The organism is Peptacetobacter sp. AB800 (genome assembly GCF_047807365.1).
In the GTDB taxonomy this organism is placed as follows: Bacteria; Bacillota; Clostridia; order Peptostreptococcales; family Peptostreptococcaceae; genus Peptacetobacter.
Window position 1 is genome coordinate 1 of the sequence record NZ_JBLOUI010000008.1, and the last position, 57,671, is coordinate 57,671.

Here is a 57,671-nt window from a genome sequence, read left to right on the forward strand (position 1 = left end):
TTTCTCGCCTCTCTACACTCGTTATGAATGTAGGGAGCTTTTTGTAAAAATATATTTGTCTATATATGTATATTTTTGACTATATTTTTAACAACTATATAGTTGCTCCTTTAATAGGCTCCATAACAACTAGCGGAATACCTAATTCATTAGCAAGATCAACACCTCTTTGTCCTGCTTGAATTTCCATATCCATATAGTTTAATTGTAACTGACAGAAATCCCAAGAATGATATCTTATAATTTCTTCAAATACATTAAATTCATCATGAAAACTAAATCCTAAATATTTTATCTTCCCTTGTTTTCTTAGTTCCTCACACATTTCAATAATATGATATTCTTTTACTTTTTTCCATTTATCAGCATCTAGTGCATGTAATAGATAGAAATCAACATATTCAACATCTAATCGCTTTAATTGTGAATCAAATATTTCAATTGCTTCTTGTTGACTATTAATATTCCAGATTGGTAATTTTGTTGCAAGTTTAAAACTTTCACGAGGATATTTTTTTAAAACTCTTCCAACAAATGGTTCACTATCGCCATCATGATAAGGATAAGCTGTATCAATATAAGTAACTCCTGATTCAATCGCTAAATCAATCATCTTTTCAGCTTCTTTTTCTTCAATATGTCCATCTTGATCTAATGGAAATCTCATACAGCCAAATCCTAATAATGAAGCTTCTACGTCTAATTTTTCAATTTTTCTATTTTCCATAACACTCTTCCCCCTTATATTATGAAGAACCTCTTCTTTTATTATACATAATTTATTAAAAAATTCCTTTTTTATTTTTAAGAGAGTTAAAAATACACTCCTCTTATAATTGTAAAATAAAAAAGTGTGCTAAATGTAAATATTGTCTAAATACATCTAACACACTTTTTATTATCTAAAGCATTTAAATTTCAATTTTATCTTATTCCCATTCTATTGTTCCTGGTGGTTTTGAAGTTATGTCATATACAACTCTGTTTGCACCTTCAACTTCATTTACTATTCTATTAGATATTTTTTCTAATACATCGTAAGGCATTTTGTACCAATCTGAAGTCATACCATCTGAAGAACTAACAGCTCTTATACCTACAAGATATGCATAAGTTCTTTCATCTCCCATAACACCAACAGTTTTAACATCTGGAAGTGTAGCAAATGCCTGCCATATTTCTTTGTATAATCCAGCTTTCTTTAATTCTTCCATGTATATAGCATCGGCTTCTCTTAATATGTCACATTTTTCTTTTGTAACTTCACCGATAACTCTTATTCCAAGACCTGGTCCTGGGAATGGATGTCTAAATATTAAATCTTCATCTATTCCTAGTTCTAAACCTATTTTTCTAACTTCATCTTTAAATAATTCTCTTAATGGTTCTATTATTTCCTGGAAATCAACATCTTCAGGAAGTCCACCAACGTTGTGGTGAGATTTTATAGTGGCTGCTCCGTTTCCGTGTCCACTTTCTATAACGTCTGGATATATTGTTCCCTGTACTAAGAAGTCCATTTTGCCTAATTTTTCAGATTCTTCTTCAAATACTCTTATAAATTCTTCACCTATTATTTTTCTTTTTCTTTCAGGTTCTGTAACACCTTTTAATTTAGATAAGAATCTATCTTCCGCATTAACTCTAACTAGATTCATATCAAATTTATCTCTGAATATTCTTTCTACATCGTCACCTTCATCTTTTCTAAGTAGACCATGGTCAACGAATACACAAGTTAGGTTATCACCTATAGCTCTGTGCATTAATACAGCTGCAACAGATGAGTCAACTCCACCACTTAATCCGCAAAGAGCTTTTCTATCTCCAACTTTTTCTTTTATTTCTTTTATTTTATCTTCTATGAAAGAATCTGTTGTCCAGTCACCTTTTACTTTACATATATTGTATAAGAAGTTTCTTAAAACTTTATCTCCGTCTAAACAATGTTCAACTTCTGGATGGAACTGTACTCCATATATATTTCTTTCAACATTCTGCATTGCAGCTATTGGACAATCAGCTGTGTATGCTATTACTTCAAATCCTGTTGGTAATTCAGATATGTAGTCAGTGTGACTCATCCATACTGAGTTAGTGTTTATTCCTTCGAATAAAGCAGATTCTTTGTAAGTTATTTCTGTTTTTCCGTATTCTTTCTGTTGTTTTCCACCTTTTTCAACTTTTCCGCCTAAAAGATGTGCTATTAACTGATCTCCGTAGCATATACCTAAAACTGGTACACCTAATTCAAATATTTCAGTAGATATAGTTGGTGAATCTGGTAAGTATGCACTGTTAGGTCCACCTGTGAATATTATCCCTATTGGGTTTTTAGCTTTTATTTTTTCGATATCAGTTGTGCATGGAAGTATTTCACAGTACACGTTGTTATCTCTTACTCTTCTAGCTATCAGCTGGTTGTACTGACCACCGAAGTCTATGACTAGCACTAATTCATGTTTCATCAATTTTCTCTCCTTCTTTATATAAATTTTTATTTTTTTGCATAGTTAACTATTATAATATATCTATTATACTTTAATTTACCAACAATTAAAAGATTTATCATTAAATTGTCAACCTATGTACTTATATCTTTTAACTTTATTTCATAAATAATTCATATTTTATTCATAAAAAAAAAAGATATCAATCAAATTTTAAGTTGTTAAATATAAAATCGACCAATATCTTTTATAAGCATTTTTAATTTTTACTATTTTGCATCTGCTGCTTTTCTAAGAATCATAAAGAAAAGTATTATTCCTATTGCCATAACTATATGAGCAAGTCCTGCGATTCCAGAAATAGATGCGTTCATCGCTGTAGTAAGAGCCATATACTTAACCTGTGTTATCCCTCTAACTAAAAGCATAATTACCATTCCTATTAAGCCCACGTTGTATATAATAAAGAATTTATTTATTCTTTTATCTTCTGAAATTTTATACTGTTTTTCTAAAAGTGCAACCACTAAGAAGAATATCATACCAAGCACAAATAAATGTACATGTACTTTTCCAAGCGTTGTTACACCAACAAATTGATTAAACTTTGCAAACTCTCTGTAGAATACTCCTCCTATCATAGCAAGTATTGCATATAAAAATGATGTGTTTATAAATTTCTTTTCCATAATAAAAATCCTCCATTCAAGCTATTTGATTAATTCGTACAATCAAATGCAATATACTCATACTAGTATATTACCCAGCTAAATGGAGGATAAACAGATTTTATTTTACACTATAATGTTTTTTATATTTAAATATTTTTACTACATCATTCCTGGCATTCCACCTGCCATAGGATCTGCTTCTTTTTCTGGTATATCTGCAACAGCTGCTTCTGTTGTTAAGAATACACCTGCTATTGATGCAGCGTTCTGTAAAGCTGTTCTACTAACTTTAGTAGGGTCAACTATACCAGCTTCTATCATATTTACATATTCTTCGTTTAATGCATCAAATCCTACATGAAGGTCTGCATCCATTACATTTTTAACTATAACTGCACCTTCAAGACCTGCATTTATAGCTATCTGTCTTAATGGTTCTTCAAGAGCTTTTCTTATTATGTTAGCACCTAGTTTTTCTTCACCATCTAATGAGTTAACAAGCTCTTCTACTGCTGGTATTACGCTTACAAGTGCTGTACCACCACCAGCTACTATACCTTCTTCAACAGCTGCTTTTGTAGCATTTAAAGCATCTTCTATTCTTAATTTCTTTTCTTTCATTTCAACTTCTGTAGCAGCACCAACTCTGACAACTGCTACACCACCGGCAAGTTTTGCTAATCTTTCCTGAAGTTTTTCTCTATCAAAATCAGAAGTTGTCTGGTCTATCTGGTGTCTTATCTGATTTATTCTTTCGTCTATTGCTTCTTTAAATCCAGCACCACCTACTATTGTAGTAGCTTCTTTTGTAACTTTAACTGATGCTGCATTACCAAGCATATAAAGTTCAGTATCTTTTAAATCGTATCCTAATTCATCAGATATTACCTGAGCACCTGTTAATGTAGCTATATCTCCTAGCATATCTTTTCTTCTATCGCCAAATCCTGGAGCTTTAACAGCTACAACATCAAATGTTCCTCTTAATTTATTAACTACTAATGTAGATAATGCTTCACCTTCTACATCGTCAGCTATTATTAATAATTTTCTTCCCTGCTGAACTATCTGTTCAAGTATAGGTAATATTTCCTGTATATTAGATATTTTCTTATCTGTTATTAATATGTATGGATTGTCTAAAACAGCTTCCATTTTATCTACGTCTGTTACCATGTAAGCTGATACAAATCCTCTGTCAAACTGCATACCTTCAACAGCGTCTAATTCTGTGTGCATTGTTTTTGATTCTTCAACAGTTATAACACCGTCTTTACCAACTATTTCCATAGCTTCAGCTAATAATTTACCAACTTCTTCATCTCCTGAAGAAACTGATGCAACCTGAGATATTTCTTCTTTAGTAGATATATCTTTTGAATGAGCTTTTAACTGTTCAACCGCTACTTCAACAGCTTTCTGTATACCTTTTCTTAAAAGAACTGGGTTAGATCCAGCTGTTACATTTTTTAAACCTTCTCTTATTATTGCCTGAGCAAGTACTGTAGCTGTTGTAGTACCATCCCCTGCTATGTCGTTAGTTTTAACTGCAACTTCTTTAACCAACTGTGCTCCCATATTTTCAAATCTATCTTCAAGTTCTATTTCTTTTGCTATTGTTACACCGTCATTAGTTATAAGTGGAGTACCAAATTTTTTATCAAGTATTACGTTTCTTCCTTTTGGTCCCATTGTAACTTTAACTGTATCAGCTAATTTATTTACTCCTGTTGCTAATGCTTTTCTTGTATCTTCTGAGAATTTTATTTCTTTTGCCATTTTAACTACCTCCCCAAACTAAAACAAAACTTATACTGATATCTTTTGACTATACTTCTATTATTTTTCTTATTCTAATACTGCTAATATATCTGCTTCTTTTATTATTATATATTCTTCGCCTTCAACTTTAACTTCTGTTCCAGCGTATTTAGAATATATAACCTTATCACCTTTTTTAAGCTCCATTTTTATTTCTTTACCATCTACTATTCCACCTGGTCCAACTTCTATTACTTCAGCTATCTGAGGCTGTTCTTTTGCTGCACCTGCAAGTATTATTCCGCTTGCAGTTTTTTCTTCTGCCTCTGCTCTTTTTATTACTACTCTGTCTGCTAATGGTCTTATTTTCATTACCTAGCGCCTCCTATTTATATATCAATTTATAAGTTTAATCGCTTATTTTTTGTTTAGCACTCTAAGACTATGAGTGCTAACAATTATTATAATATACCTTTTATTTTCATTTTTCAATACTTTCTACAGAAATTTTTGACTATGTTATATATCTATTAATAATTGTTTTTAATCCTATTTTCCTATGCCTAATTCTCTAGCATAATAGAATAAATACTGCTGTGCATATCCTGCTATATCGCCAAATTTTTCAAGGGCAAACTTTCTCATCTTAGGTAAACTCATATCTTCTTCAATGTAGAATTCCTGCATTACTCTCTTTACCCAAACATCGACTGGGAATGTGTCTATCTTCTGCATACCAAATAATGCTATGCAGTCGCAAACTTTTGGTCCAACCCCATTAAATTTTTTAAGTTCTTTGCAGCAATCTTCTGTGCTAAGTTTTCTAAAGTCTTTAACATCTAGTCCAAGTTTTACAACCGACTCGCATGTACTTTTTATGTATTTATCTCTAAATCCAGTTTTACATTCTCTTATTTCTTCTTGTGTAGCTTTATTTAATTCTTCTGGTGTAGGGAATGCATAGTATTTCTTACCTCTATACTCTCCTATCATTTTTCCATATCTTTCAGATAGGTTTTCTATTGCTCTCTGTATCATTGGTATTCTGTTGTTTGAAGATATTATAAATGAAATTAACATCTCCCAACTGTCCTGTCTAAGTATTCTTATTCCCCATCCAAAGTCTACTGCTTTGTCTAAGTATTCATCGAATTCTTTAAGAGTACTTTTTATTTTTCCATAGTCTGTGTCCATATCGAAGTAGTCACGCCATATGTTTTCGTAGTCCTCTTTTGTAGTATTATCTATTATTACATTGTTTCCTTCTCTTTTTATGTTGATTACTTTTTCCATAGCAACACCTGTGTATGAGCCGTCTTCTTCCGCTCTCCATCTGAAACACTGACCACATTCAAATATATGCTTTGGATCAAAGTCTGCTACGTCTTCTAATATTATTCCGTTTTCTTTTTCTATAATGTTCATTTTGCACCTCGTCAATAAATTTCATAATTATAATTTTATATCTAAAATTTGCATACTTAATAATATAATACCCTATCAAATTATTATTAAAAAGTTATATTTTTGTTTATCGTATTTTTATCTACCTTATATGCTATAATAAATTTACTATATATAAATATTATTATACATTTTTTGTAATTAGTAAATTAATTTCTATATTGCTTAATATGTTATAATATACTAGAATTTCTAATTTTAACTATTTAGAAGGGGGGCGAGAAATTTGTTAGAGGAATTAAAAACATTTATCGCTGTTGTTGAAATTAAGAATTTTACCAAAGCTGCAGAGTACCTAAGTCTTTCACAACCAAGTGTTAGTGTACACATCAAAAATTTGGAAAACTATTTTGGAGAAAAACTCATAGACAGATCTGTTAGACAAAAATCTATAAAAATAACTGAACAGGGTTATTTACTTTACAAAAGAGCTAAAGAAGTAGTAAGTATAATCGAAGCTGCTAAGCTAGAAGTTAAAATCGATACGGAATATATTGTTGGAGATATTAAAATTTCAGCTGTTCCTTCAGCTACAAATTATATTCTTCCAAAATATATAGCTGAGTTTTCAAAGAAATATCCAAATATAAATATAGAACTATCTATGAAAAGTTTTGACGATGTAAAAAAAGATTTGGTTAATCTAGATGCAGATATAGGTATTATAGACAGAAAGATTATGTCTGATGATTTTGAACAACAGGAATGCTTTAAAGAAAATATGAAGTTAATTTTCCCTTACGATTATAAAACTTATATTTCTAATATCCATTCTTATGAAAATCTAAGTGGACAGAATTGGATTTTAAGGGAAAAAGGATCTGGAACAAGATTTTTAACAGAGTATTTTCTAAACAAAAAACAGATAATCCCCAAATCTGTTTTCATTATGGGAAGTAGTTATTCAATAAAGGAAGCTGTAAAAAATGGAATGGGTATTTCTATACTATCTGGTTCCGCTTGTGAGCAGTTTGAAAATTCTAATGAAATATTCTGCATGGATATAGACAACGAATTTTCTAGAACTTTCTATTCTATTTCTCAGAAAAATTTCAAACCAAAGAGATCAGTTTCATTATTTTTAGATGAAATAAAAAATAGTGATGCTCAAATTTAATAATTCTAAATAGTTCTAATCTAGTTATACGACCATTTATTTGTCGAATAAATTCGATATACTGTTGCAATAAAAAAGGTCATCTCTTCTGAGATGACCTTTTTCTTTTAGTCTATTTTATCTTGTTCTTTATTATTTTCTTTTTGTTCCTGCTCATGTTCTTTTACTATTTTTGCATATTTTAGAGATGTAAACATCAATATTATTATAGTTAAAAACATTACAGGACTTATATTTATACCTTTAAATTTATAAAGATATAGCATTACTAGAAGTATTACTCCCCAAAATGCAGCAGTTATTTGATGTCTGTACTCTAAAAATTTATCCATTTAGATTACACTCCTATTTTTTGAACACTATAATATAATTTTTTTAATCTATTATATTATACCTCTTATTTCATCAAAAGATTTTATTCCTTCTCTATCCATAAAATCATTAAGGTCTTTTATTATTTTTGTTCCTATTTCTGGGTCCATAAAGTTTGCAGTTCCAACCTGAACTACAGTAGCTCCAGCCATTATAAATTCTATAACATCTTCTGCTGTAGATATTCCACCTATTCCTATTACTGGTATGTTTACGGCTTTACTTACTTCATATACCATTCTAAGAGCTATAGGTTTTATAGCAGGTCCAGAAAGTCCAGCTGTTACATTTTCAAATACTGGTTTTCTTCTTCTTATGTCTATTGCAAGGGCTTTAAATGTATTTACTAAAGATACACCATCTGCTCCTTCTTCTTCACAAACTTTTGCCATTCCAACTATATCCTCTGCATTTGGAGATAGTTTTACAACTAGAGGGTGTTTGCAAACTTTTCTTACTTCTCTTACCACTTCTCTAGCTACTTCATTTTTAATTCCGAAAGCCATTCCTCCAGCTTTTACGTTAGGGCAAGATATGTTAAGCTCTACCATATCTATATCCTGATCATTTAAAAGTTCAACACCTTTTACATAATCTTCTAGGCATCCTCCACCAACGTTAGCTATTCTAACACAGTTTAGGTTTCCAAAGAAAGGCATTTCGTGGTCTATAAATCCCTGTACTCCTGGGTTTTCAAGACCAACACTGTTCATTATTCCAGATGGAGTTTCGTGTATTCTTAAACCGTTGTTTCCTGGTTTTGCATTTAAAGTAAGACCTTTGCTGCTCACTCCACCTAGTTCATTTATATCGTAGTATTCATTGTATTCTTTACCAAATCCAAATGTTCCTGAGGCCATTACTATAGGATTTTTAAATTCTATTTCTCCAAATTTTACTCTTAAATCTGCCATTAGAAAATCACATCCTCTCCCCAGAACACTGGACCATCTTTACAAGTCTTTTTGTTTCCGAATTTTGTTTTACAAGTACATACTAGACATGCACCTACTCCACAAGCCATGTGGTTTTCAAGAGATATCATTATTCTTGTGTTTGTACCTTCGCACATTTTAACTAATTTTTCCATCATTGGTGTTGGACCACAAGATAGTATGTAGTCGTAATCTTCTACGTTTAATATATCTGTTATGAATGTATTTCCTGTAGTTGTTTTAACTTCATTACAGAATTCTTTGTATTCGTCTACTAATATCGCTTCTTCTCTAAATCCAAGATATGCATCACATCCAGGTATAGTTTTAGCTACTAAATAAAGAGGTGCTACACCTATTCCTCCACCAACTAAAGCTACTTTTCCTTCTACTTTTTCGTATCCATTTCCATATGGTCCCTGAAGTTTTATCTCATCTCCTGGAACAAGTTTAGCAAATATTTCTGTTCCTTCTCCAACTACTTTATAAAGGAATGTTATTCCTTCTTCATCTATGTAGTGTATACTTATCGGTCTTGAAAGTACAGGGTATTTGTCCCAAGCTCTTAGCATATAGAACTGTCCCATTTTTCCTTCAAATTTTCCTGCGACTTTCATTCTGTACATATCTTCGCCGATATAACTGTTTTCTATTATTTTGTACATTTATATTCTCCTTCGCATTAGTTTTGATGGTTTATTCTGGGTCTTTTATTCCTAAAAGTTTCATTATTAGAGCCATTCTTACATACATTCCGAATTTTGCCTGTTCAAAGTAAACAGCTCTCTTATCATCGTCAACATCAGTTGATATTTCGTTCACTCTTGGTAGTGGGTGAAGTATTAGCATATCTTCTTTTGCATCAGTTAATTTTTCTTTGTTTAGTATATATGTATCTTTTAATCTTTCGTATTCTTCTATATCATCAAATCTTTCTCTCTGAACTCTAGTCATGTAAAGTATGTCAAGGCCAGGTATAGCTGATTCTAAATCGTTAGTTTCTACAAATTCGTGTCCTTTTATAGCTTCTTTAACACTATCTGGCATTTTTAATTCATCTGGAGCTATAAATACGAATTTTGTATCTGGATATCTAGACATTGCTTTTACTAAAGAATGTACTGTTCTTCCGTATTTTAAATCACCACAAAGTCCTACTGTGTGGCCGCTAAGATTTCCTTTTAAAGTTTTTATTGTTAGTAAGTCTGTAAGAGTCTGAGTTGGATGCTGGTTTCCACCGTCTCCAGCATTTATGAAAGGAACACTACATGCTTCTACTGCCTCAGCTGCTGCACCTGCTACAGGATGTCTCATAGCTATTATATCTACATAGTTAGATACTATTCTCATTGTATCCTGAAGAGTTTCCCCTTTAGCTGTAGATGACGCTTTAGGATCTGAGAATCCTACTATACGTCCGCCAAGTCTGTTCATAGCTGATTCAAAGCTTAGTCTTGTTCTTGTTGATGGTTCATAGAATAGAGTAGCCAAAAGTTTCCCATCACATACGTGTATGTATTTTTCTGGATTTTTCATTATTCTCTGTCCAAGAGCTAGAACCTCATCTATTTCTTCAACAGTAAAATCTTCTGGCTGTATTAGATTTCTTGATTTTAACATTTTTAAATTCCTCCTTCTCGGTCTCACTGAACCGAATTTAAAGCTATTAGTAGCTTATCACCTTTACCTATCTAATGTCAACTTATATTAATTATATTTTAGCATAATTACAAGAAAGATGATTGTATTATTTTCACTCCAGGTAATCGAGTCGCATTGTCGCTAAAAATAATACAATAAAAAAGAGCCATCCTGTAAATTTACAAGATGACTCGTTTATATCATTCAAATTTTATTATAATACTCTTCTTGCTGTTACAAAATGGCTTGCATAGTAGTCAGATGTTATGTCGCTTACTTTTACTACATCTCCACTGTGAGGAGAGTGTATCATACATCCATTACCTACATATATTCCAACGTGGCTTACCCCACCACTTCCATCTGTTGTGAAGAATACTAAATCACCTGGCTGAAGCTGATCTTTAGTTATTTCTGTTCCAACATTTGCCTGGTCAGAAGATACTCTTGGTAGAGATACCCCTACAGAATTACTGTATACATACTGTACAAATCCTGAACAGTCAAATTTATCTGGACCTGTTGCTCCCCAAAGATATGGACTTCCTTTTTTAGAGTATGCTAAGTTTAATACGGCCTGAGCACTGTAACTATCTACAGAAGGTACATCTATAAGATTTCCTTCTATGTCTACTGTTGGTATTACAGGAGCCTCATCTGTTACATAATCAGCGTGAACATATCCTTCTTTACCCTGATTTCTAACCTGTATCCAATCGCCTTCCTGTTTAACAACTACTAGCGCACTTCCTTTATCTAATTCTTCTAATACCTCTGATGATGTATTGTCAGCTGCTCTAAGGTTTAATGTCGATGCTGTAGTAAATGCAACACCTTCTGATATAGCTACATATTCTGAAGCTATCCATGCATCATCTTCTCCATCTTCAACGTTAACCCATTCTCCCTGAATTCCTTTAACTTTGAACTGTTCTCCTTCACCAGCTACTCTTTTTGTATTTCCGTCAACTCTTACGTTTACTGATTTTCCATCCTTTACAGTAGCCACTTTATATGGAGATTCTTTATATTCATCTATTGTTATACCCGTTTCTGTATCTGGTACAGCATTTATATCGTCTATTTCGTCTGCACTTGCTAATACAGTTCCTGTCGCAACCATAGCAAAAGATACCACTAATGAAAGTAATTTTTTCTTATCCAAATCTAACCCTCCTTAAAGTTTTATATATTTATATCGTTCTAACTATATTATCGTTAATTTTTTATATTTTAATACATGTCAAAATAATTTTGTATTAATTTCTATTTTTAGTACATATACAATATATTATACCTTCTCGGATTTATAATGTAAATAATTATGTTACCTTTCAATGGTAGTTATTTCAATGAAAAATAAAAAGGAGATACCATAATCAAATATGATATCTCCCATTGAATTCATTTAGTATTTACAACTGTACTGTTGAGTTAAATCTTAGTACCATCCTCTTAATTTCATAGCTTCAGCTACTTTTTTAACTGAGTGCATGTAAGCAGATTCTCTCATTGTTACGTTGTATTCTTCTTTTATTTTCCATAGAGATTCGAAAGCTTTAACCATAGCTTCTTCTTCTTTAGCTTCTACGTCAGCTTCTGACCAGTAGTATCCGTATAAGTTCTGTACCCATTCGAAGTAAGAAACTGTAACACCACCAGCATTAGTTAATATGTCTGGAGTTAAAGTTATTCCTTTTTCTGCTAATACTTCGTCAGCTTCTGGAGTAGTTGGTCCGTTAGCTGCTTCACATATTAATTTAGCGTTTATAGTTTTAGCAACGTCTGCAGTTATAGCATTTTCAAGAGCTGCTGGTACTATTATGTCAACGTTTAATGCCCAGAATTCTTCTAAAGATATAACTTTTGCACCTGGGAAGTCATATAAATCTCCGTTAGCTGCTCTGTGATCCCACATAGCCTGGAAATCTAAACCGTCTTCTTTGTATATTACATAAGTACCATGTTTAGGGCACCATTCAGCCATAGCTACAACAGTTCCGCCTAATTTCTGTATATTTTTAACAGTGAAAGCACCAACGTTACCGAATCCCTGAACTGCTATTTTAGCTGTTTCCATAGGTATTCCTAATTTTTTAGCTGCTTCTCTAACTGTTACTGCAACACCGAATCCAGTAGCTTCATTTCTTCCTAATGATCCACCGAATGCAACTGGTTTACCAGTTATAACACCTATGTTGCTTGATCCAGTTAATTTGTTGTATTCATCAACCATCCAAGACATTATCTGTCCGTTAGTGTTAACGTCTGGAGCTGGTACGTCTACTTTTTCACCTATTAATTTGTATATTCCGTCTATATATCCTCTTGATAATCTTTCAAGTTCTCCCTGAGATAACTGGCTAGGGTCAACTATTATTCCCCCTTTACCACCACCGTAAGGTATACCTGTTACTGAACATTTGAAAGTCATCCATATAGATAAAGCTTTAACTTCTTCTAATGAAACGTTTGGATGGAATCTAACTCCACCTTTTGTTGGTCCAACTGCATCATTGTGCTGAGATCTAAATCCTTTGAATACTTTTATAGATCCGTCGTCCATTTTTACTGGTATGTTTACTTCTATTACTCTCTGAGGTTCTTTTAATAATTCGTAAACATTAGGTTCCATTCCTAATTTATCGCATGCTTTTTTTACCTGTGCCTGTGCGTTTTCAAAAACATTTCCTGACATTGTGTAAGCCCCCTTAAATACTCTAATATAATAATTATTCATATAAACTTTCACGCTTGAAAAATCATTTTCCCGCGTCTACATTTTGATTATAACATACTTTTTATAAAATAGTACAACATTTTTACAATAATTTTCAAATTATTTTGATATATTACTACAACACTATTTATCTTTTATTTTATTAATATAAATATCAATTTTATTAACATTAATTAATGTCATATTCTCTACATTTCTTTTTATATTATGTTGTATGTTTTTTAGGGTTCCAAAAGCATCCAAATTTCTTATATTTACATTCAATTTTATTTCTATTTTTCCATCTGAATTGTCTACACTTATTCTATTTATTCTAGATATATGTGTATTTTTTGATACAGTATATTTTATAATTTGATTCAGCACTTCGGGAGCTATGTAGAACTTACCCATATAGCTAAATGCCGGTCTAATTACAGTTTTTTCAAGGATTTTAGTTTCTTTATCCGATGTCATAAAAAATCTCCTTAGAGGATTTATTCTAAGACCGTTTATCCTTTTTTTAATCTCTACAGTTGGAACTGGTATTATATGATTCCCCTTTTTCCTAGACTCTATTGCTTTTCTTATATCATCTTCTGTACTTATATCGTTTATATCTATAATCTCATCTATTTCACCTAATTCTAAAGCTGAGCAAATTTGCTTCACCATCTTTAAAGAAGTACCTAAAATTAGTATACTATCTATGTCTAAATCGTTAATCTTTTTCTTAACAGATTTTCTATGATTTATATCAGAAAAAATAGCTCTTCTTACTGCCTCCATCTTAGTCTGAGACTGCTTTGCAGACACTCCAGCAACGATTTGACCCTTATATATAAGTAGGCCGTCATCCACAATATAATCTATATTATTTTCACAAGCTAATTCTAAAGATTTATAGCTTTTTCCCGTTCCACTTTTTCCTATTAATACATATATTTTCAAAAGTATAGCCGCTTTATTTGATATCGTTTTCATATTGTATTCTATTTTTATAAATTAAGTTATAAATAACTCTATTTAAACACTATTAATATATACTATTTGATATATTTAGTACACATTATTCCAAAAGAAAATATTTTCCGACAAAAAATGCGACCTTTTCACCTCTTTTCTCTATTCTTTAAAATTAAAATTTTTTTAACATATTTTTTTAATAATGAAAATATAAAATTAAGATAAAATTTCATTATAATTTATACTGCAAAAAAGAATCATTATTCTCCAACAAATTTTTTCAACTTTCTAGAAGTGTTGAAGTTTCTATGTTTAAGTTATATGATACAAAAATATTTGCCTTTCATCAATTAATTTAATTGTTATAGCAGAACTTTTTTGTTATAATGTACTTAAATAAATTTTATAATATTAGGAGGAAACTAAAATGGCATACAAAATAACTGATGCTTGCGTTAGCTGTGGTGCTTGTGCAGCTGAATGTCCAGTTGGAGCAATATCTGAAGGAGATAGCATGTACGTAATAGATGCAGATGCATGTGTTGAATGTGGTGCATGTGCTGAAGCTTGTCCAGTAGGAGCTCCTCAGGCTGAATAATTTTTAGTAAACAAAAAGACTGATTTTTTCAAATCAGTCTTTTTTATTTCTCAATTTTTAATTTTTACAAATTTAATCAATTAAAATATAACAAATTTAATCCAAATAACTCAAAACATTAAGATTCTTTTTCTAAAATATAACTTATTTCTTTAATTCGTTGTTTTCTTTCATTAAGTAAGAAAGAGTGAATAGACTTTCAGTTAAGTTAACATTTTCGACAATTATTCCTTTTGGAACTTCTGGATCTATTGGAGCAAAGTTCCATATACCTTTTATTCCAGCTCCGACTATTCTGTTTATTAGTTCCTGAGCTCCATTTTTAGGTATACATACTATTGCTATATCTATTTCGTGTTCTTTTATGTAGTCTTCTATAACATCAGAGTCTAATATTTCAAGCTCTCTTATTTTTAGACCTATCATTCTTGGATTTGCATCAAATAAAGCTTTTATTTCAAATCCTGAATTTCTAAATCCTGAATAGTTTGTTATAGCCTGACCTAGATTCCCTACACCTATAAGAACAGCATTATATGGTCTATCAAGACCTAATATTTTTCCTATTTCTTTGTGTAGAGCCTCTACATTATATCCGTACCCCTGCTGTCCGAATCCTCCAAAGTTGTTTAAATCCTGTCTTATCTGAGAAGCTGTGAAACCTATTATTTCACTTAATTCTTTTGATGATATTCTCTGAACATCATTGTCTAGAAGCTCACCTAAGTATCTGTAGTATTTAGGTAGTCTTCTTATAACCGCCATAGAAATATTTTTATTTCCCATTTAAATTAGCACCCCCTAACTCTATTATAATCCATCATGGTTTATTATATAACATACTTTTTTCTAAAACCATACATATAGCCTTGAATATATTATATCAAAACATTATAATTTTAGGTAGCTTGAGGAGGTAGAAATTTATGATTATTTTATCATGTAATAACTTAACTAAGAGTTTTGGTGTCGAATCAATACTCGAAAACATAAGTTTTACTGTTAATGAGGGCGATAAAATCGGCGTTATAGGCGTAAATGGAACTGGAAAAACAACTCTTTTTAAGATAATTTCTGGAATTTACGGATATGACAGCGGAGAAATTTATACATCTAAAGATTGTGAAATCGGTTATTTAGAGCAGAATACGAACTTCTACTCAGACAATACTATTTTTACAGAGGTTTTAGAAGTTTTTAGCGACCTCATAAAAATGGAAGAGGATCTTAGAAAAATGGAATGTGAGATTTCTGACAAAAGTTCAGAAACTAACTCTCCAGATTTACAAAAACTTATGGATAATTATTCTCATAAACTAGAACTTTTCCAAAACTCAAACGGCTACGGATATAAATCTGAGGCAAAAGGAGTTTTAAAAGGTCTAGGTTTTAACGATGATGAGCTAGAAAAACCAATCAAAATTCTTTCAGGAGGAGAAAAGACTAGAGTTCTTTTAGCTAAGCTGCTACTTAAAAAACCTACTCTTCTTCTACTGGACGAACCTACAAACCATCTTGATTCTGATGCTCTTGAATGGTTAGAACTGTTCCTTAAACAGTACAAAGGGACTGTAATCCTTATTTCCCACGACAGATATTTCTTAGATCAATCTGTAAACAGAATATTTGAGATACATAATAAGAAGTTAAAAGCTTATAATGGAAACTATTCTTATTATGTAGAAAAATCTGCTATCGACAAGGAAATAGAGAGAAAAACTTATGAAGATCAACAAAAAGAAATAAAAAAACAGGAAGAGTCTATTGAAAGACTAAAGGCTTACGGTAGAGAAAAACATTTAAAAAGAGCTAGAAGTAAAGAAAAAGCTCTTTCTAAAATAGAAGTACTTGATAAGCCAGATGGAGAAAGAAAAAGAGCAAAAATTAAATTTATACCAGCAGTTGAAAGTGGAAACGACGTTTTAGCAGTAAGAGATGTTGAAATGAGCTTCCCAGATAAGGTTCTGTTTAAAGATTTAAACCTTGATATATATAGAGGAGAAAAAGTCGCACTTATAGGACCAAATGGTGCCGGTAAATCTACATTATTCAAGATAATAATGAATGAATTAGAGCCTATGCAAGGTGAAGTTAAATTTGGTACAAATGTAAACACTGCGTATTTCCATCAGGAGCAGAAGACTTTAAACCTTGATAATACTGTAATTGACGAGATTTGGGATGCAAACCCTCATCTTACTCAGACAGAGGTTAGAAATATGCTTGGTGCTTTCCTATTTGAAAATGAGGACGTATTCAAAAGAATATCTTCTCTAAGTGGGGGCGAAAGAGCAAGGGTTGCAATTCTTAAACTTATATTATCTCAGTCTAACTTCCTACTTCTTGACGAACCTACAAACCACTTAGACATAGATTCAAAAGAAGTATTAGAGGAAGCTCTTGTAAACTACACAGGAACTATATTTACTATCTCACACGATAGATATTTCCTAAATAAAGTAGTGGATAAAATATTAGTGCTTGGCGAAAATGGTGTAACTGAATACCTTGGAAATTACGACTATTATATTGAAAAGAAAAGACAGCTAAGTGAGATGAACAAAGAGGAAAATACTGAGACTAAAACAAAAACTCAGTTAAAAGAGGAAAAAAGAAAGGAAAAAGAACAGAGGGAAATCGAAAGACGGAGCAAAAATAAAATTAAAAAATTAGAAGACGATATCGAACAGACTGAAAAGAAAATTGCAGGTCTTGATATGATGCTTTGTCAGGAAGAAATTTATTCAAATCCAGAAAAATCAAAAGAAGTAAACCTAGAAAAATCAGAATTAGAGGATAAATTAGCCTCTCTTTATGAAAAATGGGAACAGATAATGGAGTAAATTATTGAACAAACTATTTGCATTTGATGATTATAATAAGAGATTTTTCAGTATTCTTTTATCTTTATGCATACCTATAATAATACAAAACCTTATCTCATCTTCGGTAAATGTAATAGATACTGTTATGATTAGTAGTTTGGGTGAGGTTTCTGTTGCATCTGTAGGTGTTGCAAATCAGTTCTTCTTTATATTTAATATGTGTCTTGCTGGTGTTTTAGGAGGATCTGGACTGTTTATATCACAGTTTTTCGGAAAAAATGATATAACTAATATCAAAAAAGTCACTGCACTTAGTATACTGCTTGGTTTAGTTATGAGTCTTCCTTTTGTAATAATAGCTTTTGTTTCGCCAGAAAGCATAATACACATATTTTCATACGACCCTGAGGTTGTATCTTTATGTAGAAATTATTTTAAAATAGTAGTAATTAGCTACCCTTTAACCGCTATAAGTATGGGGTTTGGGGTATGCTCTCGTAGTATAAAAAATCCAAATATAGGTATGAAATGTAGTGCAATTGCAATTGTTGTAAATGTTTGTTTAAACTATGTACTTATCTTTGGTAAATTAGGATTCCCTAGAATGGGAGTTGAAGGTGCTGCTCTAGCTACTTTAATCGCTAGACTAATGGAATCAATTATAATGGTTTGGTATGTATATCTATACAAAAAAGATTATATGCTTAGATTTAATATTCATCATTTTGGAATGTTTGAAAAAGATTTTTTAGTTGCCTATGGTTCTAAAAGTTTTCCAATATTTTTAAATGAGTCTTTCTGGGCTGTAGCTACAGTTTGCTATTCTGTAGCCTATGCTATGGCAGGTACATCTGCAATAGCTGCAAGCCAGATAGCGACAACAACTAGCAACTTCTTTATTATTACTGCTATGTGTATCGCTACGGGATCATCTATAATGCTTGGAAATGAACTTGGTTCTGACCATATTGACAGAGCTTTAGATTATTCTAAAAAATTAGGAGTTATAGTTACTGTAACTGGCTTTTTAATGGGTATTCTTTTAATAATATCTATACCTATGCTTTTAAAGGTGTTTAGTGTATCTGAGACACTTGCACCGGATATAACTAAGATATTTATTATAATGGCTATTGTAATGGCTCTGAGAGCTTTTAATACGTTTATTATTATAGGTATTCTTAGAAGTGGTGGGGATACTAAAATGGCCCTTATCATCGAAATGGGCTCTATGTGGCTTGGTTCTGTACCACTTACATTCCTTGCTGCAAAATGGGGACTACCTATATATTTACTTGTACGGTGTACATCGGTTGAAGAAATAATAAAATTTATATTTGGAGTACCGAGAGCATTGAGTAAAAAGTGGGCAGTTAATATTGTAAAAGATTTATAAATTATACGGAAAAAGGGTATCATATATCACATTTGCTCCAGGCTTCAGCGACTCGCACTTTTATGTAACACATTTATAAGTTGCGAGTCGCTTGCAGAATTGTCGCTGCATCGTGATATACAAATACCCTTTTTATAATTTAAAATCTTTAACAGATACTTTTAAATACTGCTCACTATCTTAGGTTTACAGTTTATTAATAGTAAAAAAAGAGGATACTAATCAGTCAGCGACAATTTACAAACACCTTGTACCATTTAAAGTTAGTTTAATAGACAATGTGTCGAGATCTGGAGCGATTGATAGCATCCTTTTTATCCTATTTATCTGTAATCTGTAAGTTAGGAACAGCATTTAGGTTCATGTCATCTACTCTTCCTTTTATGTAGTTATAGTATCCCGCGCATCCTATCATTGCAGCATTGTCTGTGCAAAGTATTAGCGGTGGATATTTTACTTCTATTCCGTTTTCTTTTCCTAGCTTTTCTATTTTTTCTCTTAGTCCAGAGTTTGAAGCAACTCCACCAGATAAAGTCACTATACTGTATCCTTTTTCTTTAGCTGCTTTTATGGCTTTGTTTGCTAGTACATCTGTTACAGCGTCCTGGAAAGATGCAGCAACGTCTGCTTCTACTATTTCTTCTTTTTTCATTTTTTTGGCATTTAAGTAGTTTAATACTGCTGATTTTATTCCACTGAAGCTAAAATCGTATCCTTCATCCATATACGCTCTTGGGAATTCTATTGCGTCTTTATTTCCTTCTTTTGCTAATTTATCTATTATTGGTCCACCTGGATATCCAAGTCCCATAGCTCTTGCTACTTTGTCAAATGCTTCTCCAGATGCATCATCTCTTGTTCTACCTAATATTTCGTATTCTCCGTAGTCCTTAACCTCAACTAGATGAGTGTGACCTCCAGAAACTATAAGTGTTATAAATGGTGGTTTTAGGTCTTTATGTGCTATGTAGTTAGCACTTAAATGTCCTTCTATATGATTTACACCAACTAGAGGAATATCTAGCGCATAAGCCATAGCTTTTGCATAAGATAACCCAACTAAAAGCGCACCCACAAGTCCTGGACCGTAAGTAACTGCTATATGAGTTATATCATTCATAGTTATATTTGCTTCATCTAGTGCCTGCTGCACAACTATATCTATATTTTCTATATGTTTTCTTGAAGCAACTTCTGGAACTACTCCACCAAATTTTTTATGTATATCTATCTGTGTTGATATTATATTTGAAAGAACTTCTCTCCCGTTTTTAAGGACAGATGCAGCTGTTTCATCACAGCTACTTTCTATCGCTAAAGTTATTATATCGCTCATTTTTTACACCTCCGAAAGCTGATTCCACATTATTATCGCGTCTTCTCTGTTGTCGCTATAATATTCTTTTCTAACACCAGCCATTTTAAATCCGTATTTCTTGTACAGATTTTGTGCCACTAAATTGCTTCTTCTGACCTCTAAAGTCATAGCAACTATTTTATTTTCTTTGCAAAGTTTTACCATATCTTTTAGTAGCTCATTTCCTATTTTAAGTCCTCTATAATCGCTATGAACTGCAACATTTGTTATATGTCCCTCGTCGATTATAAGCCAGATTCCTATATATCCAACTATTTTTGAATCCTTTTCTGCTACTAAATATCTAGCATTGCTGTTTTTAACCTCGTCTATAAATGACTGCTTAGACCAAAAATCTTCAAAGCAATTTTTTTCAACTTCGAAAACTCCATCCACATCGTCCATAGTCATTTCTCTAACTATTACATCAGAAAGTTTTTCTGTATTTTCCATTTTCCCTCTTTTGTTTGAATCCTTGTACAGAATTCAATTCCTTCTTTCCTTCAAATTTCTATTTATTTTCAGCTGTTTTCTGAGCCTCTAATTTTTTCATTTTTTCTTCGTACTGTACTTCTGCCTGAGATTTTCTTATATATATTGGATTTACATCGTAGCAGCTGTGAACTCCCTCACCTCTTTTGTACTTAGCTAAAGCAACTGCACAAACACTTGCTGCCTTAGTTACATTGTGAGAAACTGCTGGAATATGTATATTTTCTACTTCTGATAGCTTATCTTCGTATTTTGAAACAGCTTCTCCAAGAACTATACACTCTTCTCCAGAATTTTTTATAATCTCTATTAAATCATCTATCTCTTTTACATCCATTCCTTCAAGCTCTACAAGCTCGTCATTTTTGTACTCGTATTTAGCTGTATATACCTGTGTTCTCTGTGCATCTAGTATTGGATATATTTTCTTATCACAAAGGTCCATATTTCCAGCTAAGCTCTCTAGCGCATTAACAGCTAATATTGGAATATTATTTACATGAGATATAGCCTTTGCTGTAGCCATACTTATTCTAAGACCTGTAAAAGAGCCTGGTCCTACAGAAACTGCTATTGCATCCATATCCTCTATACTTAAATCGCTCATATTAAGCATAGTTTCTATCATAGGCATTAATTTCTGTGAGTGAGTCTTTTTGTTATTTACAACAAATTCACATATAAGACAATCATCTTCTACAACAGCTACACTACAAGCTCTTGAAGATGTGTCCATTCCTAAAATTTTCATCTATAAATTCATCTCCTCAATCATTTTTTCGTATTTTTCTCCAACGGGCTCAAATGTTACCTCTCTACCCATTTCTTTATACTTCATATCTATTTTTAAATATTCATCTGGAAGTATATCCTCTATTAAATTTGCCCATTCTATTATACAAACTCCATCTGAGTTTATATATTCGTCATAACCTATATCGTACATTTCCTCGCTACATCCTATTCTGTAAACGTCAAAATGATATAGAGGTAATCTACCCTGATATTCGTTCACTATTGTAAATGTAGGGCTAGTTATATAATCATCTACTCCAAGAGATTTTGCAAAACTCTGAGTAAATGTAGTCTTTCCAGCTCCTAAATCTCCAACTAGACAAATAATTGAACCTGCGTCTACTAATTTTCCTAGTTTTTCACCAAGTTCCTTTGTCTTATTTTCGTCTTCTAAAAAAATTCTTTTCATATTTATCTCCGTATTTTTAATTTGTCTTTTATATTTTTCTTGTATATTATTTTCTATGAATTTTCAATAATTCTAAATTAAAAATTATCTTTTATAAACTACTTTTCCGTCTATCACTGTAAGCATAACTTTTCCACCTAAATCAAATGGTGAACCTTCCCATAAAACTATATCCGCATCCTTACCTTCTTCAAGAGAACCAACTTTTTTGTCTATTCCAAGTGTTTTAGCTGGGTTTATAGTTATTGCTCTAAGTGCTGCATCTTCTTTCATACCATTTTTAATAGCCATTCCTGCACACATTGGAAGGTGCTGAACTGGTATTACAGGGTGGTCTGTCATCAGAGATACCTCTATACCTGCATTTGAAAGGATACCTGCTGTTTCAAGAGAAAGATTTCTAAGCTCTGGTTTAGATCTATCTGTCAATGATGGACCTACTATTATTGGATATTCTCCATTTTCTTCAAGAAGCTCATCTACTATTAAATGCCCTTCTGTACAGTGGTCTATAGTTAGCTTTAAGTCGAATTCCTTTGCTATTCTTATCGCTGTGAATATATCATCTGCTCTATGTGCATGTGCTTTTAGAGGAATTCTTCTTCTAAGTACCGGTATTAAGCTCTCAAGCTTCATATCGTACTCTGGCTTATCTATATCATTATCATCAGCTTCACTGTAAAAACTCATTTCCTCAAGATAATCCTGTGCCTTTCTAAAATTCTCTCTAAGTGTAGCTGCAATCGCCATTCTTGTCTGAGGAGATTTTTCCTCCTGACCATAGCAGCTTTTTGGATTTTCACCAAATGCTATTTTTACAGCCACAGGATTTTTTATTACCATTTTATCTATTCTTTTTCCAAATGTCTTTATAGCTATACACTGTCCTCCCATGACATTTGCACTTCCTGGAGTTACACATACAGATGTGATTCCTCCTTCATATGCTTCTTTAAATGTGTGATCCATTGGATTTATAGCGTCTATTGGATTTAGATTTGGTGTAATAGGATCTGTTTCTTCATTTCCATCTGCTCCTTCAAATCCTAGACCATCTTCCCAAAGTCCAAGATGTGTGTGAGCATCTATGAATCCTGGAAATACATTTAATCCATCTGCATCAATTACTTCAACATCTTCAAGGCATGTTGTATCTATTGACTCTGCAATTTTTTCTATTTTTTTATTTTTTATAAGGATGTCTCCTTTTATTTCTCCATTTGTTACTGTGTTTATGTTTCCGTTTTTTATAAGAATCATATATATCTTCCTTTCTATGAGATGATATACTATTATACAACTTCAATATATCATTGCATACTGTTTCATAATATATTATATTAGAATTTTTTAGTGTTATCAAATAAAAAGACTGCTAACAAATAATTGTAGCAGTCTTTTTCTGTTTATTTTTTATTTTTAATTTCAGACTCATACTTGAATCTATACTTTCCTCTTCCTTTTCCATTAACTTGTACTATTACATCCATTTCTTTCAATTTTTTCATGACTCTTATTGCTGTCGATTTTGACTTACCTAGTATTTTACTAACTTCTAAATTTCCTATAATCTGATTTGTTTCTACCTCATCATATACTTTTAAAATATTTTCTACTACTTCTCTTGGAAATTTTTTTGTTTCTAATAATCTTTCTATACTTATTTTGCTTAATTTAGTATATTTATAAGCATTAATTTTATTTCCCAAAGTGTCACCAAAATCATCTGAAACAGCCTTTTTATTTCCCAAAGTGTCACTAAAATTATCTGAAACAGCCTTTTTATTTCCCAAAGTGTCACTAAAATTATCTGAAACAGCCTTTTTATTTCCCAAAGTGTCATCTGATTGTATAATATACTGCAGCTTTGATGAATCTACTTTATTATTAAATACAATTGCCTTTAATATGAATGTATCCATATAATACTCCACTTCTTTAAACCCAGCTTCCTTCAATTCTTTGTAAATACGATCCACACCCTCTCCATATTCCTTGACATAGCCAAAATATTTTAAGTACTCTGCAATCTTTGGATTTCTAGAAAAATGAGTGTGTCTCATATTATCCTTTTTAACAAGTCCAGGTAATTTCCCAGGACTCTCTACAACCAACCTATCATCAAACATTTTAATTTGTATTTCTGTTCCTCTAATACTGTAATCTCTATGAGTTATAGCATTAACCACAAGTTCTTGCCTTACAAATTTAGGATATTCTTCAACAGTCACAAATCTGCCGTCTTTTTCTAAAAAAGTCTTTTCTTTTATTTGAGAATCTATATATTCTATAGTTTTCTTCAGCATATCATATATTTTCCCCTCAAATACAATATCCTTAACTACATTCATCTCGGCTCCAGTTTTTTCTTCTATTCCATCATATTTTATGAATCTGACTCTAGCTCTAGGAAGAAAATCCTGTGGTCTTTTTCCAAATAAAAGTATCGCTGCTGTACTTAAAACATCTTTTCCATTCTTTTCTTTTAAAAATCCTTTATTTTCCTTTAGATAACTTATTTCATCTTTTGAATACCCTATTATTTTTATATAATCTCTTAAAAAAGGAATATCTATATCATCTATTGTCGCATCAACTACCTCTGTATCTTCAAAGTTTCTCTCTCCTTTATCATACATAAGTTGTATTCTTTCCTCAAAATTTAATTTTATAGACTTATCCCCAACTCTTATAAATACCTCATCTTGCTGATTTTTATGTACAACAGAGTCAGACTCTATCTCCATAAGTAATATATGATTGTCAAAGCCATCAGAATCAATACACTCTATCCTTTTAGACTTTACTCTTATACTTGGGAAACAGTATCTAAAAGGGGCTTCTAAAATCTCATTTATTTTTTCTTCATAGTAGTCTATCCCCTCAATAATTCTATTCTTATCTGTTATTCCTATAGCTATCATCCCACCATCTGAATTTGCAAATGCTATTATATGTTTTGCCAATTCCTTTGGCTTGATTTTAATACTTTTCCTATCAAATACAGAGCCTTCTTCTAAAGATAGTATATAATTTATATCCATAAACATCCCTCTTTTCTTTATATATTGCTGTCTATTTATATTTTTTCCAAATATACACAATATATATACAAGGGCTTTTAAAAACATACTTGATATATGATTTTATAAAAGAGGAACCTATCAGTAAAACGGGTAATTTTATACATCCAATAAAAAAACAGCTGAGAAAAATCTCAGCTGCCATTTATTACTTTCTTTCTATATATTTTTCTAAAAAATTATACATTCATACTTAATGCTATTCTATTTTTTTCCTTGTCAACATTTACAACCTTAACATCTATTATATCCCCAACAGATACAACTTCCATAGGATCATTTACCTTTACACCCATTTCTTTCTTGTGAACAAGTCCATCAGTTTTAACACCTATATCAACAAATGCACCAAAATCTACAACATTTCTAACAGTACCTTTAAGCACCATTCCATCTCTTAAATCATCCATGCTAAGCACATCAGTTCTAAGAATTGGCTTCATACCATCTTCTCTAGGGTCTCTACCTGGTCTTTTAATCTCTGCAATTATATCCTTTATTGTAGGAACACCTGATTCAAGTTCTTCTGCTAATTTAGTTAATCCCACAACCTTAACTTTTTCATCTATATCTTTTAAATTTCCATTTTTTATATCGTCTTTAGAGTATTCAAGTACAGTTAGCATTTTTTCACAAGTAGCATAACTTTCTGGATGAACTCCTGTATTATCAAGAGGATTTTTAGCTTCTGGAATTCTTAAAAATCCCGCACACTGTGTAAATGCTTTTGGACCAAGTTTGCTTACTTTTTTAATTTCACTTCTAGATTTGAATTCTCCATTTTCTTCTCTATATGCTACGATATTTTTAGCTACAGCTGAGCTAATTCCCGCAACATGTTCTAAAAGCGATGCAGATGCTGTATTTAAGTCCGCACCTACACTATTTACCGCATCCTCTACAACACCGTCTAATACTTCTTCAAGTCTTTTTCCATTAACATCGTGCTGATACTGTCCAACACCTATGCTCTTTGGATCTATTTTTATAAGCTCTGCAAGAGGATCCTGAATTCTTCTAGCTATAGAAATTGCACCTCTAATAGATACGTTGATGTCTGGATGCTCTTTAGCTGCTAATTCTGAAGCGGAATATACAGATGCCCCTGCTTCACTTACTATCACGTATTTAACGTCTAAATTATTATCTTTTATCATCTTCGCCACAAATGCTTCAGATTCTCTAGAAGCTGTACCATTTCCGATAGCTATTATATCTATATCGTGTTTTTTAATTAATCCAATTAATTCCTTTTCTGCCTCAGATTTTTTAGCTTGACTTCCTGTAACAAATACAACCGCTGAGTCTAAGAATTTACCATTTCTATCAACTACCGCAATCTTACATCCTGTTCTAATTCCAGGGTCAAATCCCATAACATTTTTACCATGTATAGGTGGCTGAAGAAGTAGGCTGTTTAAGTTCTTACCGAATACACTTATTGCTCTTTCCTGACCTTTTTCTGTAAGCTCATTTCTTATTTCTCTTTCAATCGCAGGGAAAATAAGTCTCTTATACGCATCTTCTATAGCTTCAACAACTATTTCCCTACATTTTCCAGATAATTTTTTAGTATATCTTCTTTCTATCCAACCTTTTACATATTCGTCGTCTATCTCTATCTTAACCTTTAAGATTTTTTCATTTTCTCCCCTATTTACCGCAAGTATTCTGTGTGGTGCTATGTATTTAACTGGCTCTGAATAGTCGTAATACATTTCGTAAACAGTCTTTTCATCAGAGCTTCCCTTAGATACAACTCTACCTCTATTTCTTGCATTCTCTCTTAAATATTTTCTAACTTCTGCATCATCTGAAACAATCTCAGCAATTATATCATTAACACCTTTTAAAACATCCTCTACAGATTTTAAATCTTTTTCTTCGTCTATATACTTGCTAGCTAGTCCATTTACGTCATCAGTTTTACCATACATTATCTCAAGTGCAGGTTTTTCTAAGCCCTTTTCCTTAGCAATAGATGCTCTAGTTCTCTTTTTCTTCTTAAATGGTGCGTAAACATCCTCAACTTCCTGAAGAGTATTCGCCTTCTCAACAGCCTTAGAAATCTCCTTAGTCAATTTCCCCTGCTCGTCAATAAGTCTAATAACATCTTCCTTTCTAGACTCTAAATTTCTAAGATAAACTAGTTTTTCGTGGAACTGTCTAAGAACAGTATCACTCATCTCACCAGTCTTTTCCTTTCTATATCTCGCAATGAACGGAATAGTATTCCCCTCATCAATAAGCTCTATAGTATTAACAACCTGAAAATCCTTTAGGTTGAACTCTTCCTTCAAAATATTATTAATATCCACCTAGGTCACTCCCATCTTAAAATCATTTACTATAACTAATATTATACTTCAAAAAACAAACTTCTCCAACATCTTGCTCTTCAGATACATTTACTTAATTCGTCTTTTAACTCGGTAAAATTTTCAAAACTAGTAAACTAGAAGAAGGGAGTAGACTTGCACTACACGCCCGTCGCCTGTAGAGGCGCAGTATCGTCTACTTCAGATATATTTACTTAATTCGTTTTTTAACTCGGTAAAAAATTCAAACATAGTAAACTAAAAGAAGGGAGTAGCTTGCACTACACGCCCGTCGCATTCATAGGCGCCAGTGTAGGCAAGCTACTCCCTTCTTTTTTTCTACTTATTTAATTTTTTCCGAGTTAAATACGAATTAATAAATATATCAATATTTCCATTCATCACAGCATCAACGTTTCCAGTTTCCGTATTAGTTCTATGGTCTTTTACCATTTTATACGGCTGGAAAACATATGATCTTATCTGGCTACCCCAAGTTATCTGAGTGTATTTGCCCTGTAAATCTTCAATCTTTTCCTTCTGTTCCATTTCCTTAATATCAATCAGCTTAGCCATAAGCATTCTCATCGCAACTTCTCTATTAAGGTGCTGAGACCTTTCATTCTGACACTGAACTGTAATTCCCGTTGGAAGATGAGTTATTCTAACAGCAGAGTCTGTAGTATTTACATGCTGACCACCTGCACCAGATGCTCTATATGTATCCACTTTTAAATCGCTCTGATTTATCTCTACTTCTATATTTTCATCTAATTCTGGGATTACATCAACAGATGCAAAAGATGTGTGTCTTTTTCCAGAAGGGTCAAACGGAGAAATTCTTACAATTCTATGTACTCCTTTTTCTCCCTTTAAATATCCATAGGCATTATCTCCTTGGATAAGCATTACAGCTGTTTTTATACCAGCTTCTGGATCTGAAATTAAGTCTAAAAGCTTAACCTTGTAGTCTCTACCTTCTGCCCATCTTATATACATTCTAAGAAGCATCTGAGCCCAATCCTGAGCATCTAGACCTCCTGTACCGGCATTTATAGACACAATTGCGTTGTTTTTGTCGTATTCACCACTTAAAAGTGTCTGAATAGTCATCTCATCTATAACATCTTTTAATTTGTTTATAGAATCAGAAACTTCCTTCTCTATATCTTCTGAATCGTCTTCTTCAAGTCCAAGCTCGATTAATACTTCTATATCTTCAAGATTTTTTTGAAGCTGCTCAAATTTTTCTACAGTCTCACAAAGTTTTTTGTTTTCCTGAAGAACTTTATGAGCCTTTTCATTATCTTCCCAAAAATCCTGTCTTTCCATATCTTGCTCGTTTTCTATTATCTTTTCTTTGAGTCTTTCTATGTCAAAGAGAAACACTCAATTCTTGTATATTTTCAGACATCGCATCTAATTCGTGTCTGTATTCCTGCACATTTAGCATTTTATCCTCCTAAATTGCCTTTATCTTATTATCTTCCACAGCAGTTTTTATATTTTTTACCGCTTCCACAAGGACATGGATCATTTCTTCCTACTTTTTTATCAGCTACAACTGGTTTTTTACCTGTTCCTTCTGTATCAGGAGATTCTAATTTATCTACATCTACTACAGCTTTTCTTTCAGCTGGAACTTCAACAGTTATATTGAATAAGAACTTAACTGTATCTTCTCTTATAAGTTTGTTCATATCGTCAAACATGTCGAAACCTTCCATTTTGTATGCTATAACTGGGTCCTGCTGTCCTAAAGCTCTTAGTCCTATACCCTGACGTAACTGATCCATAGCATCTATATGGTCTATCCAATGATTATCAACAGACTGAAGAAGTACTATTCTTTCAACTTCTCTCATTCTATCTGAACCTATATTTTCTTCTTTTATATTGTATAACTGATTTGCTCTTTCGTAAACTTTTTCAGTTAATTCTATAGAATTTAATCCTTCAAAGTCTATATCTTCAAGGCTTCCAACCGGCATAAATTTAGCGTACATATGTTTTTTGAATCCTTCTGCACTGAATCCAGTTTCTAAATCGTACTCTTCTACTCCGCTCTGAACTATTGAGTGAATCATATCCTGAATCTGTTCCTGTAAGTTTTCTCCAGCAAGAACTCTTCTTCTTTCTTTGTATATGATTTCTCTCTGTTTATTCATAACATCATCGTATTCTAGGACATGTTTTCTTATACCGAAGTTTTTTCCTTCGACTTTTTTCTGAGCAGATTCTATAGATTTAGTAAGCATTCTATGTTCTATTGGCATATCTTCCTCTAATCCTATTTTATCTACTAATCCCTGAATTCTATCAGAACCGAATAATCTCATTAAATCGTCGTCAAGTGCTATATAGAATCTTGAAGAACCTGGGTCACCCTGTCTACCTGCACGACCTCTTAACTGGTTGTCTATACGTCTTGATTCATGTCTTTCTGTACCTATTATACAAAGTCCTCCAGCTGCAAGAACTTCTTTCTGTTCAGCATCAGTCTGTTCTTTAAACTGTTTGTATAATTTCTGGTATGTTTTTCTAGCTGCATCTAATTCTTCATTTTCTTCAACACCAGCTACTTCATTAGCAGCATTTACTCTATTTATAGTTTCTTCAGTGAAGTTCATTTTCTTCATTTCTTTTATAGCCATAAATGAAGGGTTACCACCTAGAAGTATATCTGTACCCCTACCAGCCATATTAGTTGCTATTGTAACAGCACCTAATCTACCAGCCTGGGCGATTATTTCAGCTTCTTTTTCATGGTATTTTGCATTTAGAACTTCGTGTTTTATTCCTCTTTTTCTTAATATATCTGAAAGTATTTCAGATTTTTCTATTGAAACAGTACCAACTAGAACTGGCTGTTTTTTAGCATGTCTTTCCACTATATCATCTGCAACAGCATTAAATTTACCTCTTGTACTTTTGTAAACTGTATCTGGTAAATCTTCTCTTATCATTGGTTTATTTGTAGGTACCTGGAATACGTCCATTTTGTATATTGCTTTGAACTCTTCTTCTTCTGTTTTAGCAGTACCAGTCATTCCTGATAATTTTTTGTACATTCTGAAGTAGTTCTGGAATGTTATTGTCGCTAAAGTTTTAGATTCTCTCTGAACTTTTAATCCTTCTTTAGCTTCTATAGCCTGATGAAGACCATCTGAGTATCTTCTACCAAACATTAAACGTCCTGTAAATTCGTCAACTATTACGATTTCTCCGTCTTTCTCAACGTAGTCAACATCTCTCTTCATTATAACGTGAGCTTTTAAAGCCTGATTTATATGATGATATAATTCTGTATGAGATACATCAGTTATATTATCAACATTGAAGTACATTTCTGCTTTTTTAACACCTGATTCAGTAAGTGAAACAGCTTTATCTTTTTCTTCCTGTTCATAGTCGTCTGGTTTTAAAGTGTTTACAAATGTATTTGCATCTGTGTATAAATGAGTTGATTTATCCCCAGGTCCAGATATTATAAGTGGAGTTCTAGCTTCATCGACTAATATAGAGTCAACCTCATCGACTATAGCATAGTTTAATTCTCTCTGAACCATCTGTTCTTCATGAATTACCATGTTGTCTTTTAAGTAGTCGAAACCAAATTCGTTGTTTGTTCCGTAAGTTATATCGCAGTCATACTGTTTTTTTCTAACTTTTGGACTCTGACCGTGTACTATAACACCTACTGTCATTCCTAAGAATTCGTATACTTTTGCCATCTGATCGCGGTCACGTTTTGCTAGGTAGTCGTTGACAGTTACAACGTGTACACCTTTTCCTTCAAGGGCATTAAGATATACTGGACAAGTAGCAACAAGAGTTTTACCTTCCCCAGTTTTCATCTCAGCTATTCTACCTTCGTGAAGTACCATACCACCTATTAACTGAACTTTGTAGTGTCTAAGCCCTAATGTTCTTTTTGAAGCTTCTCTAACAACTGCAAATGCTTCTGGTAATATATCGTCTACTGTTTCACCGTTAGCTAATCTTTCTTTAAATTTATCAGTCATTCCCCTTAATTCTTCATCATTCATTGCCTCAAATTTTGGCTCTAATGATTCTATAAGGTCTGCTGTTTTTTCGAATTTTTTTAAATCTTTTCTATCAGCCATATTAAATAGGCTATCTAAAAAACCCATAATTCAATCTCTCCTTCGAACTAATTTATGTTATATTTTTACATATTCTAATTTTATGCTATCTTTCATTTTACCATAAAAAAAAGGTGTATGTATGAAAATTTGAAAAATAGATTAAGTATATAATTATAGTATAGATTTTTTCTATCAACTTGTCGAATTGTATTGAAATAACTTTACTTTTAGCAAACATACTTTTAACATAATATTAAATATTTACTTTTGATGAAGAGATGCAATTGGATATTTCTTTAAAAATAATAATTGGATATTCTACACTACTGTTCATGAAGGAATATATATGATAGAAAAATAGACAAAAAAAGAAACAAGCTAAAAAGCTTGTTTCTTTTTTATGTATAAATTTTTAATTATAATCAATTTATATATGATATTTTAGTATTCTTCCTGTTCTATTATACCATATCCACCATTTTTACGTTTGTAAACTAGAGCTATTTCATCAGTTGCATCATTTTTGAATATATAGAAATCATGTCCAACTAATTCCATCTGAAGAACTGCTTCTTCTTCACTCATTGGTTTTATATTTATTCTCTTACGTCTTTTGATTATGAATAATTCATCTTCAAAATCTTCTAAGTCTTCTTCTAATATAGCATCGTTTATTTCTGGACTATCGAATCTTATACTCTTGTTTTCCTGATGTCTCTTCTGCATTTTATCTTTGTATTTTTTAAGCTGTATTTTTAATTTGTCAACTACAAGATCTATTGCAGGGTATAAGTTTTCCTGAGATTCTTCTGCTCTTATAACATGACCATTCTTAGGAGCTATAGTTACTTCTATTTTATGTCTTCCTTTCTTAGCACTTACAGTAACTTTTACATCTGTATCTGGGCTTACGTATTTGTCCAATCTACTTAGTTTGCTTTCTATGTTCTCTTTTATTCCCTGAGTTAATTCCATTTGTTTTCCAGATATAGTAAGTTTCATAACTACCTCTCCTTTCGGTATCAAGCCTAATTCCTTTAATATCATCACATATTTCTTGATATTTTCTATTACTTATTACATTTCTTTAAGTAATCGCTTGATATTTATTTCTTGTTATATATATTCTACATACATTTAATATTTCCTTCTTTTTTTATAGAAATTTTTATTTTTTTCTGAAAATTTTACAGAAAATTTCTATTTTTGATAATTGTTTTTACACATATATTCGTGGATAATGTGGATATTATTCTGTTGATATTGTGGATAAGTTTGTTGATAAGTATTTTTTTGTGCATATTACTTGAGTGTAGGTTTTTATTTTTCCACAGAAAAATGTGTATATTGTTATTAATTTGTTAATTGTTTTTACTTAACATTAATATAGATTTTTTATATATACAATTTTTATCAAATAGATTTTATCTATATGTATTGTCAAACGTTTTTTGTTATTTTATTATGTTACTATCTTCTGAATTTACTATATTTTATGTAAATTTAATTAAAATTTTATATTTAAAGGAGTGTTGATATATTGAATTTTATTAAAGGTAAATCAAAAAAGATAATCTTTTTAATAATTCTCTTTGCTCTAATAATAACAGGAGTAAATGCTATTTTACCTATGTATACCTCAGCACCTATATTTATTTCTTCTAATATTATACCCACGGCTATTGTTTCTGCTACATTAGGTCCTATTTTGGGTGCTTTATATGCTGCAGTAGCCAGTATTATTCTTAATAATATTGGAATGGGCTCTGGTACTATAATTTATACTCTTATATTTCAAATATTGGAAGCTTTTTTAATTGGTATTATATGGTATAAGAATTCTGATTCTATTTTTAAAAATATTATCAAATACATTGTATCTGTTATTGGGTTTACTTTTATAGTAAAACCTTTATCATTCGCCATTTTCTATCTATTTAATAAAGAAATTCTTGGCGAATTATCTTTCTTAGAATATTTTAGTAATACATATACTTCTTTTATTCAGAATAATTCAACTAATACAATCTTAATGTATCGGTTTTCTTTTTTAATTCTACTAATAATCAAGTATATCGTGAATTACTTTAATAAAAAATAATTTGGAGGTAATTATTATGCACAAAAGAATTATGGCTCTTCTTTTATCTTCTGTACTAGCTTTCTCTGTAGTTGGATGCTCTCCTAAAGAAGAAGAAAAAGAAGCAACAAACACATCGGGTTCTATATCTACTATAACTGTTGATGAATTAGACCCATCATCTATGCAAGTAGTAGATATAAGAGGCGAGGAACAGTTTATAGGTTGGAATACTGAAGATGGTCACGGCGGTCATATTAAAGGAGCTGTGGACTTTCCTGAAACTTGGTTAGACATGGATCTTTCTAAAGACTCTGCTATTGGAACTGAAATGAAATTAGAATTAGAGAGAAGACATCTTGATACTTCTAAAAAAACAGTTCTTTATAGCAATGATACTGTATCAGAAGAAGATGCAAAAAAATATCAAGAATTAGGATTCACTGATTTATCTATCTTAGAAGGTGGATATAACTCATATGTTGAGGCAAAAAAAGAAACATCTTCTCTTCCAAAATATGATATATATGTTCATCCACAGTGGGTACAGGATTTAATCGATGGTAAAAATCCTGAAACTTATAATGGTAATGATTTTAAAATAGTTGAAGTATCTCTTGGTAGCGAAGATGGAGAATATGAAGGTGGTCATATAAAAGGTGCTGTAAATGTTAAGGATACTTTTAATCATCTTCCTGGTTTAAGAGCTTTAGCTGAATACGACGCAGTTCCTCTTGAAGAACAGTTAAAATTCTGGAATAGAAATAGTGATGATGTTATCAAAAAAGATTTAGAAAATCTAGGTATAACTAAAGATACTACTGTAGTTCTATACGGTACTACTCCAGCAACTACTGCTGCTGCAAGGGCTGCTCTAATAATGAAATACGCAGGTGTTAAAGATATACGTATATTAAATGGTGGAAAAACACTTTGGAAACTTCAAGGAAGAGAACTTGAAGAAGGAACTAATACACCAGAAAAAGTTGATTTTGGGGCAGATGTTCCACAGAACCCTGATGTTATATATGACTATGATGAGGAATTAAAAGTTGTTGAAAATCCTGACAAAGCTGTTGTAGCATCTATAAGAAGTTGGGATGAGTATACTTGTAAAGTTAGTGGATACACTTATATAGGAGAAGCTGGTGATATAGCTAATTCTCGTTTTGGATATGCAGGTTCAGATCCATATAGTATGGAAGACTTTAGAAATGTTGATAATACTATGTTCAACTATGAATTAATGGAAGAAAGATGGAATAAATGGGGAATAACTCCAGACAAAGAAGTTTCATTCCATTGTGGTACTGGCTGGAGAGCTAGTGAAACTTACTTCTATGCAGAAGCAATGGGTTGGGAAGATATCCATGTTTATGATGGTGGATGGTATGAATGGCATAAAGTAAAAGGAAGTCCTAAAAAAGAAAAAGGGCTACCTAAAGATGCTCCAGAGGAAAAACCTGAAGAATATTTCGTAGTAAAAGAAAAATAATACACACAAAAAAAGAGATGAAGCATTTGCTTCATCTCTTTTTTTAGATATTCAGCTGACCTGGTCTTTACCCCCACACTCGCCTACTGGAGGGTTCGCTCTGGTTCGCATCACTACTACTCTCTCTCGATTGGAATTTATTTTTGAATATCGGTAGGTCTTACTTCTAGGCCGCACTATGATCACTGCCCCGCTTTTAGGACTAGCTTACGTGGATCCCTTTGCCTGCGACTGGCCTGGACTTTCAACCACAGACCTGAACATCTTTACATATTTTAATATATTTATCTTAACTCGTCAATATTTTTCTTTATTCTAATAAATATTTCCCTAGATTAATCTATATTTCTCGTCAAGAATGTCAAAACTATTATCTCGTCTACTCCATATATTTTAAGCTTTTTAGAAATCTCATTTACAGTAGTTCCTGTAGTAAATATATCATCGACTAATATTATCCTCTTTCCTATTATTTCCTCGCTATCCTCTTTAACTTCAAAGGCGTTTTTTAATTCTTTTTCACGTTGAAATTTATTGAGTGCATAGAGTCTTTTTGTGTTTCTATTTCTCTTTACACAGTCGATTATGGGTATTTCAGTGTATTTTGATAGATATCTAGCTATTTTTTCAGCTTGATTAAATCCTCTAGTTCTCATTCTCTTTTTATGTAGAGGTACTGGGATTATATAATCTGCAGAAAGCTGCTCAAATTCTAGCTTATCCTTCATTACCTGGGCAATATATCTTGACATATATGTGTTTCCATAGTACTTCAACGAAAGCACTAATACCTTACTTTTATCACAATACTCTATGCAGGATATAGCTCTATCAAAGTAGAAATTCTTATTCTCACAAAATTTACATCTCGTGTATTCTATCTTTTTTTCTTCTACTTTGCCATATCCCTCTCTATAGTCTTTAAATTTTTCTAAAATATACTCCTCATCGTCATCAATTTCCAAATTCACTGTACCTTGCGACTCACTATTTCCCGTCAAAATTATACAGTTATCCTCTATTTCCTTAATATCCTCATCTGTAAATTTATCCTCTTCGTCATCGCACTTTTCAAAATTTATCCTATTTATCACAGGTTTTCCACATTTAGGACACTCTTCTTTGATAAATATCATCTCTTCAAAACAATCCTTACAAAGAGAATACGTATTATTTGGATCTATAGGCTTTTGACATATTAAACAGGTTATATTTTGTGGAAAGAAAAAATCCATGATCAATGATAGATAATTCAACTATACTAACACTCCTTCTCTTTTTATCCGGTTAAGCTTGAAGGCTAGGTTTGAATATCTAGCGTTCACTCTATTGTTTTGAATCATCTGTTTTAAGTATCTAACATCTCCAACTAATACAACAAGCTTTTTAGCTCTTGTTATAGCTGTATAAAGTAGGTTTCTAGATAATAGCATAGGCGGTGCCCAAGCTATTGGTATTACTACCACTGGGAATTCACTACCCTGACTTTTGTGTATTGTAGTACAGAAACTGTGGTCGAGCTCGTCTAGTTCTTCAAAATTGTATTCAACTATTCTTGAACCTTCAAACATAACGTAGATAATTTTTTTGTTCTTGTCTATATAGTAAATATATCCAATATCTCCATTATATATACCCTCTCCGTTTTCTGTTTCGTCCTCATTTTTCCAACTTTTTGTATAGTTGTTTTTTATCTGCATTACCTTATCACCTATTCTAAATATCCTCTTGTTTAAAGTAACCTCGACCTTTCTTTCTGATGGCGGGTTTAGGTATCTCTGCAGAATTATGTTCATATTTGTAACCCCTATATCACCTTTTCTCATAGGGCTTAATATCTGTATATCTTCAAGTGGATCGACCTTATAGAATTTAGGAAGTCTTGTTTCTACAAGTCCTATAATAGTGCTCATTATCTCCTCATTTGTCGCTGCATTTAAGAAGAAAAAGTCCTTATTTTTTGCGTTTAGATATGGAGCTTCTCCGTTATTTATCTTATGTGCATTGACTATTATCATACTCTCCTGAGCTTGTCTAAATATCTCATCAAGTCTTACAACTTTGATAACTTGAGAATCTATTATATCTCTAAGAACATTTCCTGCGCCTACTGATGGAAGCTGGTCACTATCTCCTACTATTATAAATCTAGTCCCTGGTTTTATAGCATTTACAAGGCTAAACATTAGAAGTATATCTATCATAGATGCTTCGTCTACAATTATTACATCTGCTTTTATAGGCTCCTCTTCATTCTTAAAGAATACTAAATCGTCATCTGTAGAGTATCCCATTTCAAGAAGTCTGTGAATAGTCTTAGCTTCTTCATTAGATGTTTCACTCATCCTCTTGGCTGCACGTCCTGTTGGCGCTGCAAGTACTACCTCTTTCTTCTGGCGTCTAAATATCTTTATAATTGTATTGATTGTAGTTGTTTTCCCTGTACCTGGTCCACCTGTGATAACACTTACACCGCTCTGTAAAGCCTCTGTAACAGCTTCTCTCTGTCTATTAGCTAACTTTATACCTTCAGCCTTTTCTACAGCTTCTATTTCTGCATCTATATCTATTTTTTTATCCTTTTTAAAGTCAAAAGTTGCAAGCTCTATAAGCTTCTTGCACACACCATTTTCTGCTAGATAATAGTTCATTAGATATACAAGCAAATTATCTCCTATCTTATCTAGTTTAACTTTCTGAGCATATGCTAAATCTAATAGGCATTCAGTTATTTTTTCGACCTCTACACCGAGAAGCTTAACGGCTTCTCTTTCAACATCAATTTCTGGTAAAAATGTATGTCCCTCTCCAAGAGCTTTTTTTAAGACATAGATTATTCCCTGGCTAATTCTGTCTTTAGAATCTCTTTCTATACCTATCTTTTGAGCTAGGTTATCTGCTATTTTAAAGCCTATCCCCCTTATATCTTCTGCAAGTCTATACGGGTTTGATTTTATTAGTTTCATAGCTCTATTGTTGTATTTTTTATATATCTTTAAACATAGGTTTGGAGTTATTCCAAATGGAGCTAATTCAAGAATTATTTTTCTAAGTTCTCTATCTTCTTCATAGCTTTCTACAATCTGAGCAACTTTTTTCTTTCCTATTCCATCTATTTCCTGAAGTCTTTCTGGAGCATTTTGAATAACATCCAACGTATCTACGCCAAATCTATCAATTATTTTGTTTGCCATTTTTTCTCCTATACCCTTAATCATTCCAGATGCTAGGTATACCCTAATGCCCTCTATAGATGTCGGTGTAACAGGTACAAAATTGCTGACTTCAAACTGGTTTCCGTACACCTTGTGTCGTCCCCATTTACCTTCAACTTCAACTGTCTCGCCTACAGAAAGGGTTGGCATACATCCCACCACAGAAATTTCTCCATCTTCATTAGTAAGCTTTGCTATTGTATATCCATTATCTTCATTTTGAAAAACTATATCTGTTATTAATCCTTCTATTCTCTCCACTTTTTCACCTCCTATGTTATAAATCTATATTTTTGTTTTCTATTTATATTTTCACTGCATATAAGATTAATTATACTAATTGTAGGAGTTTTTTTCAAACATAAGTTCGTTTTAACACACTTTATCTCCATTTTTTCTCATTACAGCTTTTCCTGGAGCTCCTACTAATTCACATATATTTTTAAATCTTCTATCGTGTCCACAAGCTTCTTTGTGAATTTCATTAGCTGCATAATGTGCGTATTCATGCCTAATTATCCCTATTACAGTCTTTTCATCGTACTCTCCAGATACCGTCTTTGTTGAAAATTCAAAACAAACTGGTACTATTTTCTTGTCTTCTATCTTAAATTTATACATTCCAAGACTTCTTGTCATTCTCGGATTTATTTTTATTGGAAGTTCAGATCCCTTTTTACCAAGAATTCTATCCATCTTTTTCATTTCTTTTCTTATATCTTCTACTGTCCAAGATTTACCCATGACAACTCCCTCCTTTTATACATATCTATATTTATAATAATATATTTTTCTAAAAAAAATGCATACACTTATCAATCGAAAAAGTGTATGCATCTAAAATTCTAATTAATTTTTATTATTCACCTAGAGCTTCTTTTCTAAGTATTTCAGCTTTGTCAGTTCTTTCCCATGGAAGATCTATGTCAGTTCTACCAAAGTGTCCGTAAGCTGCACACTGTTTGTATATTGGTCTTAAAAGGTCTAAGTCTCTTATTATCGCACCTGGTCTTAAGTCGAAGTGTTTGTTTACTAGTTCAACTAGTTTTTCTTCAGAAACTTTTCCAGTTCCGAATGTATCAACGAATATAGATAGAGGTCTAGCAACACCTATAGCGTATGATAATTCTATTTCACATTTGTCTGCAAGTCCAGCTGCTACTATATTTTTAGCAACATATCTTGCTGCATAAGCTGCAGATCTGTCAACTTTTGTTGGGTCTTTACCAGAGAATGCTCCACCACCATGTCTAGAGTATCCACCGTAAGTATCTATTATTATTTTTCTTCCTGTAAGTCCTGTATCTCCCTGTGGTCCACCTACAACGAATCTTCCTGTTGGGTTTACATAGTATAATGTTTCTTCATCAAGAAGTTCTGCTGGTATAACAGCTTTTATAACGTGTTCTATTAAGTCTTTTCTTATCTGTTCAGTTGTTACATCTTCACTGTGCTGAGTAGATATTAATATTGTATGAACTCTTACTGGTTTATTGTCTTCGTATTCTACAGTTACCTGAGTTTTTCCGTCTGGTCTTAAGTATTCAAGAAGTCCAGATTTTCTAACTTCTGTTAATCTTCTAGATAATTTGTGAGCTAAAGATATTGGTAATGGCATAAGTTCTGGAGTTTCATTACAAGCAAATCCGAACATTATACCCTGGTCTCCTGCTCCTACTTTTTCTATTTCTTCTTCAGTTACTTCTCCTGATTTACTTTCTAATCCTTCGTCAACACCCATTGCTATATCGCCTGACTGTTCATCTATAGATGTTATAACTGCACAAGTGTCACAGTCAAATCCGAATTTAGCTCTTGTGTATCCTATTTCTTTTACTGTTTCTCTAACTAATTTTGGGATATCAACGTATGCTGATGTACTTATTTCCCCTGCTACTAATACTAATCCTGTTGTAACTGTTGTTTCACATGCAACTCTTGATTTTGGATCTGCTTCTAATAATGCGTCTAGTATTGAGTCTGATATCTGGTCACAGATTTTATCTGGATGTCCTTCAGTTACTGATTCTGATGTAAATAAATGTCTTGCCATTCTTTCTTTCCTCCCTTTTCCTTTAAATTACCTTTTTATATTACGTCGTCTTCCTATTATGGATTTCTCCAATTTTCTTTTTATTATTCTTTATGTTAGTTATTGTATTTATCTATTTGCGTTAATTTGCAAAGAATTTTTATAATAAAAAAACCTCTTCACTAAAAGAAGAGGTTAATTATGCATAACTAATTAACATAACCTCATCTTTCAGGATAAATCCTGTAGGAATTAGCACCTTTTCCCTTGTGGGTGGTTGCCGGGCTTCATCGGGCCTGTCCCTCAGCCTCTCTTGATAAGGTAATCAAGATTGTCTATTTTTTCAACGAATTTAATTTTATAATAGATTATATCTTTTGTCAATATAAAATTCAAACCAAAAGATAAATTATTATTTTTAGATAATTTTATTTTTCTGTAAGTGCAAACATTAATTCTCCCTTGCACACTAATTCACCGTCAACATAAGCTGTGGCATCTGCTTTTCCTATGTTTCTCTTTAAGGCCTTCATTTCTATTTCCATAGTTAATGTATCTCCTGGTCTTACTTCTCTTTTAAATCTTACTTTATCTATGCCAGCAAATACGCCTAGTTTCCCCTTGTTTTCTTCAAGAGACATCATAGCAACTGCACCTACCTGTGCCATAGCTTCTATTATTAAAACGCCTGGCATTAGAGGGTATTCTGGGAAATGCCCCTGGAAAAATGGTTCATTAGCAGTCACATTTTTTATACCTACTGCTCTTTTTCCCTCTTCAAGTTCAACTATTTTATCTACTAAAAGAAATGGATATCTATGTGGTATTATTTCCTTTATCTGATCAATATTTAACATATCTTTCTCCAAATTACTCTATTTTAAATTTGAGGAGTTTAGATACTAAACCCCTCAATCCTCTTTACAATTTGATATTTATTATTTTTCTTCTGCTGGCATTGATTTGAAAGATCCACCAGTTTTTAATACGTCTAATGAACTTAATGCTGCACCAGTACCTGTTGCAACACAAGATAATGGATTGTCAGCTATTTTAACTTTTATTCCAGTTCTCTGTTCTATTTTCTTGTCTAGTCCGTATAATAGTGATCCTCCACCAGTCATAACTATTCCTGATTCACTTATATCTGCAGCTAATTCAGGTGGTGTTTTTTCAAGTACAGAGTGAGTTGTAACAACTATCTGTTCTACACATTCATCTAAAGCTTCTAATGTTTCTGCTGAGCTTATTTCAACAGTACATGGAAGTCCTGTTATCTGGTTTCTTCCTGTTACTTTCATGAATTTTTCTTCTTCTCTCTTGAATGCACTACCTATTTCCATTTTAACTTTTTCAGCTGTTCTTTCACCTATTATAAGGTTGTGCTGTTTTTTCATGTATTTTGTTATTGCGTCGTCAAATTTATCTCCACCCATTTTTATAGAGTCGCTGACAACAGCTCCACCAAGAGATATTACTGCTATATCGACAGTACCACCACCGATATCTATTATCATGTTTCCACTTGGTTCACCTATTTCTATTCCTGCACCTATTGCAGCAGCTATAGGTTCTTCTATAACATAAACTTCTCTAGCTCCAGCCTGTTTTGTAGCATCTTCAACCGCTCTTTTTTCAACCTCTGTAACGCCAGTTGGTACACATACCATTATTCTAGGCATTACTATTTTACCGAAGCCTTTCTTTTCTACTATTTTTTCAACAAAATATTTTAACATTTTTTCTGTTGTATTGTAGTCAGATATAACACCATCTCTAAGAGGTCTTATAGCTGATATATTAGCAGGTGTTCTACCTATCATTCTTTTTGCTTCTTTACCAACCGCTAATATTTCATTTGTTTTATTATCTATTGCAACTACTGAAGGTTCTTCAAGTACTATTCCTTTTCCACTCACATATACTAAGACATTAGCTGTCCCTAAATCTATTCCTATATCAGCACCAGATACTTTTGCCATTTCAAAAACTCCTTTGTCATTTAAATATTTTTTGCTAAATAAATTTAGCTATATACTCAATTATATCATATTTTCAAATTATTATTATCTTGTAAATCTATTATTTTTCCGCATTATTAATAAACCTTAGGTATTTTCCAATTTTAAATATTATTCAACTATTTCTATGTTTCCACCTAAAGCTCTTATTTTTTTGTCTATATCCACATAACCTCTCTGTATATGGTATATTTCACCTATCTGTGTTTCACCTTCTGCTATAAGTCCACATAATATAAGTGCTGCACCAGCTCTTAAATCAGTTGCATTAACTTTAGCTCCGTATAATTTATCAACACCATTTACTATAGCGCTTCTTCCTTCTATTTTTATATCTGCTCCCATTCTGTTGAATTCAGCAACATGCATAAATCTATTTTCAAATACAGTTTCTATAACAACTGCTGTACCATTAGCTATTGTAAGCATTGCCATAAACTGTGCCTGCACATCTGTTGGGAATCCAGGATGTGGAAGTGTTTTTATATCTATTGGTTTTAATACTTCTGGTCCTATTACTCTAACCGCATTTTCCATTTCGATTATTTCACAACCAGTTTCTCTTAATTTTGCTATTATTGGTTTTAAGTGTTCCATAAGTACGTTTTCCACAGTTATATCACCTTTTGTCATAGCTGCTGCAACCATATATGTAGCTGCTTCTATTCTGTCAGGTATTACTGTATGTTCAGCACCTTTTAAAGATTCAACACCTTTTATTTTTATTGTATTTGTTCCTGCACCTTTAACATTTGCTCCCATTTCATTTAGGAAGTTAGCTAAGTCAACTATTTCTGGCTCTTCTGCTGCATTTTCTATTATAGTTGTTCCTTCTGCTAATGCTGCAGCCATCATTATGTTTTCTGTAGCCCCTACTGATGGGAAATCAAGGTATAATTTGTTCCCAGTTAGTTTTTCTGTTTTTGCTTCAACAAATCCATGATCTATTTCTACTTCTGCCCCTAATGATTTAAATCCTTTTAGATGTAGGTCTATAGGTCTTGTTCCTATAGCACATCCTCCTGGCATAGATATTTTTGTATGGTTAAATCTAGCAAGTAAAGGTCCCATCACTAAGAATGAAGCTCTCATTTTTCTAACTAGTTCGTATGGTGCTTCACAAGTAGTTATATTGCTTGCATCTACTGTTAAAGTAGTTCCTTCATATGTTACTTCAGCACCTAAATGTCTTAAAAGATCTGATATAACATGAACATCTCTAAGATTTGGTACTCCTTTTAAAACTGATTTCCCTTCTGCAAGTAATGTAGCTGCTATTATTGGTAATACAGCATTTTTTGCTCCGTCTATTTTAACTGTACCTCTTAAAGGTTCACTCTTTTTAACTATTATTTTTGGCATATTTTTTCTCCTCTAACTTTTATCTATATTTAATTTGGCTATCTCTCATATTTATATATTTATTCTATCGTCTAGTATTTTTATGTTTATATTCTATTTTAATACACTGTTTTTTAGTGTATTTATGTTTAATTTTTATTTTTATCGTATTCTTTATTATATAATAATTTTCTAAAAATTTCATTACTCTTGATGAGTTTGTAACCTTTTTTAATTAGTCGCAAAATTTGAATCATTTCATCATTTATCTACAATTCAACATTTTACGCCTTATCAATTATATCACTTTATGTAAACTTTATGAAGGGATTAACAAAAAAAAGACTGTATTTTTATAAATACAGTCTTTTCTAAAAAATAATCTATTATTCTATTTTAATTATTCACCTTTAACTAGGTTGTATTCGTACTGTTTAACACCGTCTGCATTGTAAACATCTGTAAATCCATTGTCTACTAAGAACTGTGCTAATTTTCCACTCTTGTTTCCTGAGTTGCAGTATACTATAACCTTTTTGTCTTTGTACTGTTCTAATTCACCTAATTTATCTTCAGCTTCATCAACGAATACGTTTATAGCACCATCGATATGTCCTTTAGCGAAATCTTTAGCATCTCTAGCGTCTATTACTACAGTGTTAGCAGTATCTTTCATTGCTTCTACTACTTCATCACCTTTCATAGTTTTAACTTCTGCTTTTTCTGCTTTAGGTTCTTCTTTACCCTGAACTAATTCATATTCATACTGTTTAACACCATCTGCATTAGAAACATCTGTAAATCCGTTGTCTACTAATAACTGTGCTAATTTTCCACTCTTGTTTCCTGAGTTGCAGTATACTATAACTTTTTTATCTTTATACTGTTCAAGATCACCAAGTTTAGATTCAGCTTCATCTACAAAAACATTTAATGCTCCTTTTATATGTCCAGCTTCGTATTCAGAAGCATCTCTAGCATCTATTACTACAGTGTTAGCATCTTTCATAGCTTCCACTACTTCGTCACCTTTTATAGTTTTAACTTCTGCTTTAGCCTGTTCCTGCTGAGTATCTTCTTTTGGAGCTTCTTCCTGTTTACTACATCCAACAGCACCTATAGATAATACTAATGCTGCACCTATTGCTAGAACTTTAAATTTTTTGTTTAATTTCATTTTGTGTCCCTACCTTCCATAGTTGATATGCGTTCTTGCTTTAATTATAACATATAAAAACATTTTTTTACGATTTTAATCTTTTTAATTTATAGTTAATAACTATAGTATAACCAAGTAATATAGTTTTGGTAAATATATAATTTATTCATTTATTCATAAGTTTTACTTATGAATATTTTTTGCATAAAAAAAAGTGTATTTTCATACACTCTAATTTATTTCTTTATTTTTCATTTTTATTTTTTATTCTAAATAATCTTTTCAACCCACGTCCTATTACCTGGAAGAAAGTCAAAGATTTTAATAATTTGTCTGATTCTATATATTTGTTTACAGCTCTTAAAGTAGCTTTGTTATCTCTTGTAGAAAAGCTATATGTTCCATTTTCTTTGGTAACTATTGCAAAACGAGATATCCATTTTCCACGAAAACTTACAGATCCAAGTACATGATCTACTTCTGTCCAAGGAATCTGAATGTAATCATTTACATTTTTTTCATTATAGAATTCAAACGCTTTATCACCAATCATTACATTTCCGTAGCTAGTTAAACCTAAAAATGATGTTGCAGGTACTGTATAGTCTACTTTTGTATTCATTGATTGTGCCATAAAACACCCTCCTAAAAATTATTATATTTAAAGAAAAAGCTCAGATAACTGAGCTTTTCCTTTGTAATATATTTGAAAATATTTAATTACATTATACCTAATAAGTGAGCACCTATACCAACTATGAATAATGCTATGATTATTACTATTGGAGATACATTTTTCTTTAATAACTTACAGCATAATAATGTTAATAATAAAGCTGCAAGTCCAGGTATTAACTGATCTAAGTTAGCCTGTAATGTAGTTGTTTTAACTACATCTAGAGCATTTCCACCTAATGAGTTATACATTGTAAGTGCCTGTTTTATACCTTCTGCTCCAGCTGGTAAGCTAGCCCAATCTATGTAAGCACCTTCAGGCTGTGTAACCTTAGAAACTATTGGAGTAAATGATATACTTACCCAACGCTGAACTAGAGAACCTATTATGAACATACCAAGTATTGAAGCTCCCTGAGTTACTTTTCCTAATAATCCACCAGATAAATCCTGTGCTATTGAGTTACCAACTTTGTATCCGAATTCCTGAGTGTACCATAAGAAAGCAACACGGATTATGTTCCATGCTAAGAAGAATATTAGTGGACCAACTATATTTCCACTTAATGCTAAAGATGCACCTAATGCACCAAGTATTGGTCTTAGAGTGAACCAGAATACTGGGTCACCAACCCCTGCTAGAGGTCCCATCATACCAACTTTAACACCCTGTATTGCCTGGTCGTTAACTTCAGCACCATTAGCTCTTTCTTCTTCAAGTGCTAATGTAACCCCTATAACTGGAGCTGATACATAAGGATGTGTATTATAGAATTCCATGTGTCTTTTTAAAGCAGCAACCTGGTCTTCTTTATTTGTATATAATTTTTTGATAGCTGGTATCATTGAATAACACCATCCACCATTCTGCATACGTTCATAGTTCCAAGAACCCTGAAGGAACTGATGACGCCAAGCAACAGACATACGGTCTTTTTTAGTTAATGTTTTTCTTTCTGCCATTTTTCTTTTCCTCCTTCAAGATTAATATTCATTTAATATATCGCCAAGTGGATCTCCAGAACCACCATTTCCATTACCACCGTTTCCAGCACTTTCTTTTAGTCCTAAGTATAATAGAGCTAAAGATATACCTATTGTACCTAATGCTATAAGTGTTAACTTGTCTATAGCAGCTAAAACGAATCCTAGAGCGAAGAATGGCCATGTTTCTTTTGTTGACATCATGTTTATAACCATCGCATACCCAACAGCGGCAACCATTCCACCACCGATTGACATACCATCAGCTAACCATGCTGGCATTGCATTTAATGCACTTGTTACAACTGATGCTGGTACGAAACATAAAGCTGCAGCTGGTATAGCTATTCTTACACCCTGAAGTAATATAGCTATTATATGCCACATTTCCATTTTTCTCATGTTTGCTTCTTCAGCAGCAGCATCCATGAAGTGAACTATTGGTATAGATAATGTACGAACTATCATAGTTAAGAATAAACCTGCTACTGATAGTGGTATAGCAACTGCTATAGAAGTAGATATTGCAGTCTGAACATTAGTAGTTCCACCATTTAATCCTAATACCATTATTATTGCAGAAGCAACTGATGCTAAAGCAGCATCTGGTGCAACTGCAGCACCAACGTTTGCCCATCCAAGAGCTATCATCTGTAATGAACCACCAAGGATTACACCCTCAGTTAAATGTCCACTTACTAATCCTATTAATGTACATGCCACTAGAGGCTGATGGAACTGGAATTCATCTAGAACCCCTTCCATACCTGCTAGCAAGGCAACAACAATTATTAAAAGTACTGTTATCATTGACATAACTTTATATCCTCCTCGCCTTTATGCTTTTGCTAATTCAGCTTTTGCTTTTTTAAGAAGATCATCGATATTTTCTGCTGATTCACTTGGAACCTTACGAACATCAAATTTTATTCCCATATCTTTTAATTCTTCTATTGTTTCTATATCTTTTGCGTCCATTGCTATTGCTTTATTTGCAACAACTTTACCTACAGAGTGAGCCATAGAACCTAAGTTTAGTTCTTTAATTTCAACTCCACCTTTTATTGCTCTTAAAGCATCCTGTGGTGTTTCGAATAATAACATTGCTTCAGTATTTCCAAAACGAGTATCTTTCTGAACTTTTATCATTTTGTCTATTGGAACAACGTTTGCTCTAACCCCAGGAGGAGCCGCCTGTTCTATCATTTTTTTACGTAAATCATCGTGAGCAACAGAGTCTGAAACTACGATTATACGATTTGGTTTTGTTGTTTTTGTCCAAGTTGTAGCAACCTGTCCATGTAATAAACGTGTATCTATACGAGCTAACACGTATTTTATTTTTCCGTCACCTATTACTGTTCCTTCTGGTATTGCACCACCAGCAGTTGCCTGAACTGGAGCAGCTTCTTCTTTTTTAGGTTCTAAAGATTCAGGACAAACTTTTATTCCTTCTCTTCCAGCACCTACTATATAAGCTGCTATTTCGTGAGCAGTTTCCATAGATAGACGTGCACCGTATGCTTCTACAAGCATTGGTAAGTTAAGACCAGTAACTATAGCCCATTTTTCGTGTCCTTCAACAAGTCCTGTAGCCTGATTGAATGGTGTACCACTCCATAAGTCTACTAAGAATAAAACTTCTTCAGGATTTTCGAATGTAGCAATAGCTTCTTCCATCTTAGCTTTTAAATCGTTTGGGCCTTCGCTTGGCTGTAATGTAACAGCTTTAACATCCTGCTGTTCACCAAATATCATTGATACTGACTGTAGTATCCCATTAGCGAAGTCACCATGACTAGCAAGAACAATTCCTACCATATCTCTTTTCCTCCATCCATTAATTTTTATATTCTCGAGTTTATGAATAGAGAAGGCAAATTATCGTCATAAAATTGCATTTTAAACCAACCTCTTAAAGTTAAAAATATCACAATTAAATTAATATAATAGCTCTATACCATTGGGTATCAGTCTTTTGCTTTCCCTTTTCCCAAAACTCATTAAATACATTATCCATTATATAGAACATTAAAATTTTTTTCAACAATTATTTGACAATATGAATTTCTTATGAAAATAGGATAACCTTTGTCTACTTTATTTGTTAATAAAAAAAAGCTATGCTGATTTTTTATTAACAAAATTTGCATAGCTTTACTTTATATTTTTATTTATTACTTTTCTTGCTAAAATATTTTTTCAATTTCTTTATAAAACTAAATTATAATAGTTTTTTTCTATACATTATTCAACTGTAACAGATTTAGCAAGATTTCTTGGTTTATCTACATCAAGACCTTTCATTGTTGATACATAATAAGCTAGTAGCTGCATTGGGACAACTGCAACTATAGGCACTAACATATCATCACAGTTTGGTATGTATATTACTTCATCAGAAACTTTTTCAACGCTAGTATTGTGTTCTTGAGCTATTGATGCAACAAATGCACCTCTTGCTTTTACTTCCCGCATATTTGAAACCATTTTTTCGAATAAGTTTTCCTGTGTTGCTACAGATATTACCGGAGTTCCTTCTTCTATAAGAGCTATTGTTCCGTGTTTTAATTCTCCTGCAGCAAATGCTTCTGAGTGTATGTATGAAACCTCTTTTAATTTTAAAGAGCCTTCCATAGCTAATGAGTAGTCTACTCCTCTTCCAAGGAAGAATACATGCTCTTTAGAAACTATTTTTTCAGCAGTTTCTTTTATTTTATCTTGGTTATCTAATACTTTCTGAATTTTTTCTGGAAGTTCTTTCATTTTTTCTATAGTTGATAAATATTCTTCTCTATTTATTGTTCCTTTTTCAAGGGCAAAGTTTAGAGCTATCATATATAGAGAAGTTATCTGAGTAGTGTATGCTTTTGTTGAAGCAACTGCTATTTCAGGTCCAGCCCAAGTATAGAATACTTCATCTGCTTCTCTTGATATTGATGAACCTACAACATTTGTTATCGCAAGTATTTTAGCACCTTTAGCTTTTGAATCTCTTAAAACTGCTAGTGTATCAGCTGTTTCTCCAGACTGACTTACAAGTATTACTAAAGAATGTTCGTCTACAAAGTTATCACTGTATCTGAATTCTGATGCTATATCTGTTATTACTGGAACTTTTAGGTATTTTTCTAAAGCATTTTTTCCAAGTAATCCAGCGTGGTATGCTGTACCACAAGCAACTATATATATTCTATTTATATTATCTAAATCTTCTTTTGTTAAATGGATTCCATCTAATACTATGTTTCCATTTTCGTCTATTCTTCTTTCAAGTGTATTTTTAACACCTTCTGGCTGTTCATTTATTTCTTTAAGCATGAAACAGTCGTATCCACCTTTTGAAGCTGCCTCTATATCCCATTTTACATCGTATATTTCTTTTTCAACAGGATTTCTATCAGCATCGTATATTTTTAATTCATCGCCTTTTATGTGAACAACTTCGCCATTTTCAAGGAAGTATACTTTTCTAGTGTATTTTAAAAGTGCTGGTATATCTGAAGCTATGAAGTTTTCTCCTTCTCCAACACCTGCTACAAGAGGACTGTCTTTTCTAACAGCTACTAATTCATCTTCGTTATCTTTGCATATAACACCTAGTGCATAAGCTCCTCTTAATCTAGCTACTGTTTTGTAAACAGCATCAAGAAGATTTCCTTCGTAGTATTTATCTACTAAGTGAGCTATTACTTCTGTATCAGTTTCTGATCTGAATTCTACTCCATCTTCTTTTAATTCTTCCTTTAATTCCATGTAGTTTTCTATTATACCATTGTGGACAACTGCTATTGTTTTGTCCATATTGAAATGAGGATGAGAGTTTACATCTGATGGTTCACCATGAGTAGCCCATCTTGTATGTCCTATACCTAAATTCCCTTTCATTTCATTTTTTTCAATGTCTTCTGCAAGTACAGCAAGTCTACCTTTGAATTTTCTGATTTCTAATTCACCATCATTGCATACAGCAATACCTGCTGAATCATAACCTCTGTACTCTAACTTTGATAGTCCATCAACTATCACCTCTGATGCATTTTTTGGTCCTAAGTACCCAACTATTCCACACATAATTCTGTGCCTCCTAAAAATTATTTATAATATATATTTTTAGAAGTAGTGATAAAAAAATTATTTACTCAAATTTCCCTTTGTCCAAAGAATCACTTCTAAGTTTTGAAGAAATTTTACGATGGTAAATACACCGCAGAGCACCCGCCGAATATTCGATTAACTCTGACCTCGTCAACTTGAAAATTAATTTATTTTACAAGTTCTGGCGCTAAAAACAGAAACGGAAACAAAAGCGTTCCCGTCTCCGTAATTTTACAACTAAGCAAGTCTTTCTTTTATAAGTTCTGCAAGATTAGTTGCTAATTCCTTTATCTGTTCTACTTCTTTACCCTCTAACATAACTCTCACAAGAGGTTCTGTTCCTGATGGTCTTATAAGAACTCTTCCTTCTCCATCAAGAAGTTTTTCTATTCTTTCTATTTCAGCTTTAACCTCTGGGAATTCCATGTATCTATTTTTATTTTCATTTTTAACCTTTGCGTTTATAAGTACCTGAGGATACTGTTCCATAACAGATGCTAATTCAGAAAGAGTTTTTCCTTCTTCAGCTATTATTCCTGATAATACTAGTGAACTTAATGTTCCATCTCCAGTTGTATTATTGTCTAGGAATATTAAATGTCCTGACTGTTCTCCACCAAGAACATATCCTTCTTTTAGCATTTCTTCCATTACGTATCTATCCCCTACTTTTGTTATAGCAAGGTCTATATCATTTTCTTTTGCTGCTATTTTTAGACCTATATTAGTCATTACAGTAACAACAAGAGTATTTTTAGCTAGTTTACCTTTTTTCTTTAAGTTTATAGCGCTTAGTATCATTATTCTATCGCCATCAACTATATTACCTTTTTCATCTACAGCTATTAATCTATCAGCATCTCCATCGTATGCAAGTCCGTAGTCTGCTCCTTCTTCAACCACAACTTTCTGTAAATTTTCTGGATGAGTTGATCCACATTTATCGTTTATATTTGTTCCATCTGGATCCGCAGCTATAGCTATTACTTCAGCCCCTAGTCTTCTATATGCTTCTGGAGCTACTTTTGAAGCTGCACCATTTGCACAATCTAGAACTATTTTTTTACCAGTTAAGTCAACTCCAGCAGATTCTATTAAGAAATCTACATATTCATTCTGAGCTTCATGTCTATGTATTCTTCTTCCAACTTCTGTTCCTATTGGATTTGAATCAACAGCGTCTATATCATCTATATATTTTTCTATTTCAAGTTCTATATTGTCATCTAGTTTGAATCCATCTTTATTGAAGAATTTTATTCCATTAAATTCTACTGGATTGTGTGAAGCAGATATTACAACACCACAGTCTGCGTTGTATTTTCTTGTTAGATATGCAACTGCAGGTGTAGGTATTACACCAACTGTTATAACATCACAGCCAACTGACATAAGTCCTGATATTAAAGCTGCTTCTAACATATCTCCAGATATTCTAGTATCTTTACCTACTACAACTTTTACTCTGTGGTCTCCTTTTGCAAGGACATAACCGCCTGCTCTACCTAGTTTGTATGCAAGGTTACAGTCAAGCTCTGTATTTGCTACTCCTCTTACTCCATCAGTTCCAAAATATTTTCTCATACTCTTCTCCCTTTCCCGGTATAAATTAAATCCTCTTTGTTTTATAACATTCTCATTTTTTCATCATTTGCTAATTAATCTTTTTTACTATTTTTGTATTTATTTTTCTTTTTTTAAATTCTCTTAAAAATTAATTAAATACTTTATATTTTTCATTATAGTTTTATTATTCTTCTTTTATTTATAAACGTTATCTTTTTACATAAGACTATTTTATTACTTATCAATAAAAAACTCAATAGAAATATTTTTATTATTAATATAAATAGATATTTAAGAAGATATTTGTGAGTATTTTTTATAAAAAAAGAAAGTCACCGAATAATCGATGACTTCCCAATATATGATAATTTAGTTTTTCCTAAACAAAAATCTATTTCTGTGTAGCTTCTATACCTTTTTCTAATGCTGATCTGTTTAATGGTATGAATTTAGCTTTTCTTTCCCCGAAAACTTTTTTGAAAGCTTCAAGAACAGAATCAACTGAAACAGTTCCAGATACACCTAAGTAAGCACCTAACATTATCATGTTAGCAACTTTAGGGTTACCTAATTCAGCTGCTAAGTCGTTTGCTGGTATATAATAAACATCTACATCATCTCTAGAAACTTTTTCGTGTATTAGAGAAGAGTTTACTAATATTTTTCCTCCAGGTACAACATCTTTCTGGAATTTGTGGAATGCTGGTAAGTTCATTAATATAGCTGCTGTAGCATCATCAGTTATTAATGGAGAACCTACTTCATGATCAGATACTGTTACTGCACAGTTAGCAGTACCTCCACGCATTTCTGGTCCATAAGATGGTAACCAAGAAACTTCTTTCTTTTCTAGCATTCCTGCATAAGTTAGTAACTGTCCCATAGACATAACACCCTGGCCTCCGAAGCCTGCACATATTACTCTAGCTGTAGACATTTACTTCACCTCCTGTTCGTCAAGATCTACGTCTTTAAAGTTTCCTAAAGGATAGTATGGTATCATGTTATCTCTTAACCACTGTAATGCATCTGGTGCAGTTTTACCCCAGTTTGTTGGGCAAGTAGATAATACTTCAACTATAGAGAATCCTTTTCCAGCTAACTGAACCTGGAAAGCTTTCTTTATAGCTTTTTTAGCTGCTCTTACGTGTGCCGGAGTATCAACAGTTACTCTTTCTACGAATACAGCACCTTTTATAGTAGCTAACATTTCAGCTATTCTTAAAGAGAATCCGTTTACTTCTGGATCTCTACCATCCTGGCAAGTTGTAGCTTTCTGACCAACTAATGTTGTAGGAGCCATCTGTCCACCAGTCATACCATATATAGCATTATTTACGAATATAGTAGTTATTTTTTCTCCTCTGTTTGCAGCATGTACTATTTCTGCAGCACCTATAGATGCTAAGTCACCATCTCCCTGATAAGTGAATACTACTTTGTCAGGCTGGCATCTTTTTATTCCTGTTGCACAAGCTGGAGCTCTACCGTGAGCAGCTTCCTGTGTATCACAGTTGAAGTAGTTATATGCTAAAACTGAACATCCAACTGGAACAACGCCTATAGCGTCGCCTAAAACACCTAATTCTTCTAAAACTTCAGCTACTAATCTGTGGATTATACCATGAGTACATCCTGGACAGTAGTGAGTCTGGACTTCCTGAAGTCCTTTAGTTCTTTCAAATACAACAGCCATTATTTAGCACCTCCTGAAAGTATTTCTTTTGCAAGTCTTGTTAAATCTTTTGGTAGTGGAACCATACCACCTGGTCTACCATGGAAGTGAACCGGTAATTTACATTCACATGCAAGTTTAACGTCTTCTATCATCTGTCCCATAGACATTTCTACAACGAATAAATCTTTAGCATTTGGTATTTTTGTAAATGCTTCATTTGGGAATGGCCATAAAACTTTAGGTCTTATTAAACCAACTTTTAATCCTTCTGCTCTTAAATCATCAACAGCGTTTTTAACAACTCTTGAAGTAGTTCCGTAAGCAACGAATACTAATTCAGCGTCATCTGTATTGTACATTTCATACTGAACTTCATTAGCTTCCATAGCTTTGAATTTTTCATTTAAGTGCCAGCAGTGTTCTTCTAGAACTTCTGGTGATAAGTATAAAGAGTTTATAACATTTGGTTTTCTCTGTCCTTTAGTACCAGTTGTAGCCCAGTCTTTTGGAGGTAATTCTCTTTTTCTTTCTGGAGCTTTAAATTCTACTGGTTCCATCATCTGTCCTATCATACCATCAGCCATAACCATTACTGGTGTTCTGTAGTAATCTGCAACATCAAATGCTTCCTGTATCATATCAACTGCTTCCTGAACTGTAGCTGGAGCGAATACTGGAGTTCTGTAGTCTCCGTTTCCTCCTCCTCTAGTTGACATATAGTAGTCTGCCTGAGATGGCTGTATACTTCCTAGTCCTGGGCCACCTCTCATTACGTTTAGTATAACGCATGGTACTTCAGCACCAACTGCATATGTTATACCTTCCTGTTTAAGTGCAACACCTGGTGAAGATGAAGAAGTCATAACTCTAACTCCTGATCCTCCTGCACCGTAAACCATATTTATAGCAGCAACTTCAGATTCAGACTGAACGAATGCTCCACCTACTTTTGGTAATTCTCTTGATAAATATTCTGGTAATTCACTCTGTGGAGTTATTGGGTAACCGAAGAAATATTTACATCCAGCTTCTATAGCTGCTTTACCAAACGCTTCGTTACCTTTCATAAGTATCTTAGCCATTAAAATTCCCCCCTATGATTATTTATTAAATAATTAGTCTCTTTCTACAGTTATAACTACGTCTGGGCACATCATTGCACAGCTAGCACAACCTATACATTTTTCCATTTCTACTACTCTAGCAGGGTTATATCCCTTTTCATTTGTTGTTTCAGTGTCTAGTGATATTATTTTCATTGGACATACTTCTACACACAATCCACAACCTTTACAGTACTTTTGATCAAAAGATACTCTTCCTTTAGCCATTTGCTTAAGCCTCCTTAAACTATCATTTTATTTGAAACCAAACTACATCATCCAGTCGTCTCTCATATATAGATCTATTGGAAGTATTTCTCCCTCCAATCCGTCTGGAAGCTGATTTGCAACCTCTCTTAAACAAGCTACATATTTTATAGGTATGTTTCTTGCTTTAGAAACTTCTCTTGAAACTTCCTGTCCTTTTAATACATCTTCTACTGTTGTAGCTTTCAGCATATGAGTATTGTTTATAAGTCCAGTTACTTTCAACTGAGATGCTGCTTCAATTTCATCTATATATTCCATAACTTCTTCAGCAGTCTGAGTTCTTTCTCTGTTAGCGTTGACAACGAAGAATAAATCATATTCGTCGTCAGGTATTGAGCCACGGAATCTTGCTATTACCCTAGCTCCTACTTTATCTCCACCTAAATCTATAACATACTGGTAAGATTTATCATTCATTGGAGTTGTAACTTCAGCAGATACAGCTGGTAAGTCTAAGCTTGGTGCATCTACTGAACTATCTATAGGGTGTATACCCATAGCTTTCATTTCTTCTTTTCTTTCTCTTGATCTGAAGTAAACATTTACTACGTCAAGATCTGCAAGTGCTACTTTATCTTCTGTTTCTTTTCTTAGCTGTACGACATAGTTAACGGCAACTTCACTTTTACCACTACCATAGTGGCCAGTTATTATTCTTATTCTTTTATCTTTATTTACCATATACTAAAGCCTCTTCTTCTCCATTAAGAACTCTTAGTCCACCCTGAGCTAGAGCTATCATTTCGTCTTCTCCTGGATAAACTTTAACTTCTGCTATGAAGCCAACTCTTTCTGATATTTCTTTAGTGAATGATTTTGAATAAGCTATACCACCTGTTAGTAATACAGCATCTACGTTACCTTTTAATACAGCTGCACATGCACCTATTTCTTTAGCTACCTGATATGCCATTGCGTCATATACAAGTTTAGCTTTTTCATTTCCTGCTTCTATCATTTCTTCAACTTCTCTTGCATCATTAGTGTTTAGATAAGAAACAAGTCCTGCACTACCTTTTATTTTTTTCTTCATATCGTCTAATGTATATTCTCCACTGAAGCACATTTTTATTAGGCTTCCTACTGGTAGTCCACCAGATCTTTCTGGAGAGAATGGTCCTTCACCATCTAATGCATTAGCAACATCTATAACTCTTCCTTTTTCGTGAGCTCCTACAGATATTCCTCCACCCATATGAGCTACTATTAGGTTAACGTCTTCGTATGATTTTCCAACTTCTTTAGCATATCTTCTTGCTATTGCTTTCTGATTTAAAGCGTGGAATATACTTGTTCTTTCTATATCAGCCATTCCTGATATTCTAGCTACATCCTGTAATTCATCAACAACAACAGGGTCTACTATGAAAGAAGGTACTCCTACTTCATCACCTATCTGTTTAGCTATTATTCCACCAAGGTTAGAAGCGTGTTCTCCTGAAACACCAACTCTTAAGTCTTCTACCATGTCAGCATTAACTGCATAAGTTCCACCTTTTATAGGTTTTAAAAGACCACCTCTACCTACAACAGCGTCTAATTCAGATGTTTTCACTCCACCTTCAGCTAAAGCGTCTTCTATAACACCTTTACGGAATTCGAACTGATCTGCTATTTTGTCGTATTTTCCGATTTCTTCTGAAGAGTGTCTAAGTGTTTTTTCAAATACTAGTGATTCATCATCGAAAACAGCTATTTTTGTAGATGTTGAACCTGGGTTAATAGTTAATATTCTATTTACTTTACTCATGTAGTTTTTACCTCCTGTAAAATTTAAAAACCTATTGTCTAATAAATTAATTAAAAAATATAAATTTTAAGCTATTTTGTAGCTTTTTATATAATCTAAAATAGTTTTATATTTTAGAGTTAATCAAAGTTAAATTATTTTGCAGTTTTAGCTGCCATAAGAACTCCAAGTGCTATAGAGTTTAATTTAGTTTCTTCTGTATCTGCTCTTGAAGTAAGTATTACTGGTGCTTTTGCTCCAACTATTACACCTGCATTTTTAGCCTGTGCAAAGAATACCATTGATTTGTAAAGAACGTTACCAGCTTCTATATCTGGGACTAATAGTATATCAGCTTTTCCAGCACCTGGATGGTTAACACCTTTATGAGCTGCTGCTTCTTCTGAAACTGCGTTATCTAGTGCAAATGGTCCACCTACTACACAACCAGTTATTTCACCTTTTTCACACATTTCCTGAAGTTCTGCTGCTTCAACTGTATCTTTCATTTTTGGATTTACTTTTTCTTTTGCACATAAGCATGCAACATTTGGCACTTCTATATCTAATGCGTGTGCAACATCAACTGCATTTTCTATTATCTGTTTTTTAGCTGCAACATCTGGAGCTAAGTTCATAGCTGCATCAGTTATGAAGAATAGTCTGTCAAATCCATTAACATCGAATACTGCAACATGGCTTAATACTTTACCAGTTCTTAGACCTATTTCTTTGTCTAATACTGCT

At 32.6% G+C, this 57,671-nt stretch carries 51 protein-coding genes and 1 riboswitch (1 of these 52 running past the window's edge); of the genes, 6 read left to right on the top strand and 45 right to left on the bottom strand.

Translation table 11 applies throughout. The features are described 5' to 3' along the window. Positions 1-94: 94 nt before the first annotated feature. The 6 genes from ACK2WN_RS04260 to ACK2WN_RS04285 all read right to left on the bottom strand — a co-directional run bounded on the left by ACK2WN_RS04260 (position 95) and on the right by ACK2WN_RS04285 (position 6,307). Complete coding sequence (locus tag ACK2WN_RS04260; RefSeq protein ID WP_416154926.1) at positions 95-727, bottom strand: aldo/keto reductase; 633 nt, start codon at positions 725-727, stop codon at positions 95-97. A 202-nt stretch (positions 728-929) separates the two neighbouring features. Beyond that, entirely contained in the window at positions 930-2,468 is a 1,539-nt protein-coding gene (gene guaA, locus ACK2WN_RS04265; protein ID WP_300531307.1) for a glutamine-hydrolyzing GMP synthase, read from the bottom strand. A gap of 251 nt (positions 2,469-2,719) precedes the next feature. Next, on the bottom strand, positions 2,720-3,139 hold the full coding sequence (locus ACK2WN_RS04270; RefSeq protein WP_300531309.1) for a DUF2871 domain-containing protein: 420 nt from the start codon (positions 3,137-3,139) through the stop codon (positions 2,720-2,722). 141 nt (positions 3,140-3,280) lie between these two features. Then, on the bottom strand, positions 3,281-4,900 hold the full coding sequence (groL, locus tag ACK2WN_RS04275; protein ID WP_416154927.1) for a chaperonin GroEL: 1,620 nt from the start codon (positions 4,898-4,900) through the stop codon (positions 3,281-3,283). A gap of 69 nt (positions 4,901-4,969) precedes the next feature. Then, on the bottom strand, positions 4,970-5,254 hold the full coding sequence (locus tag ACK2WN_RS04280) for a co-chaperone GroES (RefSeq protein ID WP_178411266.1): 285 nt from the start codon (positions 5,252-5,254) through the stop codon (positions 4,970-4,972). Between the two features lie 177 nt (positions 5,255-5,431). Continuing rightward, a complete protein-coding gene (locus tag ACK2WN_RS04285; RefSeq protein WP_416154928.1) occupies positions 5,432-6,307 on the bottom strand; it encodes a DNA-3-methyladenine glycosylase family protein in 876 nt (291 codons plus the stop codon). Between the two features lie 265 nt (positions 6,308-6,572). On the opposite strand from ACK2WN_RS04285, the gene ACK2WN_RS04290 reads away from it, so the two are divergent. After that, positions 6,573-7,463, top strand: a complete 891-nt coding sequence (locus ACK2WN_RS04290) for a LysR family transcriptional regulator (protein WP_330000231.1) — start codon at positions 6,573-6,575, stop codon at positions 7,461-7,463. Between the two features lie 107 nt (positions 7,464-7,570). On the opposite strand, the gene ACK2WN_RS04295 is transcribed toward ACK2WN_RS04290, so the two are convergent. From ACK2WN_RS04295 to ACK2WN_RS04325, 7 genes are all read right to left on the bottom strand, one after another. Further along, complete coding sequence (locus ACK2WN_RS04295) at positions 7,571-7,795, bottom strand: hypothetical protein (RefSeq protein WP_416154929.1); 225 nt, start codon at positions 7,793-7,795, stop codon at positions 7,571-7,573. Positions 7,796-7,846: 51 nt separating this feature from the next. Beyond that, positions 7,847-8,749 (bottom strand): dihydroorotate dehydrogenase, encoded by a 903-nt coding sequence (locus ACK2WN_RS04300; protein WP_330000234.1) that lies wholly within the window; start codon positions 8,747-8,749, stop codon positions 7,847-7,849. Then, the gene (locus ACK2WN_RS04305) at positions 8,749-9,435 is read right to left on the bottom strand and encodes a dihydroorotate dehydrogenase electron transfer subunit (RefSeq protein ID WP_416154930.1); all 687 of its coding nucleotides are present in this window, start codon (positions 9,433-9,435) and stop codon (positions 8,749-8,751) included. The genes ACK2WN_RS04300 and ACK2WN_RS04305 overlap by 1 nt, the downstream gene beginning before the upstream one ends. A 31-nt stretch (positions 9,436-9,466) precedes the next feature. Beyond that, positions 9,467-10,390, bottom strand: a complete 924-nt coding sequence (gene pyrB / locus ACK2WN_RS04310) for an aspartate carbamoyltransferase (protein ID WP_300530039.1) — start codon at positions 10,388-10,390, stop codon at positions 9,467-9,469. A 235-nt stretch (positions 10,391-10,625) separates the two neighbouring features. Beyond that, positions 10,626-11,576 carry a C40 family peptidase gene (locus tag ACK2WN_RS04315; RefSeq protein ID WP_300530037.1) on the bottom strand — a complete coding sequence of 317 codons (951 nt, stop codon included), beginning with the start codon at positions 11,574-11,576 and terminating at the stop codon, positions 10,626-10,628. 276 nt (positions 11,577-11,852) lie between these two features. Beyond that, positions 11,853-13,109: an NAD-specific glutamate dehydrogenase gene (gene gluD / locus ACK2WN_RS04320; RefSeq protein WP_300530035.1), complete on the bottom strand. Its 1,257-nt coding sequence runs from the start codon at positions 13,107-13,109 to the stop codon at positions 11,853-11,855. Positions 13,110-13,274: 165 nt separating this feature from the next. Beyond that, on the bottom strand, positions 13,275-14,081 hold the full coding sequence (locus ACK2WN_RS04325; RefSeq protein WP_416154931.1) for an ATP-binding protein: 807 nt from the start codon (positions 14,079-14,081) through the stop codon (positions 13,275-13,277). A 442-nt stretch (positions 14,082-14,523) separates the two neighbouring features. On the opposite strand from ACK2WN_RS04325, the gene ACK2WN_RS04330 reads away from it, so the two are divergent. Beyond that, positions 14,524-14,694, top strand: a complete 171-nt coding sequence (locus tag ACK2WN_RS04330) for a DUF362 domain-containing protein (RefSeq protein WP_300530031.1) — start codon at positions 14,524-14,526, stop codon at positions 14,692-14,694. Between the two features lie 144 nt (positions 14,695-14,838). On the opposite strand, the gene ACK2WN_RS04335 is transcribed toward ACK2WN_RS04330, so the two are convergent. Further along, entirely contained in the window at positions 14,839-15,480 is a 642-nt protein-coding gene (locus ACK2WN_RS04335) for a redox-sensing transcriptional repressor Rex (RefSeq protein WP_178412497.1), read from the bottom strand. Positions 15,481-15,620: 140 nt separating this feature from the next. Between ACK2WN_RS04335 and ACK2WN_RS04340 the strand changes: the two genes are divergently transcribed. After that, entirely contained in the window at positions 15,621-17,537 is a 1,917-nt protein-coding gene (locus ACK2WN_RS04340; protein ID WP_300530029.1) for an ABC-F family ATP-binding cassette domain-containing protein, read from the top strand. A gap of 4 nt (positions 17,538-17,541) precedes the next feature. Continuing rightward, positions 17,542-18,915 (top strand): MATE family efflux transporter, encoded by a 1,374-nt coding sequence (locus ACK2WN_RS04345; RefSeq protein WP_416154932.1) that lies wholly within the window; start codon positions 17,542-17,544, stop codon positions 18,913-18,915. A 319-nt stretch (positions 18,916-19,234) separates the two neighbouring features. On the opposite strand, the gene tsaD is transcribed toward ACK2WN_RS04345, so the two are convergent. From tsaD to hpf, 10 genes are all read right to left on the bottom strand, one after another. Further along, positions 19,235-20,251 (bottom strand): tRNA (adenosine(37)-N6)-threonylcarbamoyltransferase complex transferase subunit TsaD, encoded by a 1,017-nt coding sequence (gene tsaD / locus ACK2WN_RS04350; protein ID WP_416154933.1) that lies wholly within the window; start codon positions 20,249-20,251, stop codon positions 19,235-19,237. A gap of 3 nt (positions 20,252-20,254) precedes the next feature. Continuing rightward, positions 20,255-20,725: a ribosomal protein S18-alanine N-acetyltransferase gene (gene rimI / locus ACK2WN_RS04355; RefSeq protein ID WP_300530021.1), complete on the bottom strand. Its 471-nt coding sequence runs from the start codon at positions 20,723-20,725 to the stop codon at positions 20,255-20,257. A 58-nt stretch (positions 20,726-20,783) separates the two neighbouring features. Then, on the bottom strand, positions 20,784-21,515 hold the full coding sequence (gene tsaB / locus ACK2WN_RS04360; protein ID WP_300530019.1) for a tRNA (adenosine(37)-N6)-threonylcarbamoyltransferase complex dimerization subunit type 1 TsaB: 732 nt from the start codon (positions 21,513-21,515) through the stop codon (positions 20,784-20,786). After that, a complete protein-coding gene (tsaE, locus tag ACK2WN_RS04365; protein WP_040410185.1) occupies positions 21,516-21,968 on the bottom strand; it encodes a tRNA (adenosine(37)-N6)-threonylcarbamoyltransferase complex ATPase subunit type 1 TsaE in 453 nt (150 codons plus the stop codon). Positions 21,969-22,052: 84 nt separating this feature from the next. Continuing rightward, on the bottom strand, positions 22,053-23,228 hold the full coding sequence (locus ACK2WN_RS04370; protein WP_416154934.1) for an amidohydrolase: 1,176 nt from the start codon (positions 23,226-23,228) through the stop codon (positions 22,053-22,055). Positions 23,229-23,374: 146 nt separating this feature from the next. Continuing rightward, positions 23,375-25,012, bottom strand: a complete 1,638-nt coding sequence (locus ACK2WN_RS04375) for an ATP-binding protein (RefSeq protein ID WP_416154935.1) — start codon at positions 25,010-25,012, stop codon at positions 23,375-23,377. 218 nt (positions 25,013-25,230) lie between these two features. Next, positions 25,231-27,369, bottom strand: a complete 2,139-nt coding sequence (locus ACK2WN_RS04380; RefSeq protein ID WP_416154936.1) for a Tex family protein — start codon at positions 27,367-27,369, stop codon at positions 25,231-25,233. Between the two features lie 339 nt (positions 27,370-27,708). Next, positions 27,709-28,822, bottom strand: a protein-coding gene (prfB, locus tag ACK2WN_RS04385) for a peptide chain release factor 2 (protein ID WP_300529235.1) whose coding sequence is annotated in 2 segments (ribosomal slippage) — positions 27,709-28,746 and positions 28,748-28,822 — 1,113 coding nt in all. Because the reading frame shifts where the segments join, the coding sequence is not laid out codon by codon here. A gap of 28 nt (positions 28,823-28,850) precedes the next feature. Then, entirely contained in the window at positions 28,851-31,523 is a 2,673-nt protein-coding gene (gene secA / locus ACK2WN_RS04390) for a preprotein translocase subunit SecA (RefSeq protein ID WP_416154937.1), read from the bottom strand. Between the two features lie 396 nt (positions 31,524-31,919). Further along, positions 31,920-32,480, bottom strand: a complete 561-nt coding sequence (gene hpf, locus ACK2WN_RS04395; RefSeq protein WP_300529240.1) for a ribosome hibernation-promoting factor, HPF/YfiA family — start codon at positions 32,478-32,480, stop codon at positions 31,920-31,922. A 538-nt stretch (positions 32,481-33,018) separates the two neighbouring features. Between hpf and ACK2WN_RS04400 the strand changes: the two genes are divergently transcribed. Further along, the gene (locus ACK2WN_RS04400) at positions 33,019-33,579 is read left to right on the top strand and encodes a hypothetical protein (RefSeq protein WP_300529242.1); all 561 of its coding nucleotides are present in this window, start codon (positions 33,019-33,021) and stop codon (positions 33,577-33,579) included. A gap of 16 nt (positions 33,580-33,595) precedes the next feature. Next, complete coding sequence (locus tag ACK2WN_RS04405; RefSeq protein ID WP_416154938.1) at positions 33,596-35,053, top strand: rhodanese-like domain-containing protein; 1,458 nt, start codon at positions 33,596-33,598, stop codon at positions 35,051-35,053. Between the two features lie 335 nt (positions 35,054-35,388). Here the strand turns inward: ACK2WN_RS04405 and ACK2WN_RS04410 are convergent, their stop codons facing one another. From ACK2WN_RS04410 to ptb, 21 genes are all read right to left on the bottom strand, one after another. Then, positions 35,389-36,288 (bottom strand): ComF family protein, encoded by a 900-nt coding sequence (locus ACK2WN_RS04410; protein WP_300529284.1) that lies wholly within the window; start codon positions 36,286-36,288, stop codon positions 35,389-35,391. Positions 36,289-36,309: 21 nt separating this feature from the next. Next, the gene (locus tag ACK2WN_RS04415) at positions 36,310-38,529 is read right to left on the bottom strand and encodes an ATP-dependent RecD-like DNA helicase (protein WP_300529246.1); all 2,220 of its coding nucleotides are present in this window, start codon (positions 38,527-38,529) and stop codon (positions 36,310-36,312) included. A 111-nt stretch (positions 38,530-38,640) separates the two neighbouring features. Beyond that, the gene (locus tag ACK2WN_RS04420) at positions 38,641-39,012 is read right to left on the bottom strand and encodes a SprT-like domain-containing protein (protein ID WP_329998810.1); all 372 of its coding nucleotides are present in this window, start codon (positions 39,010-39,012) and stop codon (positions 38,641-38,643) included. 115 nt (positions 39,013-39,127) lie between these two features. After that, a complete protein-coding gene (metK, locus tag ACK2WN_RS04425) occupies positions 39,128-40,321 on the bottom strand; it encodes a methionine adenosyltransferase (RefSeq protein WP_329998812.1) in 1,194 nt (397 codons plus the stop codon). Between the two features lie 200 nt (positions 40,322-40,521). Next, positions 40,522-40,623: riboswitch (SAM riboswitch) on the bottom strand. A 105-nt stretch (positions 40,624-40,728) separates the two neighbouring features. Then, the gene (gene fabZ / locus ACK2WN_RS04430) at positions 40,729-41,157 is read right to left on the bottom strand and encodes a 3-hydroxyacyl-ACP dehydratase FabZ (RefSeq protein ID WP_329998814.1); all 429 of its coding nucleotides are present in this window, start codon (positions 41,155-41,157) and stop codon (positions 40,729-40,731) included. 81 nt (positions 41,158-41,238) lie between these two features. Beyond that, positions 41,239-42,282 (bottom strand): rod shape-determining protein, encoded by a 1,044-nt coding sequence (locus ACK2WN_RS04435; RefSeq protein ID WP_300529254.1) that lies wholly within the window; start codon positions 42,280-42,282, stop codon positions 41,239-41,241. A gap of 150 nt (positions 42,283-42,432) precedes the next feature. Then, on the bottom strand, positions 42,433-43,683 hold the full coding sequence (gene murA / locus ACK2WN_RS04440; RefSeq protein WP_270838424.1) for a UDP-N-acetylglucosamine 1-carboxyvinyltransferase: 1,251 nt from the start codon (positions 43,681-43,683) through the stop codon (positions 42,433-42,435). 379 nt (positions 43,684-44,062) lie between these two features. Further along, positions 44,063-44,839, bottom strand: a complete 777-nt coding sequence (locus ACK2WN_RS04445; RefSeq protein WP_416154939.1) for a rhodanese-like domain-containing protein — start codon at positions 44,837-44,839, stop codon at positions 44,063-44,065. Positions 44,840-45,065: 226 nt separating this feature from the next. Continuing rightward, positions 45,066-45,455, bottom strand: a complete 390-nt coding sequence (locus tag ACK2WN_RS04450) for a DUF956 family protein (protein WP_300529260.1) — start codon at positions 45,453-45,455, stop codon at positions 45,066-45,068. A gap of 86 nt (positions 45,456-45,541) precedes the next feature. Further along, positions 45,542-46,459, bottom strand: coding sequence for a PTS system mannose/fructose/sorbose family transporter subunit IID (locus ACK2WN_RS04455; protein ID WP_329999893.1), 918 nt, complete (start codon positions 46,457-46,459; stop codon positions 45,542-45,544). Between the two features lie 21 nt (positions 46,460-46,480). Then, positions 46,481-47,296 carry a PTS mannose/fructose/sorbose transporter subunit IIC gene (locus ACK2WN_RS04460; protein WP_300529264.1) on the bottom strand — a complete coding sequence of 272 codons (816 nt, stop codon included), beginning with the start codon at positions 47,294-47,296 and terminating at the stop codon, positions 46,481-46,483. A 21-nt stretch (positions 47,297-47,317) separates the two neighbouring features. Beyond that, positions 47,318-48,301 (bottom strand): mannose/fructose/sorbose PTS transporter subunit IIA, encoded by a 984-nt coding sequence (locus ACK2WN_RS04465; RefSeq protein WP_300529266.1) that lies wholly within the window; start codon positions 48,299-48,301, stop codon positions 47,318-47,320. Between the two features lie 426 nt (positions 48,302-48,727). Beyond that, positions 48,728-50,554 carry a glutamine--fructose-6-phosphate transaminase (isomerizing) gene (glmS, locus tag ACK2WN_RS04470; protein ID WP_300529267.1) on the bottom strand — a complete coding sequence of 609 codons (1,827 nt, stop codon included), beginning with the start codon at positions 50,552-50,554 and terminating at the stop codon, positions 48,728-48,730. Positions 50,555-50,815: 261 nt separating this feature from the next. Next, complete coding sequence (glmM, locus tag ACK2WN_RS04475; RefSeq protein WP_300529269.1) at positions 50,816-52,162, bottom strand: phosphoglucosamine mutase; 1,347 nt, start codon at positions 52,160-52,162, stop codon at positions 50,816-50,818. A 373-nt stretch (positions 52,163-52,535) separates the two neighbouring features. Then, positions 52,536-53,081 carry a 2-oxoacid:acceptor oxidoreductase family protein gene (locus ACK2WN_RS04480; protein ID WP_300529271.1) on the bottom strand — a complete coding sequence of 182 codons (546 nt, stop codon included), beginning with the start codon at positions 53,079-53,081 and terminating at the stop codon, positions 52,536-52,538. After that, on the bottom strand, positions 53,082-53,840 hold the full coding sequence (locus tag ACK2WN_RS04485) for a thiamine pyrophosphate-dependent enzyme (RefSeq protein WP_300529273.1): 759 nt from the start codon (positions 53,838-53,840) through the stop codon (positions 53,082-53,084). Continuing rightward, positions 53,840-54,904 carry a 3-methyl-2-oxobutanoate dehydrogenase subunit VorB gene (locus ACK2WN_RS04490; RefSeq protein ID WP_300529275.1) on the bottom strand — a complete coding sequence of 355 codons (1,065 nt, stop codon included), beginning with the start codon at positions 54,902-54,904 and terminating at the stop codon, positions 53,840-53,842. The genes ACK2WN_RS04485 and ACK2WN_RS04490 overlap by 1 nt, the downstream gene beginning before the upstream one ends. 33 nt (positions 54,905-54,937) lie before the next feature. Beyond that, positions 54,938-55,153, bottom strand: coding sequence for a 4Fe-4S binding protein (locus ACK2WN_RS04495; protein WP_006438926.1), 216 nt, complete (start codon positions 55,151-55,153; stop codon positions 54,938-54,940). Between the two features lie 42 nt (positions 55,154-55,195). Then, entirely contained in the window at positions 55,196-55,876 is a 681-nt protein-coding gene (locus tag ACK2WN_RS04500) for an ATP-binding protein (protein ID WP_118549023.1), read from the bottom strand. Beyond that, positions 55,866-56,945, bottom strand: coding sequence for a butyrate kinase (gene buk, locus ACK2WN_RS04505; RefSeq protein ID WP_006438924.1), 1,080 nt, complete (start codon positions 56,943-56,945; stop codon positions 55,866-55,868). The genes ACK2WN_RS04500 and buk overlap by 11 nt, the downstream gene beginning before the upstream one ends. Positions 56,946-57,079: 134 nt before the next feature. After that, on the bottom strand, positions 57,080-57,671 hold the 3' portion of the coding sequence (gene ptb, locus ACK2WN_RS04510) for a phosphate butyryltransferase (RefSeq protein WP_006438923.1). It continues 317 nt past the right edge of the window; the window shows 592 of its 909 coding nt (coding positions 318-909); the start codon falls outside the window, past its right edge; it ends in the stop codon at positions 57,080-57,082.

Coding starts and splice junctions, on each gene's coding strand:
- fabZ (WP_329998814.1), bottom strand. CDS start 41,157: ATGTTAAATATTGATCAGATAAAGGAAATAATACCACATAGATATCCA.
- pyrB (WP_300530039.1), bottom strand. CDS start 10,390: ATGTTAAAATCAAGAAATCTAATACAGCCAGAAGATTTTACTGTTGAA.
- ACK2WN_RS04410 (WP_300529284.1), bottom strand. CDS start 36,288: ATGGATTTTTTCTTTCCACAAAATATAACCTGTTTAATATGTCAAAAG.
- tsaD (WP_416154933.1), bottom strand. CDS start 20,251: ATGAGCGATATAATAACTTTAGCGATAGAAAGTAGCTGTGATGAAACA.
- ACK2WN_RS04270 (WP_300531309.1), bottom strand. CDS start 3,139: ATGGAAAAGAAATTTATAAACACATCATTTTTATATGCAATACTTGCT.
- tsaE (WP_040410185.1), bottom strand. CDS start 21,968: ATGAAAAGAATTTTTTTAGAAGACGAAAATAAGACAAAGGAACTTGGT.
- ACK2WN_RS04500 (WP_118549023.1), bottom strand. CDS start 55,876: ATGGTAAATAAAGATAAAAGAATAAGAATAATAACTGGCCACTATGGT.
- tsaB (WP_300530019.1), bottom strand. CDS start 21,515: ATGAAAATTTTAGGAATGGACACATCTTCAAGAGCTTGTAGTGTAGCT.
- glmS (WP_300529267.1), bottom strand. CDS start 50,554: ATGTGTGGAATAGTTGGGTACTTAGGACCAAAAAATGCATCAGAGGTG.
- ACK2WN_RS04375 (WP_416154935.1), bottom strand. CDS start 25,012: ATGGATATAAATTATATACTATCTTTAGAAGAAGGCTCTGTATTTGAT.
- secA (WP_416154937.1), bottom strand. CDS start 31,523: ATGGGTTTTTTAGATAGCCTATTTAATATGGCTGATAGAAAAGATTTA.
- gluD (WP_300530035.1), bottom strand. CDS start 13,109: ATGTCAGGAAATGTTTTTGAAAACGCACAGGCACAGGTAAAAAAAGCA.
- ACK2WN_RS04405 (WP_416154938.1), top strand. CDS start 33,596: ATGCACAAAAGAATTATGGCTCTTCTTTTATCTTCTGTACTAGCTTTC.
- ACK2WN_RS04450 (WP_300529260.1), bottom strand. CDS start 45,455: ATGGCACAATCAATGAATACAAAAGTAGACTATACAGTACCTGCAACA.
- ACK2WN_RS04295 (WP_416154929.1), bottom strand. CDS start 7,795: ATGGATAAATTTTTAGAGTACAGACATCAAATAACTGCTGCATTTTGG.
- ACK2WN_RS04460 (WP_300529264.1), bottom strand. CDS start 47,296: ATGTCAATGATAACAGTACTTTTAATAATTGTTGTTGCCTTGCTAGCA.
- ACK2WN_RS04370 (WP_416154934.1), bottom strand. CDS start 23,228: ATGATTCTTATAAAAAACGGAAACATAAACACAGTAACAAATGGAGAA.
- rimI (WP_300530021.1), bottom strand. CDS start 20,725: ATGGAAAATACAGAAAAACTTTCTGATGTAATAGTTAGAGAAATGACT.
- ACK2WN_RS04455 (WP_329999893.1), bottom strand. CDS start 46,459: ATGGCAGAAAGAAAAACATTAACTAAAAAAGACCGTATGTCTGTTGCT.
- ACK2WN_RS04465 (WP_300529266.1), bottom strand. CDS start 48,301: ATGGTAGGAATTGTTCTTGCTAGTCATGGTGACTTCGCTAATGGGATA.
- ACK2WN_RS04480 (WP_300529271.1), bottom strand. CDS start 53,081: ATGTCTACAGCTAGAGTAATATGTGCAGGCTTCGGAGGCCAGGGTGTT.
- ACK2WN_RS04485 (WP_300529273.1), bottom strand. CDS start 53,840: ATGGCTGTTGTATTTGAAAGAACTAAAGGACTTCAGGAAGTCCAGACT.
- ACK2WN_RS04490 (WP_300529275.1), bottom strand. CDS start 54,904: ATGGCTAAGATACTTATGAAAGGTAACGAAGCGTTTGGTAAAGCAGCT.
- glmM (WP_300529269.1), bottom strand. CDS start 52,162: ATGAGAAAATATTTTGGAACTGATGGAGTAAGAGGAGTAGCAAATACA.
- ACK2WN_RS04420 (WP_329998810.1), bottom strand. CDS start 39,012: ATGGGTAAATCTTGGACAGTAGAAGATATAAGAAAAGAAATGAAAAAG.
- metK (WP_329998812.1), bottom strand. CDS start 40,321: ATGGCAAGACATTTATTTACATCAGAATCAGTAACTGAAGGACATCCA.
- ACK2WN_RS04300 (WP_330000234.1), bottom strand. CDS start 8,749: ATGGCAGATTTAAGAGTAAAATTTGGAGAAATAGAATTTAAAAATCCT.
- ACK2WN_RS04330 (WP_300530031.1), top strand. CDS start 14,524: ATGGCATACAAAATAACTGATGCTTGCGTTAGCTGTGGTGCTTGTGCA.
- ACK2WN_RS04495 (WP_006438926.1), bottom strand. CDS start 55,153: ATGGCTAAAGGAAGAGTATCTTTTGATCAAAAGTACTGTAAAGGTTGT.
- buk (WP_006438924.1), bottom strand. CDS start 56,945: ATGAGTAAAGTAAATAGAATATTAACTATTAACCCAGGTTCAACATCT.
- ACK2WN_RS04340 (WP_300530029.1), top strand. CDS start 15,621: ATGATTATTTTATCATGTAATAACTTAACTAAGAGTTTTGGTGTCGAA.
- ACK2WN_RS04280 (WP_178411266.1), bottom strand. CDS start 5,254: ATGAAAATAAGACCATTAGCAGACAGAGTAGTAATAAAAAGAGCAGAG.
- hpf (WP_300529240.1), bottom strand. CDS start 32,480: ATGAAACTTACTATATCTGGAAAACAAATGGAATTAACTCAGGGAATA.
- murA (WP_270838424.1), bottom strand. CDS start 43,683: ATGCCAAAAATAATAGTTAAAAAGAGTGAACCTTTAAGAGGTACAGTT.
- ACK2WN_RS04285 (WP_416154928.1), bottom strand. CDS start 6,307: ATGAACATTATAGAAAAAGAAAACGGAATAATATTAGAAGACGTAGCA.
- ACK2WN_RS04305 (WP_416154930.1), bottom strand. CDS start 9,435: ATGTACAAAATAATAGAAAACAGTTATATCGGCGAAGATATGTACAGA.
- guaA (WP_300531307.1), bottom strand. CDS start 2,468: ATGAAACATGAATTAGTGCTAGTCATAGACTTCGGTGGTCAGTACAAC.
- ACK2WN_RS04445 (WP_416154939.1), bottom strand. CDS start 44,839: ATGAAATTAAACAAAAAATTTAAAGTTCTAGCAATAGGTGCAGCATTA.
- ACK2WN_RS04335 (WP_178412497.1), bottom strand. CDS start 15,480: ATGGGAAATAAAAATATTTCTATGGCGGTTATAAGAAGACTACCTAAA.
- ACK2WN_RS04435 (WP_300529254.1), bottom strand. CDS start 42,282: ATGGCAAAAGTATCTGGTGCTGATATAGGAATAGATTTAGGGACAGCT.
- groL (WP_416154927.1), bottom strand. CDS start 4,900: ATGGCAAAAGAAATAAAATTCTCAGAAGATACAAGAAAAGCATTAGCA.
- ACK2WN_RS04260 (WP_416154926.1), bottom strand. CDS start 727: ATGGAAAATAGAAAAATTGAAAAATTAGACGTAGAAGCTTCATTATTA.